Below are 53391 nucleotides of genomic sequence, written 5' to 3'. Positions count from 1 at the left end.
AGGGATGATCATGCACGCGCTGCTGTCCACGGAACAGGAGTCGCGTGAGGAGACGAGAGCGGCCATCGCGCAGACCCTCGGCCCGGTCATCGGATCGGGGACATGAGCGCTCGTACCGGCAGCCCGGACTCGCGTGCGAGCGCGACCGCCGTACGGGCGACGTACCTGGTCTTCGCCGCTCTGGGCCTGGCAGGAGCGACGTGGGCGTCCCGGCTGCCGCACATTCGTGAGCGGATGGACCTGGACGCCGCCTCGGTGGGCCTCCTGCTGCTGCTGATCGCGGTCGGCGGTGTGATGGTGCTGCCCCTGGCCGGCCCGATCGTCACTCGCGTCGGCCCCCGGTGGGCGGTCACCGCGGTGGCCCTGCTCGTCGGCGCCGGTCTCGGCGCGATGGCCTTCGGCTTCGCCTTCTGGCCGCCGCTGCTGTTCATGGGGCTCTTCGTGCTGGGCACGGCCACAGGTGTCTGGGACGTCGCGGTGACCGTGCACGCCGCGGCCGTCGAACGGCGGCTCGGCCAGGTCCTCATGCCCCGCTTCTTCGCCGGTTTCAGTGCGGGCACGGTCGCCGGCGCCTGTTTCGGTGCGCTCATGAGCGCGCTGCGCGTTCCGGTGAGCCTCCACGTCGGTGCGGTGGCCCTGCTGATCGCGCTGCTGACGCCTTGGGCTGCTCGGCACTTCCTTTCCGAGCCGCGCCCGGCACACCCGCCGCGCGTCAACGCGCCGAAAGCGGGACCGGCCGCGTGGCGCGAGCCTCGCACGGTGGTCATCGGTCTCCTCGCCCTGGCCTTCGCGCTGGCGGAAGGGGCGGGCAGCAACTGGATCAGCCTGGCCGTCATCGATCGTGACCGCACCACGGCCGCCGTCGGAACCCTTGCCTACGCCGCCTTCCTCGCCGCGGTCACGCTGGGCCGTTGGCTCGGGCCGCTGATCGTCGACCGGCTGGGCCGGTCCGCCGCCTTGCGTGCGGCGGCCGGTTCGGCCTGTGCCGGCATCGTCCTGTTCGCCTTCGGGCCCGGTCTGTGGACGGAATTCGCCGGCGCGCTGCTGTGGGGCACGGGTGCGGCACTCGGCTTCCCCATCGGCCTGAGCGCCGGCGCTGACGATCCTGCCCGGGTCGCCGCCCGGGTCACAGTGATCACCTCGATCGCCTACTGCGGCTTCGTCGGCGGCCCGCCGCTGATCGGATTACTCGCCGACCGGACCGCCCTCGCGACGGCCCTGCTGGTCGTCGCCGCCCTCATGGCCGCCTCCATCACGCTGACCGGCGCCGCCTCACCGACCGCCCAAGAAGCGGCGCAAGCCGCCTCCACCGGGCCCGTACACGTAGCACATGAAGGAGAACACCATGCCGACCGGCACGCCTGTGATCACTGTCAGTGACGCCGAGCTGGACGACCTGCGCGCCCGGCTGCGCGCCACCAGGTGGGCCGAGCCCTGGCCGGTCGACGGCTGGCAGGCCGGCACCGACGCCGCGGAGCTGCGCCGCCTGGTCACCCACTGGGCCTCCGGCTACGACTGGCGCGCGCACGAGGCCGCCATCAACGCCCTGCCCTCGCACTTCGCCGACCTCGGCGGCACGCCCGTGCATTACCTGCGCTACGACGGCGAGCACCCCGGCGCGCTGCCCATCGTGCTCACCCACGGCTGGCCCAGCTCGTTCCTGGAGCTCACCGCCCTGGCCGAGCGCCTGGCCTGTCCCTTCCGGTACGGCGGCGAGGCGGAGGACGCCTTCACCGTGATCGTCCCGTCCCTGCCCGGCTTCGCCTTCTCGCCGCAGCGGCCCGCGCTCACCGACGCCGATCAGACCCACGATCTCTGGCACCGGCTGATGCACGACGAGCTCGGCTTCCGGCGTTACGCGGCCCATGGTGGAGATCTGGGCGCCGGCATCACCTCACGGCTGGCCGAGGCCCACCCCGAGGCCATCGCCGGCATCCACCTGCTCGCCGCCGCGGCCCCGGCCGGCTACGACCCCGCCGGGCTCACCCCCGAGGAGGAGGCCTACCTCGCCGCCGCCGCGGCCTGGCAGAGTGAGGAGGGCGGCTACATGCACCAGCAGAACACCCGCCCGCTCACCCTGGCCCCCGCCCTGGCCGACTCACCCGCCGGGCTGCTGGCCTGGATCGTGGAGAAGTACCGCGCGTGGAGCGAGCGCCCGGGGGCCCTGTCCGACGACTACGTGCTCACCCAGGCGTCCCTGTACTGGTTCACCGGCACGATCTCCACCTCGTTCCGGCCCTACTACGAGTACGCGCACCAACTGACCCGCCGGGTGCGGCGGGTGGAGGTCCCCACAGCGCTGGCCCTGTTCCCCGCCGACCTGAGCCGGCCGCCACGGAGTTGGGCCGAACGCACCTACAACCTCACCCGCTACACCCGCATGCCCAGCGGCGGGCACTTCGCCGCGCACGAGGAACCCGAACTGCTCGCCCGCGACATCACCGAGTTCTTCCACGCCCACCGGTGAACGCCGGCCCTCTACCTGCGCGGTTCGCGCTGGCGCCGGGTGGCGTGGATGGAGCCGAGGAGGCCGAGGGCCTGGGCGCTGTCACTGCCCGGCTCGGCGTGGTAGATGACGAGCTGCTGGCCGGGGGCGTCGCGGACGTCGAAGGCCTGGTAGGTGAGCGTGAGCGGGCCGACGTCGGGGTGCAGGAAGTGCTTGGCGTCCTGGGTCTTGCCGCGTACGGTGTGGGCGTTCCAGAGGCGGGCGAAGTCCGCGCTCCGCTCGGTGAGATCGCGGACGAGTTCGGCCAGGCGCGGGTCGTCCGGGTCGAAGCCGGCCGCCTGGCGCAGGTTGGCGACGGTGGCCTGGGCCGCCCGATCCCAGTCGGCGTAGAAGCGACGGCCGGCGGGGTCGAGGAAGGTCATGCGGGCCAGGTTGTCCGCCGGATCGAACGGGGCATAGAGGGCATCGGCCAGGGCGTTGGCGGCCAGAATGTCCAAAGTCCGGTTCATCACGAACGCCGGAGTGTGCGGGTAGCCGTCCATCAGCTGGCGCAGCGCCGGGCTGACGCGTTCGGCGGCCTGCCTGAAGGGCCGGTCGTCCGGGGCGGTCCCGGCCAGCCGGTACAGATGCGCCTGGGCGTCGGCGTCGAGGCGCAGCGCGCGGCTGAGAGCGTCGAGCACCTGGCCTGAGGGGTTGCGCTCGCGTCCTTGTTCCAGGCGGGTGTAGTAGTCGGCGTTCACCCCGGCCAGGACGGCGACCTCCTCGCGTCGCAGCCCGGCGACCCTGCGGGCCCCGTAGCTCGCCATGCCGACATCCTCCGGCCGCAGGGCGGCGCGGCGGGCGCGCAGGAATTCTCCCAGGTGGTTGCCATCCATGCGGCCACGCTATCCGGCGGCCGGCTGTGCTGCCTGGGTGCGCCGCACCCAGGCAGCACACGTCCTGGTCGATGCCCTGTGACCTGCGCAGACTCGATGGAGTATCGCACCCATCACCGACGCACCCTCGAAGGAGCTCCTTGAACACGACCCTGGACCAGCTGCGCGGCGCCGTCCCCGGCCGCCGCCTCCTGCTCACCGGAGCGGCAGCCGTCGTCACCATGGACCCGGAGCTGGGCATCCTGCCCCACGCCGACCTGCTCATCGACGGCGAGCGGATCGCCGCCGTCGGCGCAGGCCTACCGGCCGGTGACGCGCTGGTCATCGACGTGACCGGCGCCGTCCTGGCCCCGGGCTTCGTCGACACCCATCGCCACGCCTGGGAGGCGCAGCTGCGCCGCATCATGCCGGACGTCAACGACCTCGGCGAGTACGTCACCGCCACCCTGGCCGGCATCGCGCCCGCCTACCAGCCGAGGGACATGTACATCGGCACCCGCCTGGCCGCCCTGACCGCCATCGACAGCGGCATCACCACCATGCTCGACTTCTCCCACAACTCGCGCACCGCCGCCCACTCCGACTCCGCCATCCGGGCACTGGCCGAGACCGGCATCCGCGGCGTGCACGCCTCGATGCGCCCCCACTTCGGCGACTGGGACGGCCAATGGCCCGCGGACCTGACGCGCCTGCACGACACCTACTTCCCCGGTGGCGGGCTGCTCACCCTGCGCTTGGCCGCCCTGGCCACTGACGAGGTCGCAGGCCCCGACCTCGCCTACGGCCGGCACCTCGCCCGCACCGCCCACGACCTCGGCATCGGCGTCAGCATCGACGCCGTCTTCGGCCCGCCCTCCTCCGAGGCCATCCTCGGCTGGGCCAGGCAGGGCCTGCTCGGCCCGGACGTCTCGCTCATCCACTGCACCGGCCTGACCCCGCAGGCATGGCAGGCGATGGCCGACACCGGCGCAGGCGTCGCGCTCGCCCCCACCTCCGACGCCCAGATCGGCCTGGAGAGCGCGATCCCGGCCATCGACGAGGCCCTCGCCGTCGGCATCCGGCCCGGTCTGAGCATCGACGTCGAAGTCGCCCTGGCCAGCGACATGTTCACGCAGATGCGCGCCCTGCACACGGTTCAGCGCATGCGCGCCGTCAACACCGCCTACGGCACCGACGAGCAGCCGGCCCGGATCGGCGTGCACGACGTTCTCGACTTCGCCACTCTGCAGGGCGCCAGGAGCATTGGCCTGGGCGACGTGACCGGCTCCCTGACTCCGGGCAAGCAGGCCGACGTGCTCGTCGTACGCGCGGAAGACCTCAACAACATGCCGCTCAACGACCCCATCGGCACCCTCGTCCTGGGCTGCGACGCCCGCAACATCGACGCCGTCTTCATCGCCGGGCAGGTCCGCAAGTGGGGCGGCACCGTCCTGGACGTCGATCTGGCCGCGCTGCGCGAGGACGTGCGCGCCTCCCGCGACCGCGTCCTGCGCGCCTCCGGGCACGTCAGCCGCCGGCTCTGACCAGCCGCACCGTCGCTGGCGCGACCAGCGAAATCGGCCTGGCCATCACCTGTCCATGCAACGGAGCTCGTCCATGTTCAAAAATCCCCTGCACCTCCTCGGACTGTTCACCACGCTGCTCGCCTGCGCCGCTCCGGGCAGTGGCCGCGCGGAGCGCAACCCTCACCCGTACGTCGGCATGTGGATCACCGCCGACGGACGGATCCGCCAGGAACTCCTCGCCAACGGCCGCTACGAGGAGGAACGCGACGGTCGCAAGCGTGCCTACACCGGCCGCTACACCGTCACCGGCACCCACCTCGACGACCACGACGACCTCGGCTTCACCGCCACCGGCGACGTGCGAGACGGCGTGCTCTACCACGAGCACCTCGTGCTGTACCGGCAAGAGCGGCCGTCGTGACCGAGATCGACGGGTCAGCCCCGTCACCGGCGCCCGCAACCCGACAAGACCCGACCGAACAGACCACATCAACGACAGATCTGAGGGAGTTCCCATGACAGGACAACGACTCGCGGGCAAGGTCGCGCTGATCACCGGCGCGACCGGCGGCATCGGCGCGGCCACCGCCGAACTCTTCGCCCGCGAGGGCGCCCGGTTGGTGATCACCGATGTCGCCGAAGGACCGTTGCGGGAGCTGGCCGGCAGGGTCGAGGCGGGCGGCGCGGAGGTCGCCGCCGCCCGTCTCGACGTCTCCTCAGCACGGGAGTGGGAGGAGGTGATCGATCTCGTACGCGAGCGCTTCGGGACGCTGAACGTGCTGGTGAACCTGGCCGGCATCGTGGACTGGCCCGGCATCGAGGACACGGCGGAGGACGCCTGGGACCGCGTCATCGCCGTGAACCAGAAGGGCACCTGGCTCGGCATGAGGGCGGCGATGCCGCTGCTGCGCGCGAGCGGCAACGCCTCGGTGATCAACACCTCGTCGGTGCTCGGGCTCGTCGGCAGCGGCTCGGCCGCCGCCTACCAAGCCTCCAAAGGCGCGGTACGGCTGCTGAGCAAGACGGCGGCGGTCGAGTACGCGCGCCAGGGCGTGCGGGTCAACTCCGTCCATCCCGGGGTGATCGCGACACCGATGATCCAGGAGCTCCTGGACGAGCAGGGCGATCAGCAGCCGGACATCCAGCGCACCCCGATGCGCCGGGCCGGGCGGGCCGACGAGGTCGCACCCGCCTACCTCTTCCTCGCCAGCGACGACTCCTTGTTCGTCACCGGCGCGGAATTCGTGATCGACGGCGGGCTCACCGCGTACTGAACAGCCGGACACCGAACGGACAGGGCCGCCACAGGCGTCGTCGCGCCGCGAACCAGCCGCTCACGCCTGCGGCGCCCCGGCCGTGGAACAGGAAGGGAACGGATTGATGACATCCGCCAATGTGACCACCCAGGCCACCCAGAGCACCGAGTTCGCCGGAAAGGTCGCCCTCGTCACCGGGGCCGCGCGCGGCGTGGGCAGGCAGACCGTCCGGCTGCTGCACCGCCGTGGCGCCCGGATCGTCGCCCTCGACCAGCGCCAGGAGGTGGCAGAGCTGCCCGCGGAGTTTCCCGGCGTCCACTCTCTGATCGGGGATGTCGCGGACGAGGCGGTGGCCGAGCGGGCCGTACGGGAGGCCGTCGAGCTGTTCGGCGCGCTGGACATCCTGGTCAACAACGCGGGCCGCACCTTGAACAAGCCGATCACGAACACGACGGCGCAGGACTGGGACGCGCTGATGGCGGTCAACGCGCGTGGCTCGTTCTTCTTTGCCCGCGAGGCCTTCCGCGTGATGCGGGAGCGTGGCGGCGGCGCCATCGTCAGCACGGGCTCCTACGTCTGCACCGTCGGCATGCCTGATGGCGTCGCCTACGCGGCGTCCAAGGGCGCCCTGGCCCAGCTCACCAAGGTCCTCGCCGTCGAGGGCGGCCCGCTGGGCATCCGGGCCAACCTCGTGGCCGCGGGCGTCATCGAGACCGACTTCCTCGACACCTTCCGCACCGACAGCCGCGAATACCTCGCCTCCTTCGCCAGCGCCAAGCCGCTCGGCCGGGTCGCCCAGCCCGAGGAGATCGCCGAGGTGCTCTGCTTCCTCGCCTCACCGCGCGCCAGCTTCGTCACCGGTGCCGTGGTCGCCGCCGATGGCGGCTTCACCTCGATGTGAGAATCAGTCAGCGCCGGCGGCCACAGTTCGTGGACGATGAAGACATCCGCAAGAACCTGATCATCCCCACCGGAAAACGCAAAGGCGAGAACCCGTTCCTGGCCAGCATCTACCGGGCCCTCGCCGAGCACGACAAGACCCAGACTTACCCCGAAGCCGTCGAGCAGGCGCACGCCGACTTCGCCCTCCTGCAAGGCCAAGACATTCCCCGTCGCCGCCCGACCCGCATCCGACGCCCGGGCGAGGTGCTGACAGCGCAAGAGCTCGAACTCCGCCGCCGACTGGAGAGTCAGCCTCACCCGGACGCGGAGCTCGATAGCGCACTCGATCAGCCCCACGCCGCACAATCGACGTCACGGCGCCCTCAGCATGGATAAGGGCCGCTCCCGCAGGCGGGGTTGAAACGCCAGGTCAGGAGGATGACCTTCCTCGCACGGCCCGTTTCAATGTGGTTTTGAGCTTATGTGGGCCACCCTAGTAGGCCTTCGAGACTGAGTGCAGGAATTAGCGGTAGCGACCTGTGACTTCTTCGCTTGTTAGCGATCCGTGATTTGTTGATCAGTGGGTGCGACGCCGGGGCGCGAGGACCTCGGTGACCTTGGCGATGGCCTCGGCGCCGGGTTTGACGTAGCGCATGGCGGTGCGGGGGTTCTTGTGGCGGGTCTTGCCCATGATGCGCTGCAGTGGGACTTCGGCCTCGCCGAGGTGGGTCGCGGCGGAGTGGCGCAGCTGGTGCAGGTCGAGGCCGGCGTACTTGTCCAGCAGGACGCGGGCGCGGTCGTAGCCGAGGCGGGCGCGGCTGGTGTGCGGGCAGATGTCGCCGGCGGCGGGCCTGCGGGCCGGGACGGGGCGGCGTTCGGACAGGAACAGCGGGCCGTGGGTGCGGGTGCTGCCGTCCGGCAGGCGGAGCAGGCGGGGCAGCAGGTGGGCGGTGCCGCTGTCCCAGTACACCCACTCAATGGCGCCGCCCTTGGAGCGGACGGGCGCCCGCCGATGCTCCAGGTCCAAGTCCTCGATGTTGAGCGCCAGGATCTCCGCGGCCCGGGCCGTGGTCTCATACAGCATCCGCCACAGGGTCTTCCCGCAGGGGGATGTCGCGGCGGGACAGCAGCCGGTGGATGGTGGTCTTGGCGACGGCGCGGGTCTCGTCGGCGGTCTCCTTGCGGCGTTCAGCCTCAGCCGGGACCAAGGGGGCGGCCCAGTGTTTTCTTGGTCTGGCACCAGGTGAGCCAGGAGGTGACGGCGGCGCGGTTGCGGTTCCAGGTGGCCGGCGCGCAGCGGCCCCACAGTTCGGTGAGCGCGGCGCCGATCTCGGTGTCGGCTACGTCGGCGAACGGCCGGTCGCGGCCGAGCAGGGCGATGACGCGGTCGATGGCCGAGGCGTAGGCGCGGTGGGTGTTGGGTTGGCCGTGCGCGCCGTGGCGAGGAAGGCGTCGGCGGCCGCGGCGAGGGTGACGTGCTCGCCGCGCAGGGCGGTGATCTTCGGCACGGGGCTCATGCCGGCTCGCCGCAAGGAGTGCGGCGAGCCGGCTGTGTGTGGTGGTGGGGTTACTTCTTTGGCATGAGTACGGTGTCGATGATGTAGACGGTGGCGTTGCGGGTGGGCACGTTGCCGCACACCACAGCGGCGTCGCCGACGGTGTAGTCGCTGCCGGAGCCGGTGGTGGTGATCTTGCCGCCCTGCAATGTAGTGAAGGAGCCGCTTTCCAGGTCGGCGGGGGTCTTGCGGCCGGAGACGACGTGGTAGGTGAGGATGTCGGTCAGCGTCTTCTTGTCGGCCAGCACCTTGTCCAGCGTCGTCTTGTCGATCTTGGCGAAGGCGTCGTTGGTCGGGGCGAAGACGGTGATGCCGTCGGCGGAGTTGAGGGTGTCGACCAGGCCCGCCTTCTTCACCGCGGTGACCAGGGTGGACAGGACCGGGTTGTTGGAGGCCGCGGTGGCGACCGGGTCGTCGGCCATGCCGGTGAAGCTGCCCTCGCCGGAGGCGGGAACCGCGGAGCAGGCCGCGCCGAACGGCGCGCCGGCGGCGGGCTCGGCGCCCGAGTCGGTGGCCATCGGGGCGCTGCTGGTGGATGGAGCCGCTGCCGTGTCGGCGTTGGTGTCCGCGCTGTCGGCGCCGCAGGCGGTCAGGGAGACGGCCAGGGCCAGCAGGGGCAGAGCGGCGGCCAGGCGCTTGTTCGTGATCATGTGTGGGTCCCTTACCGGGGTGAGGTTGGGCAGGTGAAAGGGGTACGCGGCCAGGGCTGCGGATGGCCGCGATCATGTTCTGCGCCGGGGCGGGCGGGGCCCGCGCGGCCGTCATCGCGATCGGGCCCGCCGCATCGGTGGGCCCGACCGATGCGGCTACATGGTGGGCATGAGCACGGTGTCGATGATGTAGACGGTGGCGTTGCGGGTGGGCACGTCGCCGCACACCACGCGGGCGTTGTTGATCGTGTAGGTGGTGCCGGAGCCGCGGGTGGCGACCTTGCCGCCCTGCAGCGTGGTGAAGGAGCCGCGTCGCAGGTCGGCCGGGGCCTTGCGGCCCTTGACGACGTGGTAGGTGAGAATGGCCGTCAGCGTCTTCTTGTCGGCCAGCACCCTGTCCAGGGTCTTCTTGGGGATCTTGGCGAACGCCTGGTTGGTGGGCGCGAAGACGGTGATGCCATCGGCCCCGTTGAGCGTGTCGACCAGGCCGGCCTTCTTCACCGCCGCGACCAGGGTGGACAGGGCAGGGTTGTGGGAGGCGGCGGTGGCGACCGGGTCGGCGGCCATGCCGGCGAAGCTGCCCATGCCCGTGCGGGGCACGGCCGAGCAGGCGGGCCCGAAGGGACGCCGCGCTGCCATCGGCTGGGCGGCGGCGGACCAGGTCAGCGCGCCCGCAGCGGTGTCGGCGTGCCGGGTGGAGGCGAGCGCTGCTGCGCCGGTGCCGGTCATCGAGACGGCCATTGAGATGGTCATGGCCAGGATCGGCAGTCCGGCGGCGACGTGACGAGTGTTCATGATGCTCCTGTGTCTGGTGGATGGAGTGTGGAGGGGAGTTCAGGTGACGGTCACCAGGACCGTGTGCCAGCCGGTGGCGCCGTCCGGGATCGGCGGCACGCGTTCGGCAGGCTGGGTGTGGCCGGTGGCGTCGGTGGCGCGGACCTCGATGCGGTGCTGTCCGCGGGCGGCTTGCCAGGTCGTTTGCCATTGCCGCCAGGTGTCGGGCCCGGCGGAGGGGGCCAGGTGGGCTGGGCTCCAGAGGCCGCCGTCGACGCGGACCTCGACGGCGGCGATGCCTCGGTGCTGGGCCCACGCGGTCCCGGCGACGGTGACGGCCCCGGCGGGAACCTCGGCGAACGGTTTGGGCACCTCGATGCGGGAGGCGGTCTTGATCGGCGCTCGTTCGGCCCAGCCTCGCCGGGTCCAGTAGGCGCGTTCGTCGGCGAAGCGGGTGAGCTTGAGGTCGGTGACCCATTTGGTGGCCGAGACGTAGCCGTACAGGCCGGGCACGATCATCCTTGCCGGGAAGCCGTGGGCGGGTGGCAGCGGAGCGCCGTTCATCGCGATGGCCAGGAGCGCGTCTCGGCCGTCCAGCACCGATTCCAGCGCGGTGGAGGCGGTCCAGCCGTCGGCGGAGCGTGACAGGATTTGATCGGCCCCGGCCTGGATGCCGGCTTCGCGCAGCAGCGCCGCCAGGTCGACGCCGAGCCAGCGGGCGTTGCCCGCGTACGGGCCGCCGACCTCGTTGGACACGCAGGTCAGGGTGATGTCGCGCTCGGTCAGCGGCCGGGCCAGCAGGTCGGCGAAGGACAGTTCGACCGGGCGGTCGACCAGGCCGCGGATGCGCAGCGTCCATTCCTGGTGCGGCACGCGCGGGATGATCAGCGCGGTGTCGACCCGGTAGAAGGCGTCGTTGGGGGTGGTGAACGGACCCAGCCCCAGAACTCTCAATCCCACGCCCGGCGGGAGCGGCCGGGCCGGGTCGGCAGGAGGCGGCAGCACCAAGGCGCGGCCATCAGCGGACGCCTGCCGTGCCGAAGTGATCGCCCGGCCGGCGCCGCCGGTCAGGACGGCCGCCCCGAGCACGAGGGCGCCGCGAGTGAGCAGGGCCCGCCGATCGGCTGCTGGCACCGGCAGCTGGAGGGGATGGACGTAGCACACCACGCCGCCGAGCGTGATGCGGCTCTCACGCGCGGGGCGGGGCCGGCGGCGGGTGTAGAGCAGGGCGAAGCTGCTGCCCGCCGCCCCCACCGCAGCGGGCAGCGCGTCGATCGGTCCTGCCCCCGGCCGGGACAGCGCCGCGGCCCCAGCGATCGCCGCGAGCCCTGCCAGGGCCGCGATGGCCAGGCGCGGTCGCCGGGGCGCGGCCGTTCCGACGGCCGCCGACGCGGCCGCGATCACGGCCGCCAGCGTCAGGAGCAGGACCGGCTTGTCGGCGGAGCCGAAGGCGCGGATGGCGAAGTCCTTCAGCCACGCCGGGCTCAGATCGATGAACACCGACCCCACCGCGAGCAGCGGACCGGCCTGCGGCCGACCCACCAGCGCGGCGGTCAGCTCCGCCACCCCCAGCGCCAGCGCTGCGGCCAGCACACCGAAGACCCCCGACACGCCGGCCCCCGGCATCCGGCCCGCCGACACGGCGGCTGGTGGCGGGGCCGGTGTGGCAGCCGCCACGTCGTCGGCTTGTTTCTCAGCAGTCACAGCAGGGCTTCGGAATCACGGCGGAAACGGATGGGTGCCGGTTTCCCGACGGCGGGAGGAGTCAGCGGGAGGAGTCAGGCAGTGGGCACGTCCACCACCAGCAACGGCGTAGTGGTCGGCTGCCGCGAACCGCCGGCCGGCTCCACCGTCACCCCCACCTGACCCACATCGGCCCCGATGGCACTCAACACCGGCACGGTGCCACCAGAGCCGCTGGAGGCAAGCAGCCCGGACGAGGTGATCCGCCCCGGCGCGATCTGCCACAGCTGGTAGACCCGGCCTGCCGGCGGATCACCCAGCCCGGCCGCCCAGAACACCAGCGCGCCCTGCGAGCGCGACAACACCAGCGTGCCGCGACCACGCCCGCCCCCGGCGGACGGCACCGTGGCCGGGGCGGTGACGGCCCGGGCGTCATCGGCGCCCAGCACCGCGGCCATCCGCTGCTCGGCACGCCGGGCCTGCTCCAGTTCCTGACGTGCCTGCACCGTTGTCACACCCAGCCCAGCCACCACAGCCAGCGCCGCCGCCACGCTCACCGCCGCCAGCCAGGGCCGCCATGCCACCCGCCACACCCGCCTCGCACGTGATGCCGATGCGACCGCCGGCGGCAGCTGACGCACCTGATCGATCTCAGCCAGCACCCGCGCCCGCAGACCAGGCGGCGGCTCGGCCGCCACCGCCACGCCCAGGCGCGCGGCAGTCTCGCCGAGCGTCGCCGTCTCCCGCGCGCACTCGGCGCACACAGCCAGATGCCGTTCAAAACGACGCAGCTCACCCTCGTCGTCGATGGCATCCAGCGCGTACGCACCCGCCAGGGTGTGCGGGTCGAACCCGCCCTCTGCCGCCTTCATCGCTCCACCCCGAGGCAGTCGCGCAGCCGGATCAGCCCATCGCGCATCCGTGTCTTGACCGTCCCCAATGGCGCCTTGACCAGCTCGGCGACCTCCCGATACGAGTAGCCGCCGTAGTAGGCGAAGGTGACCGACTCGCGCTGCAACTCGGTGAGGTTGTCCAGGCAGCGGCGCAGCCGCTCGCCCTCCAACCGGCCCACCACCAGCTCCGACACCTCATCAAAGGCTCGGTGCGGCTCCAGCCTCGCAGCTCGCTCCTCCCGGTCGGTGCCCGCCTGCGCCGACCGCACCCGGTCGATCGCACGCCGATGCGCGATGGTCAGCACCCACGCAAGCACCGACCCTTTGGCCGGCTCGAAGCGGGCGGCGCTGCGCCACACCTCCACCAGCACCTCCTGCGACACCTCCTCACTGTGCGCCCGATCCCGCAGCACCCGCAGCACCAGCCCGTACACCCGCGGCGCCAGCGCCTCATACAACCGCTCGAACGCCGCCCGGTCGCCTCTGCCGACTGCCTGCAGCAACTCCTCCAGCCCCGGCGGGCCACCACCCGGGCGGTCCTCGCCCACCGGGGACCACTCACCCGCTCCCATGAAGCCCCTCCTGCCCCGGCCGGCACAACACCAGCCGCAAGAGCTTCGGAGCCCACCACGTACCGGATGGGTGAAGGACTCCGCTCCTGCCCTGCGATCTGTCCCACGGGCGAAGGGCCCGACATTGCTGGGCAGGAGCTGGACGACGGTGATCATGGCCAGCGGGGACTGATATAAAGATCTGGTTTCTCGCGGGGGTCGATGAGGAAGCCGAATAGATCGCGGCCGCAGTCCAGCGCCTGCATGCCCCGCGCAACCTCGTCGGCCACCTGGCCACGATGGCCGGACGGCTGACGACCGGACCCGCACGTCGGCTGTCGAGTGTCCCGAACCAGAAGGTCTTGGCCGGTCGAGCGCTGGGATGGCGCCTACCCTCAGTCCTTCGAGCTCCAGCCAGGCCCACCAGAGGCCCGAGTGCCACATCAACTGGCTGACGCGGCTGCGCGCCGCACATCGAGAGCGTCACCGCACCACCGACACATCCGTGACTGTCCTTCGCTCACTTGAGCTGTGTCGACGGGCAGGGGAGAGGCCAGCACGCGATCGGGATGCCTGCCGGGCACACCTGGACCTCTCGAACACGGGGCCCTGAATACTAGGGATCTGTGGTCCTGATCGAGCGGTTCTGGGCGTCCTGCTGTTCCGGCCCACGTCGACTGGTGAGGGAGGACCGAGCGACGCCTTCTGTCCCATGCGGGCTCCACCTGGAGCAGGAGCCTCGCCGTGCGCCACAATGGGCGACGATCTTGACTCCCCTCGCTGGACAGGACATGAAATCCCTCATCGCCGCGCTCGCCCTGGCCACCGCTACCCCGACGACCGCCCATGCCTCCGCCACGCCCGACCCGGTGGCCGTCGTGCGCGGCCTGCTGGCCCGCAATGCGGGCGTCACGCTGGAGTTCCTGGGCAACATGGGCACCGATCTGTTCTGGCAGAACGACGCCACCCGCGAGCAACTGTCCGGCGGCGTCGGCCTGAAGGGAACCGGCAAGCTCCAACTGGGCCCCGCCGGGGTGACGGCCTCCGAAATCACGCGCGTCGTCCAGCTGGACGGGCAGCGCTTGATGAAGCAGGAGGCCGCCAAGGGGGACGCCTACTTCGCAGGCCTGCTCGAGTCCGCCGGAACCACCCGCATGATCAGCACCAAGGGCTGGCTGTACCATCTGCCGCCGAAGGCCCGCATGTGGCTCCGTACCGGCCGCGCCGGCGGGGGCGCGGCGGCGTACGGCGACCAGATCATCAACGTGCTGGAGCCGGCCACCCTGGCCAAGCTGCTGTCCACCGCGGACCGGTCATCGGTGACGCCCTGGTACAAGAACCGTACGACCGGCCGCAAGCAGCGCATCTACTCCCGCAGCGGCACGATCACCCTCAAGGAGCTGTACCGGATTTCCCCCACCTTCCGCGACGCGGCGGGCACGTCGGCCGTCGGCACCGACGAGATCTGGTGGGAGTACCTGTACGACGACCGTGGCCTGCCGGACCGGCTCGGCTGGCACTTCGTGACGACCACGAAGGCCGACTCCGTCGGGCTGGGGCACAACCGCATCCGTTCGGTGCGCCTGGTCACGCGGTTCTGGGACTGGCAGGCCAAGGTCTCCATCACCGCCCCGAAGGCGACCCCGGGGCGGGCTCCGGCGGTGGACGAGATCACCGACATCCTGCGCGCGGGCGCTCGCCCTCGCTGACGCGGGCCGGGCTCATCTCCACCACCGTGGGATTGATCAGTTCGCCGGGCTCGGTGTCGCCGGGCCGGCCGAGCCCGCGTTCACCTGCCAGGTGGGTGAAGAAGCCGAGCGCCGTCTGCGAGCGGCCGGCGTCGTGCACGCACAGGAACAGCACGATCGGCACGCCGGCGTCGTCCTTGCCCTCGACGCGGGCCGGCGCGGCTCTCTGTTCGCTGGTTCCCATGAGCCGGGACCGCCGCTGGCCCCGACTCCGCTAAGCTCGCTCGGGTTGCGGTCAAGGCGGGGGGCGACGGCAATGACTGGGGTGTCTGATGGCGCGGTCACGCTGACCGGAGGTCGCATGGCATCAGAAGTCCTCCGAAAGAACGGCACGGTTCTGCGGCCGGCCTCGGATTCCTCTGCATTCATGGCCGCGCTTCTCAAAACTTTCGAGCAGCAGAATTTCACTGGCGCCCCGAAGTTTCTGGGCCAGGTGGACGACAAGGATATGTTCACCTTCATCCCGGGTGACGTGCCTAAGAAATTCCGGCCCTGGTCCGATGACCAGGTAGGAGCGGCGGCCCGCCTGTTGCGTCAGATGCATGACGCAACGCGCGGAAGCGAATTGGCCGGTCGCTTCGATGTGGTGTGCCACCATGACCCCGGCCCCAACAACGCGGTCTTCCAGAACGACACGCCGGTCGCGTTCATCGACTTCGAGCAGGCGGCCCCGGGTGGCCGCCTTGAAGATGTCGCGTACATGGCGTGGACCTGGTCGATCTCGTCGAAACAGACGATGGCGCTGGTGGATCAGGCGGCGCAGGTGCGCCTCATCGCCGACACCTACGGCCTGCACGAGGTGGAGCGCCACGCGCTGACCGACTGCGTTCTGGAACGGCAATCGCGCAATGTCCGTTTCTGGGCAGAGCTCGCGGCACATCCGGAAACAGCCCCAGCTGGACCGGAGGTCCTGGCTGACCGGATCGCGTGGAGCAGGAGAGAGCAGCACTTCGTCTACGCGCACCGTGAGGTGTTCGACCGGGCGCTGGCCTGACCGCTGGCAGGCCGGCTCAGCCGCTAACGTGCGCGTCGACGCACCAGACGTCGACGAAATCCGAAGATCCCGAAACGGCTTCTCAGTGCATGGGAAATCACCGCTGAGAATGGCCAGGATCTCAGCGAATAACGACGTCGCCGGACGACCGAAGGCGCCGGAACTCAGCGGATAATAAGGACGGTGGCGGCCGTGGCAATCCCTGAGGGCCGGACCGGGCGACCGGAGGTCGATCAGTTGCTCGATCGAGCCGACACCGAGCATCGGGCTGTGGCCGAGCTGGTGACGATCAACCACGCCGAGGGCCTCGTCTCCCGCGCCCGGCAAGCCGACCTCGCCGCCGAGCACCAGGCGCTGCATGTGCGGTACGAACGGGCGGAAGCCGAGCTTGCCGTCGCGACGGCAAGCGGCGATCCGGCCCGGATCGCCAGTGCCCGCCGTGTCCGCGACGAGGCGGGCGCCGCTTGCGACCGCGTTGGCCGCACGCTGCGCGAGGAACTGGCGGGGCTGGCGGAGGCGGGCTTCGCGCGCACCGGCGAGTTGCTGGCGAAGATGCGCATCGCCTGGCGGGCCGAGGACACCGCGCGCGAGGCGCTGCGACACAGCACCCGGGGTGCCGGCCCGCTCGGCGGCGACGCTTACGGGCGGGCGTGACCGCGTCATGCGCCTCAGGCCGAGCGCCACGCCAGCGACAGCCGGGCCGCGTCGTCGACCCCCAGTCCGTCGGCGGGCTTGACGACGACGTGATCGAGGAGCAGGGCCAACAGTTCCTTCTGCGTATCCGGGTCCGCGCTCGCCCACCAGCTCTCCATACTCGTCTTGTCCGGCGGGATCAGCTCGGCGCCGCGGCGGTGCGCGAGGGCCAGCAGCAGATCGGGGGCCGCGGCGGTCCGCAGTTGCTGCAGCACCTGCGGCGCCACGGCCGGCACCAGCACGCGCACCAGGCCACAGCCGTCAGCTGGACATGCGAAGGTGACGACTCCGGCGGTCATGTCGGGGATCAGGCCGCAGCCGCACCCGCCGCACATCACCAGCCCGGCCAGGACCAGGTCGGCGCGCCAGCCGTACTCCACTGCCGTCTCCTCGCGGCCGGGAAGCGCGGCGATCATCTCCGTGGCCTGCCCGGCGGTCAGGTCGCCGGCGACGTAGGCGGCATGTACGAGGGCCACCTTGTTCCCATCGTCGGTGTCCCGGGTGTGGGTCTGCCCGGTGTCTGCTGGCAGGAGTGGCGGCGCTGGGGCGTCGGGATGGGGCGGTACGACGGTGAGGCGGCGCGGGGGAGACGCGTCCGCTGCTGGCTGGTCGGCCATGGTGACTCCCGGGGGACGTAACTGCGACCCAGCGTAGGCAGAGGCGCCTGGGCGCGTCATCCATTCGCTGCCGGCCGGGATCCTCCGGCAGCGTTCGATGTTCTCCGACATGGTTCAACGACCTTCGGTCCCCGAAGCATTCGGGCAAGCGCTCGGCGGCTGTCGAGCCGCATGACGGCTGCTTCTACCCGGATGTCAGGGTTCTCGGGGCGGCGGCCGGGGCCACCTGGATGAGTTCGAGACAGTTCTGCACGTCAGTCCCGAACACCGCCGCGCGCCGCTACCGCACCTGACAGCGAGCCTGGGCCTGCGGCTCAGTCTTCGGGAAGAAGCGCGTCGCCAAGGATGACCTCGGGTTGAGATCCGGTCCCTCCGGACTCCATGAACGCGCACGCGATGGTGATGGCGCTTTCGCCGGTGGGGTCGTCCGGCTTCAGCGGGTCGAGGTTCTCGTCATAGGCGAAGGCCGCGTTGCAAGGCTGATCGGCCAGCTCCGCGCCCTGCAGGTTCAGCACCAGGCGGCGGACTTGCCCCACAAGGGCCGGCTCGTTCCAGCCAGGGCGGGGATTGGCCTCAACCGACGTGTCGATGCTGACCTGGACTGACACCGGCACCTGGGAGTGCACCCATCGTCGGGCCATGCCGTCCTCATCGCCGTCGTCAATGCGCGTCATCTCGAGCTCACTCATGCTGATCATCATCATCCCAGGTCAGCCACCGTCCCTGAGGACGACACACCACCGGCATGGCGCGAGATCGCAAAGGGCGCTGCAGGGCGCTGTGGCGTAGCTGGTGCAGGGTCCAGCCTTCGCCGTCCGGGTCGAGCCGAGCTGAGGCGGTCTTGAACAGGTACTCGGCGCGCGGGTAGGACAGCCGGCCCCGCCCGGTCTCGGGGCAGAGGTCGGCGGCCGCGGGAGTACGGGGCCCGGCGGCGATCGCGGTGGAGACGTCGAACAGGACGCGCACGCCGGGCCCGCGCCGGTTGGTCAGCTCGGCGGCGTCGCCGAGCTGCAGCGCGGGATGGCCACGCAAGGCAGCCAGGACCAGAGCGGCGACCTCGCGCACCCGGTCGGCGTCGTCGCCCATGAGACGGAGCTGCACCATCAGACGCTCACCTCCGCCGCGCTGGTCGGGGCGTGGTCGAGCTCGCCGCCCTCGACGCTCACGTACGTCACGTGGCGGTCGCCTTCTTCGCGCGCTGGCACCGTGGCGGCCGCGCGCCGCAACCGGCCCGCGCGGGTCAGCGCCTCCAGCACCCCTGCCGTTCCTGCGGCGGACCCAGTGATGGTCAGCCGCACCTCGTCCCGCGCGCCCGGCTCTACCTGATGGCCCTGCGCTCCCGAACATGGCCCCAGCCCCAAAGTAGGTTCTGATCGGCCCTCCGCTCACGAAGGCCCAGCAGGTTAGCGTGGGTGATCTTGAATATGACGCAAGCGTGCGATAATCCGCCGATGCCTTCACCCGTGGATGCCGTCGTCGCCGCCGAGATCGAGGATCTGCTCGCCGTCCCCGTCGCCCGCTTGGAGGAGCTGGACGGGCACCCCTGGGTGCTCCGCGCCCACCTCGCCGACGGCTCCCCTATCATCGTCAAGCGCCTGCGTCCCGGCGGCTACGGCCTGCGTTCCGCCGCGGAGTTGATGCGCTGCGAGCGCGCCGCGCTGAAGCTGCTCGATAAGGACTTGGGCCTCGCCCACCTGGGGCCGCGGCTGCTCGCGGCGGAGCCCGACACCCAGATGCTGGTGATCGAGGACCTCGGCCCACGCACCGAGCTTGCCCGTCTGCTGCGCCACAACGGCCTCACCCCGGAGCTAGACGACCGGCTCACCGATTTCGCCGCCGCCGAGGGCGAGATCGCCGCCGCCCCCGCCAGCCGCGCCGCGGACTTCGCCACGCGCCGCGCCGAGCTGGGCACCCCGGCGCAGGAACTCGGCGACGGAGAGCACGCCTGGACCGGGCTGTGGCGCACCGCGCCCGAGCGGGCCGCGGAGTTCGGTGTCCCGATGCCGGACGCCGCGGAGCGCGACCTGCGGGCCGCTGGGGCCGAACTCGCCGAGCCCGGGCCGTTCCTGGCCTTCACCAACGGTGACCCCGAGGCGAATAACTATCTCACCATGCCAGACGGCGACGGTCGGTTGATCGACTTTGAGGGGGCGGGCTTCCGCCATGCGCTCACTGCCGCGGCCGGGTTCGCCGTCCCCGGCTCACTGTGGATGGCGGTCTGCGGGGAGCGCCAGATCGCTGCGTTCCGCACTGCCCTGGCGCGCGGCATCCCCGAAGCCGAGGACGACCGGCGGTTCGGGTTCGGCCTCGCCTCGGCGGCTGCGGTCTGGACGGCGATCCGCTCCAACGACCTGCGCAAGCGGGAAGCGCGCGAGCCCGGCGACGACTCGCGGATCCAGCTGGTGGCGGGCCTGGAAGCCGGGGCGCGCACCGCGGATGCCTGCGGGGTCTTCCCCCACTTCGCCGCCTGGTGCCGGTCGACGGCCGAGGTGCTGCGCCGCTGCTGGCCCGACACCGACGTGGACACTGCGGCCATTGCGCCCTACACCTGGAGGTCGCGGCCCTAGCCAAACGCACACGGGCCGAAGCCTGCGGTGTCCTCAAATGTTCTAATGCCGACATCCTCGTGGCCCTGTTCACGAGAATCGGGTCTGTCATCGCCGAGGCCAGGCGGGCGATCGGTGGCCGCGGTCCGGAATCCCTCCAGTCCGAAGGTCAGGAGCCGCTCTCCCTGGGGTGGGGAGCTCTGCTCGCCCGCCCATGCCGCCGCGTTGACCAGCGCGTACAGGTCCGGGGCGGTGACATCCGGCCGTACTTCACCGGCCGTCCGCGCCCGGGCCAGCAACTCCTCTGCGGCAGTGAGCACCGCCGTGCACGCCGCGTGCAGCTCGGAGGTTTCATCCTCGACGGCCTGCATGAGCGTGGCGCCGAGCCCTCGGTAGATCGTCGTGTGCACCATTGCCGCCCGCGCCCAGGTGGCCAGGCCGTCGAAGGGTGAGCACGCGGTGAGCAGTTCGGCGCCGGTCGCGGCCAGGGCCTGCATCCGATCGCCCATCAGCGCCTCCAGCAGGGCCCGGCGGGTGGGGAAGTGGCCGTAGAGCGTGCCGTTGGCCACCCCGGCCCGGCGCGCGATCGCCTCCAGGGAGAAGTCCGCGCCGTGCTCGGCGAACGCGGCCGCCGCCTCGGTCAGCAGCCGTTCGTAGTTGCGGTGTGCGTCGGCCCGCATGCGACGGCGGGGTGGCGGTGTGCCGGCGTTCATAAGCAGAACCCTCGCTTGCAAAGTTGAGACTGTCTCGATATTTTTCTCGGGACAGTCTCAACTTTACCGTTTCCGGAGGCCCCTCACATGACCACACCCGTGGAGCATTCGCTCACCTCCACCACTGCCGCGAGCAGGGCCGGCAAGCCTGTCCTGGTCACCGGCGCCACAGGCCGACAGGGCGGAGCCACCGCCGCACGCCTGCTGGCCGACGGCTGGCCGGTCCGCGTTCTGGTCCGGGATCCCGGCGCCACGGCCGCCCGCGAACTGGCCGCAGCGGGCGCCGAACTGCTGATGGGTGACCTGGACGATCCCGGCAGTCTCAAGGCGGCCATGGCCGACGCCCACGGCGTCTTCGCCGTCACCCCCGACGACCCGGACAGCGAACGCGAGATCCGGCGCGGCCGTCACCTGGCGGAGGCTGCGGCTGCGGCCGGCGTCGCCCACCTGGTCTTCGCCTCCGTCGGCGGTGCCGAGCGAGGCACCGGCATCTCCTACTGGGAGAGCAAATGGGCCATCGAGCAGCACATCGCCGCTCTCGGACTGCCGGCCACCATCCTGCGACCGGTGCGCTTCATGGAGAACCACGCCATCCCCGGGCTTGCGCTGGGCGGCATCTCCGCCGACGGAGTCCTGCGCCACCTGTTCGCCCCCGATGTGCCCGTGCAACTCGTCGCCGTGAGCGACATCGGCGCCTTTGCCGCCCTCGCCTTCGCCGACCCCACTGCCCATCTCGGCCAGGCCCTGGAGCTGGCAGGCGACGAACTGACCCCCGAGGCCACCGTGCGCCTGATCAGCCGGCATCTCGGGCGCCAGATCACCTACCAGCAGGTCGACGGCGAGGAGCTGAACCTGAGCAAGGACGCCACTCGGGCCTTCACCGCCCAACGCGGACTATGGCGCGCCGACATCCCCGCCCTGCGCCACCGCCACCCGGACCTGCTGGACTTCCCGAGCTGGCTGGACCAAGGCGGCGCCGAAGCCATCGCCACACTCCTCGAAGGCTGACCCCGTCCAACCGATCCGTCAGGAACGGGTGCGGCTTGCTCGTCTGTGCGTCGAACTACGAAGTCGCGATCACATGTGTTCGTGGGGGAACCACCGGGATGGCCGGAGCGGGCCCGCATGGTCGCGACGTAGCGTCAGCAGCCTTGTTCATGTGGTGATTCGTCCCACGGTGTTCGTTACTCGCCGGCACCGCCAACGACTCCTGCCAGTCCCGAACACCTACTTTGGGGCTGGGGCTAGCTTCGGGAGCGGAGGGCCCTCAAGCAGCCCACGGCCGACACGGTCACAGACGGCGCTGGCCTCATCGCAAGCTCGGCGGGCGCTGAGGAGCCGGCCCGGATCGCCGGCGGCCGACGCGGCGGCGAGCTGGGCTTCGGCCTGCTGGTATCGCTCGTGCAGCGCCTCGTGTTCGGCGAGCCGGGCTCGGGAGACGATGCGCTCGGCGTGGGTGATCGTCACGATCTCGGCTACCGCTTGATGTGCGGCGTCGGCCTGGTCTAGGCGCGTGTCAACCTCGGGCTGTCTGGTCCGGCGCCGGTCTGAGTTCGTCATCGATGACCGCTCCTTATTATCTGCTGAGTTTCGTCCCCGCTTCTACAGCGCTGGCAACGACACTAGGGGCCCGTCACCGAATCTCGGACGGGTAATTGGTCTGTCCCGGGACCGGCGGCCCGGTCCCGGGAAGCGGTCAGCTTTGCCGTAGGGCGGGCATCGGGAGGGGGATGGCGTACGCGGTGGCGCCGCCGCCCACTCCTCCCTCGCAGGAGTTCGGAGGTGCGGTGGTCACGCCCCTTGTGGAGGGACGTTCGGCGGCCCAGAACATGTAGCCGAGCATGCCGGAAGTGAGTCCGGCACCCTTCGGCGCGGCCGTCTGGACGAACGATCCCGTGGACTTCTGCAGCGAGGTGCTGAAGTTCGTGCATTCGGGGCGGACCTTGCTCCCTTCAGCGATGTAGAACGCGCCGGTGAACTTGGCCGGAGCCAGTGACGGGATCGGCGGAGAGTAGGTGGTCTTGCCGTCGATGTGCTCCTGCCAGTTGGCGATGGCGTCGGAGCTCCTGGGCTGCTGGGCGGGCACCATCGCGTTGGCGTAGTCCAGGACCGGGGTGTCGGTGCGCAGCCAGTCCGCGGTGGCCTTCCTGGTGATGTCGATGAGCCAGCGGTCACCGGCGGCGAGGTCGATGGTCAGCCGGGCGGCTGGGTTGGCACCGCTCGCGTCGTAGGGCAGGGCGGAGCGGTAGGCGTTGACGAAGGCCTGCAGACCGGCCAGGTCGGGCTTGCTGTTCTCCTCGTAGTCGATCTCTATGCCGACGCCGAGCCGCTGGGCGACCTCGGCCGCGTTGCGCCCGAACTGCGCCGCATTCTCCGCCAGGGCGGAGTTCCACGCGGTGGTGTACGTGATGCCGCCGATGGAGAGCATCACGCGGATTCCGCGGCTGGTGAAGTAGTTCACGATGTCAGCGGTCATGCCACGCGGTACGCCGTCGAGGGTCTGCGTGTCGGTGGTCTTGTGCAGCAACTTGACCGGGTGGACGAAGCTGAGCACCACGAGGTTGACCGAGGGGCGGCCGTCTCCCCGGTCGATCAGCCAGTGGTTCTTTGCGTCGAAGTCTGTTGTGCTGCGGACGTTGCCCCAGATACAGGCGTCATCACCGCAGTGCCAGGCGCCGTAGACCTGCAGCGGGGTCGCAGCGGCCTGTGCGGGGACGGGCAGGAGAAGGAGGGGGAGGAGTAAGGAGACGAGCGCGGCCAGACGGCGCATGCCGATACCTCCGTTCACGAGGAACTGGAAAGGAGGTTAACTAATTCTGCACGGTGCTGTCCCTCCCCCGGAGGACACACCCGGGTCCCACAAGGGCTCGCGTCGCCATGAGCGCTCAGCTAGTGGCCCATCACCGAATGTCGGACAAGTAATTGTCCTTCGGTGGTGAACCCTGAACTGGATCGAATCAGAGTCGCCGCGCTGCGCTACTACACGCTGAACGGCACCGACCACCGCAGTCATGACGAGCAGAACGCGGCGATCGGTGCCTACGTCCGCTGGCGCAACGCCCGAGCCGAGCCCAAGACGAACTTCGCCGCCTGTTCACTGATCAGAAGCTGGACCAATTACCCGGCCAAGGTTGCGTGACAGACCACTAGCCACTGAGCTTCGATCGTAGGGATCTTCAGACATCGTCGTCGGCATCGGGCGCGTCGGGGTCGCGCAGGGCGCGGATGGCCTTGAGCACCTGCTCAAACGGTTGCGCTTCACGCTGGCCGAGCCTGCAGGTGATGTCGGCTATCGGCACGCGGTCGCGACACTCGCCCTCCTCGCCGCACCTCGGCCTCCCCAGCCGAGGCGGGAAACTCCACACCGACTCGGCAAACCGCATGGCGGGGAGCTCGCCGCCGGTTACGGTGCTGGCATGCTGGTGCGTCTGCTGTGGAAGCCTCTGCCCGAGTCGTGGCCGCAAGCGGCGCCCCTGCGGCCGGCGAGGCTGCGCGGCCTGGTCGCCCGGATCCGGGGGATGGCCGCGGGCGTGTCGCGGGACGACGATGTCGAGCGGCGGCTGCGGCGGGGGGCGATGCAGGCGATCGTCCGTGAGTCCTTCCAGGAGACAGTGGCCGAGCAGGACGGCGAGCATCGCGGGCCGGCCGTGTTCGCTGAGACGTGGAAGGCCCGTCTGGCTGCTGTCCTGGCGCAGGAGAGCGTCGAGGTGGCGGGCTGGGGCGAGATCATCATCGCCGAGTTGGACACCGATCTGGGATGGAGCTTGTACGAGGCGGCCAGCCGTGCTCGAGCAGAGGCGATCGCGCGGGCCGTGGCCACACCGGGCCGTCGCCGAGGGGCGGATGACGGGCCGACCGTATCGTATGAGTTCTCGATCGCCGCGGGTGAAGAGGGTTCGTTCGGGCGCGTCCGGTACGGGATCTGTGAGCCGTGCGGAGTCGGCCTGCTTAAAAGGATCAGTTTCTCGCCTGAGTGGCAGTGCTGCGGGTTCGGCACGCTGGCCCTGCGCGAGCTGGAGACCCGCCACCCGGGCCTGACCTGGTACACCACCGGCCAGTACGCGCACACTCAGGGCTTCTATCAGCGATACCGGCGCCGCAGTACCAGCCCCTGGACCGCCGATCAACGGCCATGCCCGCACCTTTGACAGCTTGAGCGTCACTGCCGGCGCCGGGTGAGAGCCCGGCGTCCGATCGCCTGGGAGCGGGGCACGCGCGGAGGGCCCGAGTTGGGCCGTGTCACAGCCGTCCTGGGCCCTCCTGCGGTGGGCGCGTTGGCGATCCCCCGTCAGCGCACGATCGCAAGGGGCTGGAGTTGCCGGCCGGGATGTACGTGTCCAGGAATCGACGAGGTGCCCAGTCTTGATCCCATAGTCCGAGACGTTCCAGGTCTGGGCGCATAGTGAGGGCCTTGAGGTCGGCGAGCCAGTCAGCATCGGCCGGCGTCGCTGGACGAAGTCTCCATGGTCTATCCATGGGAAGAAGATATGTGTCGCACCCTTGTAATCCGTGACACCTCGCGATCTCGAGGGTCGGGGTCACATGGCGACGGCCACCGCGTGATCATTCGGGGTTTGTGAAGACAACCAAAAATCGTGCTGTGGCCGCGGGCCACAGCGTAGACCCCTGATGGCTGGATGGTCATCTTCAATGAGCTGACGGCCCGGATCGCCGGTCGGTTCGGCCGCGTTGAACCACGCAGGGCCGCGACCGCTTACGTGCGCGGGCTGCTTGCCGACATCGACCGCAAGAACTGCTGGAACCTGGCCGAACACGCCGCCGACAACGGCCCGCAGGCGCTGCAGCGGCTGCTGCGCACCGCCCGCTGGGACGCCGAGGCCGTGCGTGATGACGTGCGCTCGTTCGCTGTCGACCGGCTCGGCTCCGGCGGTGTGCTGATCGTGGATGAGACCTGGTTCCTCAAGAAGGGCGCCCGTTCGGCCGGGGTACAGCGGCAATACAGCGGCAGCCGGTGATGAGTGCGGACCTTTCGCCGACCCGCCTTGAGCCGGGTCGGATACCCGAGGTCCGGATTGCTCAGTGTCCCGTGTGGGTGGGGATGGTGAGGTTCACCTGGCTCTCAGTACCGGGGTTGACGATCACGAATTGCCCCATCATGCCGGAGTCTTCGTGGCGGAGGATGTGGCAGTGGTACATGTACGGCGAGGCAGCGTCGGTGAAGTCGCCGAACTGGACCGCGAGCCGTACGACGCTCTTGGAGGGCACGTAGACGGTGTCCTTGTGGCCGGTGGCGTAGGCGGGCGGCGCGGCGCCGTCCACCTCCAGCACCTGGAAGGCGACCTCGTGGATGTGGAAGTTGTGGGAGTAGACGTTGTTCTCGATCTCCCAGATCTCGATGGCGCCGGCGGGCACGACCTCGTCGATGCGCGCCATGTCCATCTCTTTGCCGTTGATGGCGTCGTGACCGCTGAGCTTGAAGCGGCGCACCTTGGCGCCGGCGGGTGCGGTGATGGGAGTCAGGGAGGCCAGGCGGGCGGGGACGTCAGGACTCGGCTTGAGGTCGTTGGCGGCGGTGAGCTTCAGCAGGTCGAAGTCGCCCTTGCCGATGTCGACGCCGTTGTCGGTGGTGTGCAGTACCACCTGCTCGCCGGGTGCGAAGGCCACGATGATCTCCGCGCGCTCGCCGGGGGTGAGTGAGAACGCCTCAACCTCGACCGGCGCCCTGAGCAGGCCGCTGTCGTTGGCGATGATGTGGAAGCGGCGTTTGTCGGCGAAGGCAAGGTTGTACATCCGGGCATTGGAGCCGTTGAGCACGCGGAAACGTACGCGCTCGGTGGTGACGGTCAGGTAGGGGTTGTAGGTGCCGTTGACGAGGATGTGGTCGCCCAGGATGCCGAAGGTGCCCTTGAGCGGGTCGCCGTCGAAGGAGCCGTCGGCGGCGAACTTCTTGTCCTGCAGGATCAGCGGGAAGTCGTCGACGCCGTAGTCGGCGGGCAGATCGAGATCGAGGTCGTCGTCAAGGATGAACATCCCGGCCAGGCCGCGGTAGACATGCTGAGCCGTCGTGCCGTGGGGGTGCGGGTGGTACCACGAGGTTGCCGCGGGCTGGTCGATCGTCCAGTGCGGCGTCCAGATGGCGCCTGGCTCGATGGGCTGGTGCGGACCGCCGTCCATCCGGGCCGGCAGGCGCATACCGTGCCAGTGCACGGTGCTGACCTCGGGTAGCTGATTGCGTACGGCCATCTCGACCTTGTCACCACGGCTGGCGCGCAGTGTCGGTCCGAGGAACGTCCCGTTGAAGCCCCAGGTGGGCGTCTGTTTGCCGGCCAGGATCTGCGTCCGGCTGGCCTGCATGGACAGTTCGAAGCGCCGTACGCCGTGCTTGTCGGGCTTGGGGTGAAGCAGCGGGGGCACCCGCAGGGCATTGCCGAAATCGAGTGCGGCCGCCGGAGACGAGGAACTGGCGTCGGAACCGGAGCTACAGGCCGCTGCCAGGCCGGACAGAGCTGCGACCGTGAGGAACGTACGTCGATGCACGGTCGAAACTTTAGCGATCTATCCCTGTTCGCTATGAATCGCGGGGTTTGGCGACGGCCGACGCGGCGAGGGTCGTGATGATGATCTCTTCGACCAGACCTTTGGTGACACAGACAACAAGAAGCGAACACTGACAGCCTCAGCTGCAACTGTTAAGTCCCGGGCAGTGATCATCACTGATCACGAATCTTCGGCAGCGCGGGGAGCGCGATCCAGCCCTCTGCGACGATCGCTGCGCGGACCTCGGCAAGCAGCGTGGCTGTGAGCCATAGCTGGCGGAGCCGACGCCAGGCAGCCCACAACCTGAGCCCACCGGCGCAGCCTGACAGAATCGTGACCCATGATCGACGCACTCGGCACGCCGCCGGCGGACCCGCGAACGCGGCAGGGGCAGCGCGTCAAGCGGGTCAACCTGCGCCTGTCCGACGCCGAGCATGGCGTGCTGGAGAAGGCCGCCCCCCGGTACCGGCAGACGCTGGCCGGGTACGTGAGCGCCGCCGCGCTGGCGGCCGCCGCGATCTGAAGGAAAGAAGACTGTGGTGGACCGCATCACTCGGGAGGACCTGCTCGCGCTGCAGGCTGGGGCCGTGCAGTTGGTGGAGGCCCTGCCGGCCGATGCCTTCCCCACCGAGCACATTCCCGCGCGCGCAACGTGCCCGACCAGGTGTCGGCCGAGCTGGCCGGGCAGGTGGCGCCGGATCGGGCGGCCCCGGTGGTGGTCTACTGCTCCGGGCCTTACTGCAACACTCGAAGATCGCGGCTGCCGCGTTCGTGCGGCTCGGCTAGGCCCTCCACTCAGATTGCTGCGACCGCCCGAAGGCCAGAGTTATGTTCGGGAGCGGTACGTATGGGTCACAACATGGCAATACTGCTCGGCAGTCGCGGCGACATCGTCCGTCACTGCAGGTTCTTCTGGGCACTCCTCTCCCAGGCGGTGTTGGTGTCGAGCTCGGGCGGGGAGCCGACGAAGGCCGTACGAGCCTCGGGGTTGTCCTGGAGCGTGTACATGAGCCACGCCGTCACGTATCCGAGAGGCCCGCTCCCCGCACCCTTGATCATGGTGTGGGAGCCGTCCTTGAGTATCGCCATGGCGGCAGGTCCGGGGACGCTGTCGTAGTACGCCTGGACGGCCCGGTAGGGCGACAGCAGCAGGTCGCGGCCACCGCTGGCGAAGAAGACCGGGCAGGTGAGCTCCTCCACGTGCATCTCGCCGATGGTGGCGGCGGCCCAGGGGGCGGGCAGGGAGACGGCGACGACCGCCCTGATCAGGCCGCCGGAGTGGTTCGCGGCGTTGATCGCGCCCATGGCGCCCTGGGAGGAACCGATCGCGCCGACCCTGGTCAGGTCGAGCTTGCCGTGGAACACGCTGGCGGGATCGGCGTCGGCGTCCTCCAACAGACGGACGCCGGCGAGCATCTCGGTGCCGGAGCCGGTCGAGCCCGAGGTGGCGGCGATGACGACGAATCCCCAGGAGGCGAGCTGGTTCAAGATTCCGGGGAAATCCTCGGGCGTGGTGTTGGTGCCGTTGCCCCAGGTGACGACGGGGTGGCGGAAGCCGCCCGCGCCGAGGTCGGCCGGGTAGTGCAGGCGGTACGCGGTGCCGACCTGGGCGGTGGTCACGGCCCAGGGGCCGGGGGCGGTGTAGCTGGTCTCGACGGGGAAGCCGGTCAGCAGGAGGAGGGCGGTGGTCACGATGCGGCTGATCATGCGTCCTGCACCGCCTGCTCACGCCGGGCCTGCAGCTCCTGCTGGACGCGTTCCGCGTCGGGCGTGTACGTCCGGTAGAGCAGGCTGAGAAAGGCGCCGTTTGCCAGCATCAGGATCACGAGCACCCAGAGGAAGACCACCTGGAGCCCGATCACGTCGCCGAGGAAGCCCGCGCCGAGGCTGAAGACGGCCCAGGCGATGGCCTCGAAGATGTTGATATAGACGGTGAAGGCCGACCCGCGCAGCTCGGGCGGGGTGATGGCCATGACCATCGGCCGGTTGATGCCGGGGTTGACGCCCTGCATGCCGCCCATCAGCGCGAAGAAGACCGAGAAGAGCGCGATGGAGCCCAGGTCGAACTGGGTGCCGATGAACGCGGCCGCCGCGAAGCCGAACTGGGCGCCCTGCAGGACCGCGACGAGGCCGTGACGCGGGCTCCGCCGTACCGCCCAGTCGGCCATGAAGCCGCCGGCGAAGTTGCCGAGGAAGTAGCCCACGCCGTACGGCAAGAGCACGACCGAGGCGACGGCGGTGGTGTAGCCGTAGACGTCGACGAGGAAGACCACGGCGAAGACTCCGAGGAGCAGATGCCCGGACAGCAGCCGGGACCCCAGCAGGATGAGGAAGCTGGGGATGCGCAGCAGGGACAGGGCGCGGCTCCAGGTGAGCTCTCCTTCGCGGGTACGCGCGTCCAGCCCGGCCAGCCGGGGCTCGGTCGCGCCACGGCCCGGGTCGCGGAACCAGAGCCAGATGGCCGCTCCGAGCAGCATGTTGAAGGCGCCGATGCCCCACAGGCCCCACCGCCAGCCGTCGTCGACGTTGGCGAGCTGCCCCTTGATCGGCCCGAGGACGGAGGCCACCAGGGCGAGCACACCGTACAGGAGACCGACGGCGCGGCCGCGGGAGGCTTGGTCGAACAGATCGCCGATGATCTCGGTGACGATGGGGTGGGCCGCGGCGTATCCCGCTGCCAGGATGGTGAAGAAGATCAGTAGCTGGGCGAAGTTCTGGGAGAAGCCCGCGGCGATGCCCCAGACGCCCCACAGGCCGATGGAGACGGCCAGTACGGCCCGCCGCGACCAGCGCCGGGCGGCCCAGACCCACAGCGGGCCGCTGAACGCGCCCACGATCTTGCCGGCTGCGGTGAGGACGCCGAGCGCGCCGAGGGAGAGCCCGAGCGCCTGCCTGATGACGGGGAAGAGCGCCGAGGCCAGGCTGGCCTCCGTGCTGTCGACGAGCATGGCTCCGCCGAGCAGCGATAACTGCCGCCAGCGACCCCGGATGATGACGGGCGCGTCCTCGATATTCTTGGACATGACGCCACCTCTTTCTGTGTGGGAGGAGAGGGTGTTGAAGCTGGTGGCGGGGATGCCGCCCCGCCACCAGCGGCAGAGTCAGAGCTTGGCGAGCTCTTCGGCGATGGCCCGGACCTTCGCCGGGGGGAACGAGCCGCCGGCCATGGCGGCCAGGTCGAGCAGCGGCGTCCCGGCCACCAACTGCAGGATCTCGCTGTCGACGATCCCCGGCAGATGCCTGGCCAGCACGTCGGCGGCCTGCGGATCGGCGATCAGCGTCCTGAGCGGGTCACGCACCGACAGCCTGCCCTCGGGGAACTCCTGCGGGGTGGGGAGCGGCGCGGCGAAGCTCGTGGCCTGCGCGCGCTGGGCGCGCACGAGCAGGTGGTCGGCGGTGACCTCGCCCGTCTCCGGCAGGCCGAGCCGCTCGAACTGGCTGGGCGGGGCGTCGTTGGCCCGCATCGCCTCGACGAGCAGCGCGGCCATCCGCAGCTCCACCTCGTCGTCGACGATCGGTTCGAGCTGCTCGGGGTCGGTCTCCAGGTCGAACAGGAGCGTGCCCATGTGGAAGGGGTTGATGAAGCTCCGGCCCGGCACGCGCACGGTCCGCACGCCCTTGGTGAAGGGGAACGGCTCGGCCAGCTCCATGTCGGCCAGCTCGGCGGGGGAGAAGCGGCCGCGCATGTGGGTGGGCATGAGCGTGTGCTCCAGCAGGGGCGCGTTGTCCGCCGTGGCGGGGGCGCGCATGTAGACGTAGCGGCCGTCGGTGACGTTGACGTGGCCGCCGTGCGCGCCGAACAGGCCGGCCTGCCGTACCGGGCCAGCCTGCAGCGGCAGGCCCTGCATGGCGTCGGGGATCTCCACGCCGAAGTAGTCGAGCAGGGTGGGCGCCAGGTCGATGGTCTGCACGAGGGCTTCGCGGCGCTCGCCGGCGGACCGGGTGCGGGGGTCCCAGACGAACAGCGGCAGCCGCACGAGCTCGTTGTACCAGGGCTGCACCCACTTGGCCCACCAGTTCTTCTCGCCGAGCATGAAGCCGTGGTCGGTGTTGACGATGAGCAGCGTGTCGTCCCACAGGTCCAGTTCGTCCATGAGGTCGAGCACGCGGCCGAGCGAGTGGTCGCACATCGACAGCAGCGCCGCGTACTCGTACCGGGCGTGCCGCACCTGGTCAGGGGTCTCGGTGACGCGCTTGTAGTCGGGCCAGTCGAAGTGCGGGCCGTCGTAGTCGTGCGGGTAGAGGTCCTTGAACCGCTGGTGGCTGAAGAACGGCTCGTGCGGGTCGAAGGTCTCGATCTGCAGGAACCAGCGCTCCTGGTCGGCGTTGGTGCGGATGAACTCCAGTCCCGCGTCGAAGGTGCGCGTCTGCGAGTGGCGTTCCACGGTGTCCATGTACTGGCGGTTGATCCAGTCCTGCCGGTAGCCGTCGCGGCGCATGCGCTTGACGTCCTCGGGCATCTCCGGATCGGCCACGTGGCCCTTCCAGGGGTCGCCCTCCTGGCCGCGGAAGAACTCCCAGGTGGTGTAGCGGTTGTGATAGGTCGCGCCGCCGTCCTCCCAGTAGTGGTAGTGGTCGCTGACCAGATGTGTGTAGACGCCGTGCTGGCCGAGCAGCTCCGGCATCGAGTCGTCGAACGGCTCCAGCGGGCCCCAGCTGCGGTGCAGGAAGTTGTAGCGTCCCGTGTGGAGCTCCCTGCGCGCGGGCATGCATGGCAGCGATCCCGCGTAGCAGCTGTCGAACGTCGCGGCGCGCTCCGCCAGGCGGGCGAAATTCGGCGCGTGCGTCCAGTCACCTCCGTAGGGCGGCAACATGTGCCTGTTCAGGCTGTCGAACATCACCATGATCGCTCTCATCTGGCCTCCAGCCATGTCTTGGTCTCCTCCAGCCATGCCACCCACCGGTCCACCCCGGCCGCGCCGTACTCGTGCAGGCGGTCGAAGGTCGCCTGGGCCAGCTCCTGGTCCAGTTCGGGCAGCGGATCCTCGAAGCGCATCGTCCGGCCGCGGTCACGGTTGCGGGTGATCTGCGCACGCCGGTAGCCGAGCTCGGTGTCGATCATCCGGAGTGCCGCCTGGCGGTCCAGCGCCACCGTGAAGCCGAAGCGGGTCAGGAAGTCGGCGTCCTGGAAGCGGCTGGTCGGCTCGTACGGCGAGCGCACCCACTGCATCAGGACCTCGCGCCCCCGAGGGGTGAGGCGGTAGACCTTCGCGTCCGGTCTGCCCTCGCGCGGGTCCACCTCGAACTCCACCCAGCCGTCCGTCACCATCCGGCTGAGCAGCCGGTAGATCTGGCTGTGGTGTGCGCGCGAGCGCACGAACTGGCCCTCGGTCTCGACCCATTTGCGCAGGTCGTAGCCGCTGTAGGGGCGCATGCTCAGCAGAGCGAGCAGGACGAACTCGAATCTCACCGACTATCTCCTATGTGCGGATGCACTTATGTGAGTTGATTCATATACTCTGCCCATGGAGCCGTCAATGACCTGTTGCAGCCCCTCCACCGGTGACGCGCCGCGGCCCCCGACGCCCGTGACCCCGTCGGTCGCCCCGGTCGCGCACGACGACGTGCCGCTTCCCGGCGGGTCCTTCCTCATGGGTGACGCCCACGGCGAGGGCTATCCCGCCGACGGCGAGACTCCCGTCCATGAGGTACGGCTGGAGCCCTTCCGCGTCGACGTCACCGCGGTCACGGTGGAGATGTTCGCGGCCTTCGTCAGCGACACCGGATACCGCACCGAGGCCGAACGCGCGGGCGCGTCCTCCGTCTTCCGCCTCGCCCTGGCTGCCTCGCGCCACGACGTGCTGGGGATCGATCCGGCGGTGCCGTGGTGGGTCGTGGTCTGCGGCGCGGACTGGCGTCACCCCTTCGGGCCGCTGTCACGAGCCGAGCCCGATCACCCCGTGGTCCACGTGTCGTGGGACGACGCCGCCGCGTACTGCGCGTGGGCGGGCAGGCGGCTGCCCACCGAGGCCGAATGGGAGTACGCGGCGCGCGGCGGCCTGTCAGGGCAGCGCTTCGCGTGGGGGGAGGAGCTGAACCCGGGGGGCGCGTGGATGTGCAACATCTGGCAGGGGCGCTTCCCCTCCGACAACACGGCAGAGGACGGCTGGCTGGCGACCGCTCCCGTTCGCTCGTACCCGCCCAACGGCTTCGGCTTGTATGAGATGACGGGAAATGTCTGGGAATGGTGTGCCGACTGGTTCGGCGCGACCTACTACGAAGAGTCACCTTCGGTCGATCCCCGCGGCCCCCAGGCGGGGGACCGCCGGGTGATCAGGGGGGGGTCCTACCTCTGCCACGACTCCTACTGCAACCGCTACCGCGTCGCCGCTCGCTCGGCCAACACCCCGGCCTCCAGCAGCGGGAACTGCGGCTTCCGAACCGTGGCCGCCCTGGGCGGCGGGCCTGACCGGGGTAGGACGAGCGCTGGGCAAAGCTTCCCGGCATCGGGGTGATGGGCGGTCAGCGGCGACGCGCCGTCACCGCGTTTGCCATGCGTACCGGCAGCCTGTCGAATCCCGCATGCCGGCCGTTCTCGTAGCGCCGGGTGGCCCCTCCGTACAACTCGGGGCCACTCGGGTTCGTGCGACGAGCCCCAAAAGTAGCTCTCTGTGACAATGACTACTCTGAGTGTTCTCAGAAATGACGAGTTCTGACACGCCGTGCCGACCCGCCAGACGGTGTCCGGTTCGTCCTCGCACGTCGTTCTTATAACCTCTCGCAAAACCGTGTTCTCACAACAGCGCGCGGTAGGTTCTGCGACATGTGTGATCTTGCCGATCCGGCGGCCGCGGTCGAAGGCTTCGATTGCCCGACGTGCAAGGTGCCCGCCGGAAGCGCCTGCCGGACCCGGGGCGGCAAGGTCGCGCCGAAGTACCACACGCCGCGCTTCATGCTGGTGCCGCACCTGCGGGCAGAGCTGGAGGTGAGGACGCCCGCCGACCGCGGTCCCGGCGGGCCATGGGGGACGGGCCCGGCGCGCGAGACCACCGATACCCATGCCACCCGGGCCAGGGCCACGCCCACCCGGGTCGGTTACGCCCGATGCAGTACTGCGCAGCAGGAGCTGCAGAGCCAGATCGACGCCCTGCGCCTAGCGGGGTGTGAGTCGATCTTCTCGGAGAAGATCAGCACGCGCGTGAAGGTGCGGCCGGAGTTCACCAAGGCGATGGACTTCGCCCGCACCATCGAGACGGCGGTCCCGCATCAGCGGGTGATCTTCACCGTGCATGAGATGAAGCGCTTGGGGCGGGGCGCGGCCGAGCTGCTGACCATCGCCGAACAGCTGCGGCGGGCCGATATCCAGTTGGAGTTGCTCACCGGCCCACTGCAGGGCGTGTACGACCCGAGCGGGCACGGGGCCGCGTTGTTCGCGTTCTTCGCCGGGATGGCCGAGTCTGAACGTGAGTACATCCGGGAGAAGTCGCTGGAGGGCCAGGCCTCGGCACGCGAGCGCGGGCGTCACGGCGGCCGACCGAAGGTGTTCGACGACGACATGGCGGCCTACGCCCGCAGCCTGCGCGCGCGAGGCGTGTCGGTGCCGGGGATCGCGGCCAAACTGGTCATCCCCGCCGGCAAGAACAAGGGCCGCCACCCGTCGCTGGCCAGCGTCTATCGGGTGCTGGCCTAGGACGCCGCTCCCGGCGCGCTTGCCTGACCGCTCTGACCGCCTTCCGCTCGCCAACCGAACGCGTCCCCAGCTGCCCAGACAAGGGGTTATGTGCGGGGCAGGCCGGTACGGCGGAGCCAGGCGTCGACGTCGGGGCCGGCGTCAGCGACGGTTTCACCCCGTACGGCCAAGCCTTCGCCGAGGGTGGCGCCGGGGCAGGAGGCGGCGTAGTCGGCTTCGGTGGTGCCCAGGCCGCTCATGGCGAAGGTGGTGAGGGGGCGGATGGTCTTGCCGGTGAAGTCGAACCGGTCGGTGAACGTCGTCATGATCACGGGTGCGCGGACGTTCCAGATAGGGCTGGCCAGCAGCACAACCCGGTAGAGGCCGAGATCGGGCAGGGCGCCGGCGATGGCGGGGCGAGCGTCAGCGTCCTGCTCTTGGACGTTGCGGGCGACGGTCTGCTCGTAGTCGTCGGGGTAGGGGGCGGCGGGCTGGATGCGGTAGGTGTCGCAGTCCAGACGCTCGCTGATCATCTGGGCGAGGACCTCGGTGTTGCCGGTCTTGAGGGTGCGGCGGCCGCCGTAGTGGTAGTTCTCGCCGGGCCGGGAGAAGTAGACCAGCAGGACCGTGCGGCCCGCCGCCGCGGAGGGCGGCGCGCTTACCGGTTGCGAGGCCGGCTCGGCGGCCGACGTGGGTGCCGGTGACGGGCCGCCGCCGCAGGCGCTCGGATGAGCGGTGGTGCCGAGCACGCGGATGCGTCTGGTGGTGTGCTTGATGATGGCCAGGATCTACTGGCGCTGCCCGTTGAGGGTGATGGTTCGATGAAATCACAGGCCGGCAGGGCGTCGGCTTGGGAGCGTAGGAAGTCGGCCTACGTGGTGGACGCCCGCTCGGGCGCCGGATTAAGCCCTGCCTGCTTGAGGATCTCCCACACTGTGGACGGCGCGACCTTGATACCGAGGGTGGTGAGCTCACCATGCACCCGTCGGTAGCCCCAGCCAGGGTTCTCCCGAACCAGGCGCAGGATGAGGGCACGGATCGAGCGGACGGTGGGTGGGCGGCCAGGCCGCTTCGGCCGACAGGTACGAGCGCGACGCCGTTTCATCAGATCGCGATGCCAGCGCAAGACGGTGTCCGGGCGGGTGAGCAGCCGCAGCCGGCGCAGGACCCCGTGGGGCAGCGAGGTCAGGAGAGCAGCAAGGAAGGCTCGGTCCTCGGGCGCGAATCGCACTCTGGTGTCGGCCCCGAGTTGGCGTTCAAGGACGGTGATCTGGTGGCGCAGCGCGAGGATCTCGATGTCCTTGTCTCGATCGCCCATGGGGAGCAACCGCAGCGCGGTGAACGCGTTCGTGACGGTCAGGTAGGCCAAGCGTAGGAGCACAGCGGATCATCCGGCCGTACGTGCTTCCGTCTCCCGGGTGACCGGCGCTCGCGTACGCCGCACAAAACCCTCACAGTGCCCTGACCTGGGCGGATGTAATTATCGGCAGGCGCAGTGTCCTTTTCCGGGGTTGAGGAGCCTGTGGACAGCCGTTGGCGGTACCCATGAGTAACTTGGCGGGTTGCTTTGAGGAACCGCCTCGTGCTGCGAGTGTGCGGCAGAGGCCCGGAACTCCTATGGCTCCGACGAGCCGCTACTTGGGGTGGTGGTAATTAGACTGCCATGAGCCCCAAACGGGGCTGATGGTTGATTGAAGAGGGCGCTCGCCTCTTCACGATCAACGGCTCCGCAGTCGTTCCGAAAGCCACCGTCTCCATCCTGTTGACGACGTCCGGGCAGGTGCGTTCCGCGCGATCTCGAGATTGCCTCGCACGATGCGAGTTATGGGGTGGTCGGGGCCGAGGACCCGCTCGCAGTCGGTGAGGGTGCGTTCGTGCAGGGGGATGGCGCGGGTCGGGTCTCCCTCTCGCGCGAGGCGAAGATCATGTCGCAGGCGAGGGCGAGTTCGTTGCCACCCCCGCGGGCCCGGCCCCTCACCTTGGCAATGGTGATCACCGGGACGTGTGCCAGCTTGTGCAGGAGCATCCCCAGTGAGGCGTCGCCGGGACCGCCGGCCTTCGCCGCCTCCGCCGTGTACTGCGGGACCGCCGCGAGGTCCACATGCGCGGAGAAGTAATCCGGGGAGGCGCTGTCGATGACGACGACGCGCACGTCACCGGGGTCGGTGTGCAGCGTGTCCACGAGCGTGACCAGGTCGCGGACCAGGTCGGCGCCTAGGAGGTTGAGTGGGCCGGCATCGAGGGTGGCGGAAAGTACGCCATCCTCCAGCCGGGTCCGGATCGTGGCGAAGGAGAAGGCCATGACGTCTCCTGTGAGCAATAGGATCCGAGGCGGCCGGGCCGGCAAGTTGTGCCGGGACGAGTCCACGGTGTCCTGCGACGGCGCCTCGAACTGGGTGTGGTGGGGAACTGACGTGTTCACGATCGCGTGCCGTCGCCATGTCTCGCGCCCGTGGCGACCCCTGGTCCTGACCTGGCCGGCCACTGGGCGACGAGACGAGCGAGGTCAGGACGTCGCGCGAGGTGACGACCTTGCGGGCGGTTCAGCCCAGGTAGAAGTCCCGGCGAGCGGCCACGAACACCTCGATCGTCCCGGCCGGCGCGCCGGTCACCCGTTCGACGTCGTCGGAGGCGCGGTCGTAACGGTTCTCGCGGTGCAGCCGGGCCATGGTGGCGATGTGCTCCTCGGTGTGCGGCGGCAGGCCCGCCTTGGCAAGCACCTCGGCCCGCCACCGGTCCAGGGGGACGTCCAGGTAGGACACGGTACGCCCCAAGGCCCGCGAGAACTCCTCGGCCATCTCCGTCATGTCGACCGTGCGCGGCCCGGTCAGCTCGTAGACGTGCCCCACGTGCGGAACGGGATCGCGCAGCACGGTGGCGACCACCCGGGCGACGTCGTCCACGGCGATCGGCGAGGTGCGCCCGGTGCCGAACGGCAGCTCGATCGTGCCGTTCTCCCGGATCGACCGTGCCGCCAGTGTGGTGAACAGCGGATTGTCCAGGAACGACGTCGGCCGGATGTGCACCACCGGCAGGCCGGACCAGTCGAACACCTGCTCCGCCAGCCAGTGCAGCCGCTGCTGGTGCGACTCGGCAGTGCTGGTGGCGGTCATCTGCGACACCGTCATCTGCGACATGTCGACCAGGCCCGTCAGTTCCCCTTGCGCCTTCGCCACGGTGGCCACCACGGTGGCCGCCAGCAGGTGGTCCGGCGACACGGGCATCGCGAAGTACATCCGCCCGGCTCCTTCCAGCGCGGCGGCGACGGTCTCCGGCCGGGTCAGATCGCCGACGACCACCTCCGCGCCCCGCGCACGCAGGTCCGCGGCACGGTCATCGTCCCGGTGAACCATTGCGCGTACCGGCACGTCCTGCGCGCGCAACTGGTCCAGGACCGTGCGGTCTACGCCGCCGGCCCCGGCGATGAGAACAAGGTTGCTGACGGCCATCGGTCGATCTCTTCCTGGTGGTTGATCATCTGTGCGAAGGTGCGATCGCACGGGCCTGTGGGTGTGACGGCATCGCGCAATGTGATCCCACGGCAGGTGTACCCCGCTTGAGTCGGATGAGCCAGGAGGCTGAGAGAGGCGGCGCGCTCTCGCAGCGGCCGACATCTGCCCCGCTGACGGCCGGTCGCCTGTCTCACCCCTGCGTCGGTATGGGACACACACGGGAAGGCAGCTTCATCATCCCCATCGTCAGTCCGATCGGTGTCATGAAGCCCGTGATCATCGAGGGCGACCAGGAACCGTTGATCGACGTCCAATCGGAGATCAACTACTTCCCGAGGCGCGTCACCGGCATCATGGCCGACGTCCTGCGCGAGATACACGAGCTGGCTGTCGTCAGGGAACGGATACCGCCGAAGGAAGATCTGAACCGTGCAGTCGTCGCCGGATTGTCGGCCGACGCGTGCGCCGCCCTGGCGGCGATGGTCTCCGCGCCGAATGGCAGTGACCTGGACATCACCTTCCAATGGGCCCTGACGGCGGCCCCGCCGCGGGCGGGCGGTGACACCGTCGAGTTCCCGACGGAAGCAGCAGGAGCCATCAGAGAGATCGGCCACCTCCTTCGTGACCATGTCAGAGTGGAGGACACCGTCATCTACGGGTTCGTCAGCTCCCTCGATCGGGATCCGGACGACGAAGAAGGCGTCGTCAAGGTGAAGGCCCTGGTCGGTAACCGGGTCCGGCCCGTCAAGATAGTCTTGAGAGGGGACGCCTACCACACCGCGGTGGAAGCGCATGACCTCAAGCTCCGTGTCATCGTCACCGGGCCCATGATGAAGACCGGGGCAGGGACGCTTTCCATGCCTCGAGTGCATCTCTTCAGAGTCGACGACTACCTTCCTTTGGAGACGAGCGCGCAGAGCCGATCGGCGTAGGAGAAGAGCCGCCGTTCCACCTCGTTCAGATGGCGCGGCTGATCGTTCCCACCTCCTCGGATTCGGGCTCGCGCACCGTCCCGTCGTCGATGCGACATCCCTGAAGCTTCGGCCTGGTTGTCGCCGGAGCTCGCGCGGTGTTTGGATGGGATCATGGCCCTCGACGAGCTGCGCGACCTCCTCAACCGCCACGCTCGGCCTGATCTCGGCACGCCCATCGAGGACGTCCTGATCTTCAAGGCCGAGCGCCCCCGGCCCCCGACGCCGACGACCTATGGCAAGGTGCTGGCGCTCGTCGCCCAGGGCACGAAACGGTTCGCGCTGGGCGACCGCCTGTACGAGTACCGCGAAGGGCAGTACCTCGTCGCCTCGATCGACCTGCCGGTGACCGCCCATTTCGCGGAAGCCGGCGCGGAACGCCCCGGGCTCGGGGTCGGGCTCACCCTGCATCCGGCGGCAATCGCGGAGGTGTTGCTGCAGGCGGACCCGGACGACCTGCCGCATCTGGGTGACGACGCGCCGCCCGGCCTGGCGGTCAGCACCGCCTCCGCCGAGCTCCTCGACGCCGTCGTCCGCCTGCTGCGCCTGCTCGACCGGCCCGGTGACATCACCGTCCTCGCGCCGCTGGTCAAACGGGAGATCCTGTGGAGGCTGATCACCGGCGACCAGGGCGCGATCGTGCGCCAGTTCGGGCTTCCCGACAGCAGCCTCAGCCACGTCGCCCGCGCGGTGCAGTGGATCCGCGACCACTACGCGCAGCCCTTCGCCGTCGAGGACGTGGCCGGACTGGCGGGGATGAGCGTCTCGGCCTTCCACCGCAACTTCCAGGCCGTCACCGCGATGAGCCCGATCCAGTTCCAGAAGCAGATCCGCCTCCAGCAGGCGCGGCTCCAGCTCGCCGCGGCCCCGGGCGACGTGGCCGGGGTCAGCCGTCGTGTCGGCTACTCCAGCCCGTCGCAGTTCAGCCGCGAGTACCGTCGCCAGTTCGGCATGCCGCCGAGCCAGGACGCCGGGCGCCTCACTCCAGCACGCGATCGAGACGGATCGGCAGGGATCTCTGCCTGACCCCGGTGGCGTGCCAGACGGCGTTCGCGATCGCGGCGGCCGTGCCGACGTTGCCGATCTCGCCGGCGCCCTTGACGCCCATGGGGATGCCGGGCTCGTGGTCGGGTACGCAATCGGCCTCGATGTCGGGCACGTCGGCGTGCGCGGCGATGTGGTACCCGGCGAAGTCCGCGTTGACGTGCTGGCCGGAGACCGGATCGCGCAGGCCCTCCTCGTGCAGCGCCATGGAGAGCCCGCCGATCATCCCGCCGACGACCTGGCTGCGGGCCATCAGCGGGTTGACCACGCGGCCCACGGCGAACATCCCGAGCAGCCGGCGTACGCGCACCTCGCCCGTCATCGGATCGACGGTCACCTCGGCGAACACGGCGCTGAACGAATGCCGTTCCCGTGCCGGTAACCCGCCGAGCGACCCCGTGGTGTCGGCCGTCACCGTACCGCGGCAGCCCTGGGCGCGCAGCTTCTCCGCGGCCTCGATGATCGCCCACCCCCAGGACGTGGTCCCCCGGGAACCGCCCGCGCCCCACGCGGGACCGAGGCCGCTGTCGGAGATCCGCAGCCGGATCCGGTCCGTGCCGACCGCCAGCGCGTCGGCGGCGATCGCGGTCAGCGCGGTGCGCGCGCCGGTGCCGAGGTCGGTGGCGCCGATGGCCACGGTGAAGGTCCCGTCCGGCTCGGCGGTGATCGTGGCCGACGACGGGAACGCACCGGCGCTGAACGACGTCGCGGCCAGCCCCGTGCCGGCCAGCAGCGCTCCCTCCCGCCGCCGCCGCGGCCGGTGATCGCGGGTGTCCCAGCCGAACCTGCGGGCGCCTTCACGCAGGCACGCGACCAGGTTGCGGCTGCTGAACGGCAGCCCGGACACCGGACCGACCTTCGGCTCGTTGCGCAGCCGCAGGTCGAGCGGATCCACGCCCAGCCGCTCCGCCAGCTCGTCCATGGCCGATTCGAGGGCGAACGACCCGGGCGCGGCCCCCGGCCCCCGCATCGAGTACGGCGGCAGGATGTCGAGCGGGACCGCGCTGAGCCGGGTACGGATCGCCCGCGCCGCGTAGAGCGTCTTGGTGAGCTCGGTGCAGCCCTCCAGGTATTCCACCAGCGGCGAGATCTCGAACGCCGCCTCGTGGTGGATCGCCCGCAGGCGGCCGTCCGCGTCGGCGCCGATCCGGATCCGCTGGTCGGTCGCGGGCCGCATCGCGGTCGCCAGGAACACCTGGGGACGGGTGAGCGTGACCCGTACGGGCCGGCCGAACAGCAGCGCGGCCATCGTCGCCAGGATCAGTTGCGGACCGCAGAGCCCCTTGGAGCCGAAGCCGCCGCCGACGTGCTCGGTGCGGACGCGTACCAGGTCCGGGTGCAACGAGAACAGCGTCGCCAGAGTGCGGGATATGGAGAACGGCGCCTGGTCGGAGTCGATCGCCTCCAGCCGCCCTCCCTCCCACCAGGCGGTCGCCGAGTGCGGTTCCATCGCGCTGCAGTGCTCCTCGGGAGTGCGGTACCGCCCCTCGACCACCACCGAGGACGCGGCCAGTTCCACCTCCACGTCGCCGACGTCCACGGGTTCGTCGAAGATCGCCACCGCCGGACGGCTCGCCGGGTGATCGGCGGAGAAGACCGTGTCGTGCGGCTCCTCGTCGTAGGTCACCGGCAGCGCCTCGGCCGCCGCCCGGGCCTGCTCAAGCGTCTCGGCCACGACGAGCGCGACGGGCCGGCCGGCGAAGGGGATCACCTCGTCCTGCAGCAGCTGTAGTTGGCCGTCCGGGCCGAAGAAGCCGCCCGCCTCCAGGTCGAGGCGGGGCGCGTTCCGGTGGTCGATCACGCCCAGCACGCCGTCCATGTCCTGGACGGCGGAGACGCCGACGTCCCTGATGCGGCCCCGGGACACGGCAGCCAGGACGACCACGCCGAAGGCCAGGCCCGGCATCGGCACGTCGGCGGCGTAAAGGGCGGCGCCGGTGACCTTGGCCCGGCCCTCGATCCGCGGCCGCGCCGCCCCGACCGCGTTCGTCATGGCAGGAGCTCCTCAAGGACGGTCTCGATGAGATTGCCGGCCAGCCGCACCTTGTAACCGTTGCCCGGCAGCGGTTCGGCGGCGGCGAGCTCGGCATCGGCGGCGGCCCGGAACGCCTCGGCCGACAGGGGCGCGTCCAGCAGGAACGCCTCGGCGGTCCGGGCGCGCCAGGGCCGCGACGCGACCCCGCCGAGAGCGATGCGCACCGAGCCCTCGTCCGGGTCGAGCGCCGCCGCGACGGAGACGGTGGCGAAGGCGTAGGACGCGCGCTCGCGTACCTTCCGGTAGCGCGAGCGCGGGGACACCGCGCTCCCCGGCAGGACCACCGCCGTGACCAACGCTCCCGGCGGCAGCGCCGTCTCGCGGTCCGGCGTGTCCCCGACCGGCAAATAGAACTCCGCCAGCGGGATCTCCCCGGGGCCGTCGAGCGTCTCGTACCGCACGACCGCGTCGAACGCCAGCAGCGCGACCGCCATGTCGGAGGGATGAGTGGCCGCGCAGCTCCGGGTCCAGCCGAGGATGGCGTGGTTGTGGTGCTCACCGGCGATCGCGGGACAACCCGTGCCGGGGACCCGCTTGTTGCACACCTGCGTGGCGAAGTAGGCGCACCGGGTTCGCTGCAGCAGGTTGCCGCCCACCGTGGCCATGTTGCGCAGCTGACCGGACGCGCCGGCCAGCACCGCCTGGCTCAGCGCCGGATAGCGCCGCCGTACCTCGGGGTGGGCGGCGAGGTCGCTGTTGGTCGTCGTGGCGCCGACGACCAGCCCGCCGTCCGGCGCCTCGGCGACGCCGGCGAGCGGCAGCCGCCGTACGTCGACCAGCCTCGTGGGAGCCTCCACCCCCGCCTTCATCAGATCGACGAGATTGGTGCCCCCACCCAGGTACCGGGCGCCGCCGCCGGCCGCGATCAGCGCGTCACGGACGTCCGCCGCGCGCTCGTAGGCGAACTCCCTCATCCCGCGCTCTCCTTCTCGGCAGCCGTCTCCAGCACGGCCCGGACGATGGACGGGTAAGCGCCGCAGCGGCACAGGTTGCCGCTCATCCGCTCCCGCACCTCCGCCGCGTCCAGCACCGGCGCGGGGCCGTCCGGGGACACGTCGGCGGTGACCGCGCTGGGCCAGCCCGCCGCGTGCTCGGCCAGCATCCCGACAGCCGAGCAGAGCTGCCCGGACGTGCAATATCCACACTGGAAGCCGTCGAGCCGGACGAACGCCCGCTGAAGCGGCAGCAGTTCGCCGTCATCGGCCAGTCCCTCGACGGTGGTGACCTCGGCGCCCTCGGCGGCCACCGCCAACGTCAGGCAGGAGACCAGCCGCCGACCGTCGAGGAGCACGGTGCACGCGCCGCACTGGCCCTGGTCGCAGCCCTTCTTGGGACCGGTGTGGCCGAGGTCCTCGCGCAACGCGTCCAGCAAGGTCGTGCGGTTGTCGACGTCCAGCCGGTGCGGCACGCCGTTGACCTGGAGCGAGATCACACTGCGGTGCTGGTCTGTCATCGCCCTTCCTCTCTCGGGGCTACGTAATCAGTCCTGCGGCGGGCGGACGATCCACAAGACTGGCGCGTCCTTGCCCATTCCTGCTTGCACCGCGGGCACTCTCGACGGCGATCAGAGCAGCCAGGACGGCCACCACACCGACCAGCCCGGCCGGCGACGGGAGGACCGAAGTGGCCGGGGTGGCGGCAAGGACGGCGCAGGCCGCGGCCGGTCGACGGCGGCCGAGCGTGTGATGCATCCGGAGCCTGAACAGCAGATGTCCGACGAGGTAGAGCGCGACACCGCCATGGAGCGCGAGCGCGGAGAACACGCCCAAGGGCTCACCCTCACCGGCGTGCGCCACCACCCCCTCGATGCCCAGGGCGGTGAGCAGGACGCCGGCGATGATGGGGAAGTGCCCATAGGTGTAGGCCTCGACGGCCAGGACCACCTGCTCCTTGTCACGTACGCGGCCGAGTCTGCGCGCTGCCGCGCCCGCCACCACGTCGAAGTACAGCCACCACAAGCACACCGCGACGGCGATGCCGAGGACGGCCGCGAGCAGCAGCGCCGCGTTGACGGGCCGTCCCGCGGCCCCGGCACCGACTGCGACGACCGACTCGCCGATGGCCAGGATCAGGAACAACCCGTGCCGCTCGGTCAGGTGCGCCGGGCTGCGCAGCCGCCAGTGGCCGTTCCTGGCCGTGAGATAGATGCCGACCCAGTCCACCACCAGGGCGATCGTGAACAACAGCACCTGCGTGCGGTTGCCCAGCAGCGTCCCGGACACCAGGAGCGCCGCGCCGGCCGTCATGGGCAGCCAGGTGATCGCGATCTGACGGCGCAGCCCGGTGTCACCGTCCGCGGCCACGGCGAAGACCACGAGATGCACCCAGCGCACCACCAGGTACGCGCCCACCAGCACGAAGGCGCCCGGCCCGCCGTCCCACGCCTCCGGGATGGTCAGGCCGACCACGAACATCGCCGCCATCGCGACGACCATCCCGCCCCGCAGCAGACCGCCGTCCGCCCGGGAATGGTTGCCCAGCCAGGTGTAGCCGGACCAGGTGCCCCACAGCAGCGCCAGCATCAGCAGCCCCCGGAACACGCCGTCGGCGTCGCGCTCGCGTGCCATGGAGCCGGTGAGCTGCGTGATCGCGAAGACGTAGACGAGGTCGAAGAACAACTCGAAGGGCGTCGCCCGGTGGTCCTCGCCGGCCGGCGAAGTCTTCTGCCGCATCTAATCGAGGGCCAGGGCCGGGACACGGGGCCGGCGGCAGAAGTAGACGAACGCGGGCGGCACGTTGGCCCACACCGTCCGGCTGACCACGACCTCGTCGAACAGGCCGCCCAGGGACCGTCGTAACCGCCGGGCCGGCGGCGTCCATCGTGTGTGCGCGTACGCGAACGTGGTGAACGCGCCGTGCGGGGCGAGGGCGCCGGTGAGGGCGTCGAGCAGGTCGTGCTGGCGGTCAGCGGTGAACGCCGCCCAGGGCAGTCCGCTCACGATGACGTCCGCGCGGTGGTGGCCGCGCGCCGCGAGCACCTCGCCCAGGTCCCGGGCGTCGGCCACGGCGACGTCGATCCGCGGGTACCGGGTGGCGAGACGCCGCGCGAACCGCTCGTTGACCTCGACGGCCAGGTGACGGCCACGGCCGCCGAGCCGGCGCTGGATCGCCGCGGTGAACGCGCCCGTGCCCGGACCGACCTCGACGACCAGCGGGTCACCGTCACGTGTGACAGGCGAGGTGATCAGGTCGGCCAGCGGCTCGCCGCTCGGTGCGACCGCGCCGACGGTGAAGGGGGCGCGCGCGAACTCGTGCAGGAACGCGGCGCGGTCGTGGGCGCTCACCGGACGGCTCCGGAAGACGTGCCCAGCACCCGTGCGAGCCAGTCGTTCCTGGTACGCCGGGCCGCGACCGAGACCCGAGCCCCGGGGCACAGCGCGTCGAAGCCGTGAAAGCCGCCCGCCCAGACGTGCAGCTCCGCCTGGCCGCCCGCGGCCCAGATCCGGGTGGCGAACGCGACGTCCTCGTCGCGGAACACCTCCGCCGTCCCTGCGTCGACGTAGGTGGTCGGCAGGCCGGACAGGTCGTCGGCGATCGCGGGCGACAGGTAGCCGGACACCTCGCCGCCGCCGATGAGCGACCGCCAGCCGAACGCGTTCATCTCGCGGGTCCAGACTCCGGGCGCGCCGGAGTACTGGCGGCTGGCGGTGGTGTCGTTGCGGTGATCGAGCATGGGACAGATCAGCACCTGCCCGGCGATCGGCGGCCCGCCCCGGTCGCGGGCCATCAGGGTGAGCCCGGCGGCCAGGCCACCGCCGGCGCTGACTCCCGCAACGATGATCCGGCTCGGGTCGATGCCCAGCTCGCCGGCGTGCTCGGCGACCCAGAGCAGGCCCTGGTAGCAGTCCTCGACCGGGATCGTGCCGGTGGCCTCCGGCGCCAGCCGATACTCCACGGAGACGACGGCGGCACCGAACAGGTCGAGCCAGTCCAGGGGGATGTCGATCTGCGAGAAGCGGTCTCCCATGACCATGCCGCCGCCGTGGACCCAGTAGACGCACGGGGCCGGCGCGTCACTGGTCCGGGCCGAGGTGAAGATCGACATCGGGACCGGGGCGGTGATCTCGCGGTGGCCGGCGGCGCGGCCCCGGAGGAGCGCGTCGACCGGCGTGGACGGTAGCCTGCGCAGCTCGGCGAGCACCTCCGCGTCGAGCTCGGGCATGGGAGGCAGGCCGGCGAGGAACGCGCGTAGTTCGGGGTCGAGGCCGGGACGGGGCATGGTGGTCTCCTCGTTCACAGGACGGCCTTGCCGCCGACGGGGATCTCGTCGGCGTACCGCGCCTCGGCGGCCAGCAGCGGCTGGAGGGCCGCGGCGAACGCCTGGGCCTGCCTGGTCGCGAAGAACCGGGCGTGGGCCTCCCGGCTGACCCAGCCCTCGGTGACGTAAACGGTGTCCGGATCGCCGGCCGAACGGCCGACCAGGAAGACGACGCAGTCCTCGTTCGGCAGGGACGGCGCGTCGAGCAGGGCCGCGACCAGGTCGTCGCCCCTGCCCGGCTGCGCGGTCATGGCGGCGTGGAAGCCGTGGCTGATGGTCATGGGATCACTCCTCACGGGTGGTGCCTGTCGCAGCCAACTGTGGGCGCCGCCCGGCAGCCGCCACATCAGTCATCCGACTCCCGCCTCGGACGCCCATCGCGGCCGATGACCTAACCGCCGATGCGGTTAGGTCATTTGACAGATGCGCGGCTCGGGCGCGTGCCCGACCATCGACACGTGACGAGTCCTCCAGAGCCGCCGGCCGTCCTGCGCATGCGGGAGGTCCGGGACCGGGCGCTGTTCGACCCGGACGACGGTGCGGTCACGCCGTCGAACCGGGCCGAGCTGAAAGCGGTCGCGCACCTGCTGAACGTGCTGCTGGCCAGCCTGGTCGTGTCCTCGTTGCAGTACGAGCAGCACGCCCTGCTCGTCCGCGGGCCGTCGCACCGGGCGGTCGCGGAGTTCCTGCACGGCTGCGCCGACCGTGACCGCGCCGGCGCGAGGCTGCTCGCGACCCGCATCGCCCAGCTCGGGTTCGCCGCCGACCACGACCCACGGCACCTCCCGGCGCGCTCGCGCATCATCTTCCAGACGTTCCAGGACGGCGATCTCACCGGCATCGTGACGCAGGACCTGGTGGGGGCGCGGATCCTCGTCCAGTCGTTGCAGGAGGCGGTGCGCTGGGTCGGGGCCGACGACCCCACCACCCGGCGCCTGCTGGAGCGGCTGCTGGAGGACAAGGAGGCGCAGGCCGACGAGCTCAGCGCGGGGCTTCGGAATCCGGTGCGAGAGCATCCCTGAGCCCGGCGCGGGAGGTGACGCCGAGCTTGGGGAAGATGCGGTAGAGGTGCGCGCCCACCGTCCGGTGCGAGAGGTACAGCCGCTCGGCGATCTGTTTGTTGGTCAGGCCGCTCGCCGCCAGCTCGGCGATCTGCAACTCCTGCGCGGTCAGGGCGGCCGGGCCGCCTGACGAGGTCTCGGCCGTCCGGTGGCCGGCGGCGCGCAGCTCGTTCTGCGCACGCTCGACCCAGGGCCCGGCGGCCATCGCGGCGAAGCCGTCGCGGGCGACGAGCAGATGCCGGCGCGCCTGCGACGCCGACCTGTCCCGACGCAGCCTCTCGCCGAGGACGAGCCGGACGCGGGAGGCGTCCCACAGCCACCGTTCCGCCACGTGGCCCGACAACAGCGACTCCAGCCGCGCCCTCGTCCCGTCGTCGTCGGACACGAGGAACTCCGCTGCCGCCTGGATCAGCGTCATCCGGGTCGACAACGCGGCCACGTCGGCGGCCCGCATCGCCTCGACGTGTGCCCTGGCCTCGACCATCCGCCCGGTCCGCACCGCCGCCTCGACGAGGTCGAGCATGACCCACGTGCAGTGAGGCACGTACGCGGCGAGGGCGCCGGGCGGGCTCATCGCGGCCGCGTGGTGGAAGGCCGCGCCGAAGTCTCCCTGTCCCAGCGCTGCCAGGGCACGCGGGTGCTGGGCGAACAGCGCCGCGGCTGCCACACCTCGGGGGAGCGCCCAGTGGGTGATCTCGTCGGCGAGCGCGTACGCCTCCTCGAAGCGTCCCCGTCCGGCGGCGAGGATCGCCCTGTTGTACAGGAAGTACCACGCGAAGAAGGAGAAACCGCTGGTCTCACAGACCTGCTGACCCTCGCGGGCCAGCTCCTCGGCCTCGTCCCATCGGCCGACGAGGTAGTCGTCCAGGCACAGGTGCATCAGCGCGCCGAGGTGCCGTCGGGGCGCGCCGCCCTCCCGTCCCTGCCGGACCAGCCGCCAGGAGGGCTCGCGGCACTCGCCCAGCCGATCCAGGTAGACCGAGGCCGTGCCGACCCGCATGATGCGCGTTGGGTCGGTCTCGTCCGCGAGGGCGTCGAGGATGACCTGGCTGCTCGCCAGTGCCGACGCCCCCGTGCGGACCGGGTCGGGGAAGGTCCGGCTCGCCAGCGACAGGACGTCCGGCGGTCGTGGCTCCAGCCGGTCCAGCGCGCGGTAGAACGGCTCCCAGTACTCCGAGGCGCTCCCGTACCAGGACAGCAGCATCAACGTGTGCATGGCTTCGACGAGCGCGGGATCCTCGGCCCGGTAGCCGTGCTCCGCGGTCTCGATGGCGCCGACCAGGAGCCGGTGGGCGGTGGCGACGTCGCCGTCTCCGTTGAGCATCAGGAACGCGGCCGCGTTGGCCGCGTGCAGCGAGCCGGTGGAGTCCGGAGCCGCCCGCCGCGCGTCCGTCAGGAGCGTCTTCGCGTCGTCGATGGCCCCGCTCGCCTCCGCGCCGATGTACGCGGCCTCGGAGAGCCGGCGCCCCCGATCCGCGCTCGTCCCGCTCAGCTCGGCCGCCCGGATCAGCGCGGCGACCGCGGCGAACGCGTCACCGCGAAGCATGATGCGATGCGCCGAGTTCTCCAACAGCGCCGCCACCGTCTCGTCCGGGCCGGTGGCGGCCGCGGCGAGGTGCCACGCGCGACGTTCCTGGTCACCCGTCAGCGCGCCGGCGAGGGCGACGTGCGCGGTACGGCGTTCCTCATGCGTGGACCCGGCCACGATCGCCGACCTGATCAGCGGGTGCCGGAACGCGATCCGCGCCGTGGCGTCGTCCACGCGTACGAACTGCGCCCGCTCGGCGGGGGCGAGGTCAGCCAGCCCGGCCTCGTCCGGCAGGGCGGCCCTGAGCACTCGGACGTCGCCGGTGCCCTCGAACGCGGCCAGCAGGAGCGTTCTCCGGGTCGGTTCGGGCAGGTCGGCGATCCGCGCGGCGAACATCGCCTGGAGCCGATCGCTGAGCGGGACCACCTCCGAGTGCGTCACCGCCGGATGCGTCGCGCCCAGCAGCGTCGAGGGTAACTCCGTCAGCGCCAGCGGATTGCCCTGTGCCAAGTCGAGCAGCCGTTTCCGGATCCGTACCGGCATGCCTGGGAAGTTGTCGTCGACCAATTGTCCCGCCGCCGCTCGATCCAGGGGCTGGACGACCATCTCGGTCAACCCGCGCGGCGCCGCGGAGCTCACCGCGCCCGTCCTGGCAGAGAACAGCAGCGCGGCGCCGACCCCCTGCAACCGGCGGGCGAGGAAGCCCAGCACGACGGCGCTGGCCCGATCGATCCACTGGACGTCGTCCACGAGAAGGGCGAGCGGCGTCTCGGCGGCGACCCCCTTGACCAGCAGGAGGGCGGCGTTGCAGACGAGGAGCGCGTCGGTGGGCGCGCCGGCACCGAACCCCAGCGCCACCGACAACGCCTCCCGAAGCTCGGGCGGCAGGCGCCGGAGGTCGGCTTCGACCGGCAGGAACAGCTGGTTGAGGCAGGAGTAGCTGACATCGGCCTCGAACTCCGACCCGGACGCCCGCAGCACGCGCATGCCCGTCGTGACGGCCAGTTCGGCCGCGGCGGCCAGGAGAGCGGACTTGCCGATACCGGGGTCACCCCACAGCAGCCGCGCGTTGCCATGGCGCCGGGCCGCGTCGAGAAAGGCGGATAGCTCTTCGAGCTCGGCACGGCGGCCGAAGAGTGCGTTGCTGGCCACGGATACCTCGCGCGTCTGTCAGTGCCTCACCGGCTCAGGACGAAGGCTGCTGCGATCATAGCCGTCACTTGATCATCATCGAGGGCCTGCGTCCGCCTCTCTCCTGAGGAAGGCGTGATCGGACAAGGAATCGCGAGCATTAGGCAAGTCCGCGCCGCCTCACGGCCCATCGACGGACGTGTCGGGACCACGGCCGGTACCGGACAGACCGGCCGGACCTTTCGGCAGGTGCTCTGGCAGGCACCACGACGGACGGTGAGTCGCGAGGAGAGGAGATCAGGACCACCGCAGCGGAGGAGCACTCGGCCGCAAAGCCCTGAGGCGGCTGAATCTCCGTCATGCCCCTGCCGAGAGTTCTGATGATCCGCCAACCGTCGATGTACGTGCCCGCGGCGACCGCCAACGCAGAGGCGATGATCATCCACAGAGGCGGCCCTGCAGCTCGAGGGAGGCTGCGTCGGCGATCAGGGGCAGAGTGATCAGGCATATCGTCTTCTGCGCGTCGTTCGTTCCGTGCGCCAGCAAGGCCACAGAAGCGGAGGCGATCTGCCCGTACCTGAAACCACAGGTGCGCAGGTCGACCGTATGTCACGTGTGATCATATAGGCCAGGTATGTGATGATCCCGGCGACCAGGATCGCGGCCGGCGGGGCCAGGAGCGCAGGAATCGCGGCGTTCGACACCAGGCCCCACCGTTGACCGCATCGGCACCGACTGCCAGCATCGTGGCACCCACGATGCTGGCGATCAGCGCGGGTGACGAGCTCGACAGCAGACGGAAGTACCAGATCACCAGATTCCAGGCGAGTCCGCCGACGAGCCCGGCGAAGACCACGGTAAGCGTGATGGAGCCGGAGTCCACGACGTCCTGGCGATTGTGGCGGCCACCTTCAGCAACAGGAACGCGCCGGCGAGGCTGAGCATCGCCGATAACGCCAACGCAGTACGTGGCCGGAGAGCTCCGGCGGCGATCGAGGTCGCCATGGCGTTGGCCATGTCGTGGAAGCCATTGGTGAAGGCGAACGTCAGGGCCGTCGCCACCACGACGGCCAGCAGTACGGTGTGTACGTCCACGCCCCCTTGCTGATGTCTCACGCGGCCGCTAATTCTGACACCCCGAAACTCACCCAACCGTCAGAACTGAGACCGATGACGGGTGGGCAAGGCACGATCTCCGCCGGGATCAGCTTGTGGCCCCCAGACGGAGGCGGACCTGGGCCAGCAGCCGTCGGGGCAGCGGGGCATATCCATGGAGGGCGAGGTAGGACTGGCCGGCGTCGCTCGCCGTGTAGTCGAGGAAGGTACGCACCAGCGGGTCCGGGTTGTTCGCCCAGACGATCTCGTAGGTGACCTGGACGACGGGGTAGGCGCCATCGATCATGTTCAGATAGTCGAACGCCACCGTCAGATCGCCGTTGCGCCCCACGGTCGTGGCGCCTTCCAGGGCTTGGCTGGCACTGTCCGGCGACAGCGTGGCGAACTGCCCGGCGGTGTTGCGGATGGCGCCGGTGGGGAGCCGGGCGCTGCTGGCGAAGCCGTACTCCACGTAGCCGATGGAGTCGACAGTGCGCTGGAGGGCCGCTGTCATCCCGCTCGAACTCAGCACGCCTCGCCCGGCGCCGGTCCACGTCCTGGACGGTTGCTGCGGCCAGCGGCCGACCGCCCTGAGGAAGGCGGTGAAGTTGTGGGTGGTGCCGGATTCGTCGGAGCGGTGGAAGATGTGGATGCGCGTGCCCGGAAGGCGCCTACCGCGATTGTCGGCGGCGATCTCAGGCGCGTTCCACCTGGTGACACGCCCGGTGAAGATGGCGGTCAGGGTGGCGGGCGAGAGCTTGAGTTCCGGGACGGAAGCCAGGTTGTAGGCCACCGCGATGGGCGCGACGACCATGGGCAGATGCTCGGCGCGACCGGCGCAACGCCTGTCGGCCCTTTTCTGCTCGCCGGGGCTCATCGGCACGTTCGAGCCGGCGAACGCATTGCGCCCTGCAATGAAGTCTCTGATGCCGGCCTGCGATCCGTTGGGCTCGTAGGTCACTCGTAGTTCCGGATGGATGCGGTGGAACTCGGCGACCCAGGCGTCCATCGCGCCTTTCTGCGCGGTCGAGCCCGAGCCGTGTATCGACGCGGCGATCGGCTCGGTACGGACGCCGTTCTCGCCGCCCATGCTCAAGAACATCGCCGCGAGCGCGGCGGCGGTACCGGCGGCCAGGACGAGAACGGCGACCAGGGCAGCCTTGCCAGTCCATTTCGGCCTCGGCATCCCACGAGGTTATGAACTGGTCCTATTCGGTTGGGTGACCTGCCGATCAAACCCTGGGACATAAACGGTTTCCTTGGTGCCAAGCCACCTTCTGTGGCTCGACGAACCATGTCCTGGCCGGCAGTTCCCGGTCAGGCTCGATCCCACCTCGCCCATGATCGTGCTCGCTTCCTCCGTCCTCTGCCACAGCTGCGCGTCTGCCGGGCGATGGCCAGTCGCCGCACGGTGAGGCGGAGAGCAGCGAGGCGCGGGCATAGCCGATCCGTACGTGTCTGGCCGCCTCGGCGCCGACCGCGGCGAAGCGGGGCAGTTCGCTCCAGAGCTGTCCGGCTTCGGGACGGCGGGGGTTGGCACGGTGAGAGTCCGGACGAGTGCGGGCACGAGCCGGAGGCGGACGGTGTGAAATTGGACGGGCGACCTTGCCCCTGCCGGTCCGGCAGAGTGGACCGGCAGGGGCGACGCGGGAGGCCATCGGACAGGCATGGGCACGACCCCAACAGCAACGTGCGAGAAGAGGAGGTCCTCGGCAAGAAGACCGCCTTCACCTACGACCGCAACCGCCTGATGGCCTCGGTCACCAATGGTCAGCCCTCGACCTGCACCTACGACCCCTACGGCCGGCTACGCGCCATCCAAGGCGGCGGCAAGGTGAGCCGGTTCCGTCCGCACGGCGGCGGAGGCGTAACCCCGTGGATGCGGCGGCGAGGGTCAGCGCGCCGGTCGCCACCAGCACCCGCCCGTCGGGGCCTGACTCACCGCCGCCGGTGTCCGCGCCGCCCGTCGGCAGCGCGGCGGGCGTCTTGGTGGGGGACTCGGCGGGGGACTCCGGCTCCGGGGGCGTGCTCGTGGTGCCGGGGCTGGGGGTCTCCGCGTCGTCGCCCGTGCCAGTGACGGTCAGGAGGTACGACGTCAGCGCCTCCTTGTCCTGCGGGTCGCACTCGATCAGGGGTTGTGGCGGCGCTGGTGCTGGTCTGGAGGCGGTCTATGAGATGGAAGGGATGGCTTGCACTGACAAGATCACATCTGAGAGTGGTCGGTGGGCCTGAGCTGGCCTGACAGTGATGATGTAGATGAGTGCTTCCCGCCAGGGTTTGACCCATGGCCTGACTGACCTCTGGGTCCTCAACGGGATCTGTCGGCC

59 protein-coding genes and 1 pseudogene (1 of these 60 only partly in view) are annotated in these 53391 nt (G+C 70.3%); 22 read left to right on the top strand and 38 right to left on the bottom strand.

Translation table 11 applies throughout. The features are described 5' to 3' along the window. The 3 genes in view from ACIBQ8_RS21485 to ACIBQ8_RS21475 are tightly spaced (each overlapping or abutting the next) and all read left to right on the top strand, a layout consistent with a single transcriptional unit that may run on beyond the window. On the top strand, positions 1 to 106 hold the 3' portion of the coding sequence (locus ACIBQ8_RS21485; RefSeq protein WP_397192804.1) for a TetR/AcrR family transcriptional regulator. Its footprint begins 503 nt before the window's first position; 106 of the gene's 609 nt are visible here — the last part of the coding sequence; its start codon lies beyond the left edge, outside the window; it ends in the stop codon at positions 104 to 106. Next, positions 103 to 1380, top strand: a complete 1278-nt coding sequence (locus ACIBQ8_RS21480; protein WP_397192803.1) for an MFS transporter — start codon at positions 103 to 105, stop codon at positions 1378 to 1380. The genes ACIBQ8_RS21485 and ACIBQ8_RS21480 overlap by 4 nt, the downstream gene beginning before the upstream one ends. Further along, on the top strand, positions 1331 to 2467 hold the full coding sequence (locus tag ACIBQ8_RS21475; protein ID WP_397192802.1) for an epoxide hydrolase family protein: 1137 nt from the start codon (positions 1331 to 1333) through the stop codon (positions 2465 to 2467). Before ACIBQ8_RS21480 ends, ACIBQ8_RS21475 begins: the two co-directional genes overlap by 50 nt. An 11-nt stretch (positions 2468 to 2478) precedes the next feature. On the opposite strand, the gene ACIBQ8_RS21470 is transcribed toward ACIBQ8_RS21475, so the two are convergent. Continuing rightward, entirely contained in the window at positions 2479 to 3321 is an 843-nt protein-coding gene (locus ACIBQ8_RS21470; protein ID WP_364343851.1) for a helix-turn-helix transcriptional regulator, read from the bottom strand. Positions 3322 to 3461: 140 nt separating this feature from the next. Here ACIBQ8_RS21470 and ACIBQ8_RS21465 point away from each other — a divergent pair, with 140 nt between their 5' ends. The 5 genes from ACIBQ8_RS21465 to ACIBQ8_RS21445 all read left to right on the top strand — a co-directional run bounded on the left by ACIBQ8_RS21465 (position 3462) and on the right by ACIBQ8_RS21445 (position 7360). Next, positions 3462 to 4844, top strand: a complete 1383-nt coding sequence (locus ACIBQ8_RS21465) for an amidohydrolase family protein (protein WP_397192801.1) — start codon at positions 3462 to 3464, stop codon at positions 4842 to 4844. Positions 4845 to 4917: 73 nt separating this feature from the next. Next, entirely contained in the window at positions 4918 to 5247 is a 330-nt protein-coding gene (locus ACIBQ8_RS21460; protein ID WP_397192800.1) for an Atu4866 domain-containing protein, read from the top strand. Positions 5248 to 5341: 94 nt separating this feature from the next. Further along, positions 5342 to 6100, top strand: coding sequence for an SDR family NAD(P)-dependent oxidoreductase (locus ACIBQ8_RS21455; RefSeq protein ID WP_397192799.1), 759 nt, complete (start codon positions 5342 to 5344; stop codon positions 6098 to 6100). Between the two features lie 106 nt (positions 6101 to 6206). Next, positions 6207 to 6983, top strand: a complete 777-nt coding sequence (locus ACIBQ8_RS21450) for an SDR family NAD(P)-dependent oxidoreductase (RefSeq protein WP_397192798.1) — start codon at positions 6207 to 6209, stop codon at positions 6981 to 6983. A gap of 29 nt (positions 6984 to 7012) precedes the next feature. Continuing rightward, entirely contained in the window at positions 7013 to 7360 is a 348-nt protein-coding gene (locus tag ACIBQ8_RS21445; protein ID WP_364343836.1) for a hypothetical protein, read from the top strand. Positions 7361 to 7541: 181 nt separating this feature from the next. Here ACIBQ8_RS21445 and ACIBQ8_RS21440 read toward each other — a convergent pair whose 3' ends face one another. The 7 genes from ACIBQ8_RS21440 to sigK all read right to left on the bottom strand — a co-directional run bounded on the left by ACIBQ8_RS21440 (position 7542) and on the right by sigK (position 13092). Continuing rightward, positions 7542 to 8048, bottom strand: coding sequence for a tyrosine-type recombinase/integrase (locus tag ACIBQ8_RS21440; protein WP_397192797.1), 507 nt, complete (start codon positions 8046 to 8048; stop codon positions 7542 to 7544). Positions 8049 to 8304: 256 nt separating this feature from the next. After that, entirely contained in the window at positions 8305 to 8481 is a 177-nt protein-coding gene (locus ACIBQ8_RS21435; protein ID WP_397192796.1) for a hypothetical protein, read from the bottom strand. 50 nt (positions 8482 to 8531) lie between these two features. After that, positions 8532 to 9170, bottom strand: coding sequence for a fasciclin domain-containing protein (locus tag ACIBQ8_RS21430; RefSeq protein WP_364343827.1), 639 nt, complete (start codon positions 9168 to 9170; stop codon positions 8532 to 8534). A 156-nt stretch (positions 9171 to 9326) separates the two neighbouring features. Continuing rightward, positions 9327 to 9965 (bottom strand): fasciclin domain-containing protein, encoded by a 639-nt coding sequence (locus tag ACIBQ8_RS21425; protein ID WP_397192795.1) that lies wholly within the window; start codon positions 9963 to 9965, stop codon positions 9327 to 9329. 39 nt (positions 9966 to 10004) lie between these two features. Beyond that, positions 10005 to 11621 (bottom strand): molybdopterin-dependent oxidoreductase, encoded by a 1617-nt coding sequence (locus ACIBQ8_RS21420; RefSeq protein WP_397192794.1) that lies wholly within the window; start codon positions 11619 to 11621, stop codon positions 10005 to 10007. A gap of 101 nt (positions 11622 to 11722) precedes the next feature. Further along, on the bottom strand, positions 11723 to 12499 hold the full coding sequence (locus ACIBQ8_RS21415; protein WP_397192793.1) for an anti-sigma factor domain-containing protein: 777 nt from the start codon (positions 12497 to 12499) through the stop codon (positions 11723 to 11725). Then, complete coding sequence (gene sigK, locus ACIBQ8_RS21410; protein WP_364343815.1) at positions 12496 to 13092, bottom strand: ECF RNA polymerase sigma factor SigK; 597 nt, start codon at positions 13090 to 13092, stop codon at positions 12496 to 12498. Before sigK ends, ACIBQ8_RS21415 begins: the two co-directional genes overlap by 4 nt. A 770-nt stretch (positions 13093 to 13862) precedes the next feature. On the opposite strand from sigK, the gene ACIBQ8_RS21405 reads away from it, so the two are divergent. Then, positions 13863 to 14780 (top strand): hypothetical protein, encoded by a 918-nt coding sequence (locus tag ACIBQ8_RS21405; RefSeq protein WP_364343812.1) that lies wholly within the window; start codon positions 13863 to 13865, stop codon positions 14778 to 14780. On the opposite strand, the gene ACIBQ8_RS21400 is transcribed toward ACIBQ8_RS21405, so the two are convergent. Continuing rightward, on the bottom strand, positions 14743 to 15003 hold the full coding sequence (locus ACIBQ8_RS21400; RefSeq protein WP_397192792.1) for a hypothetical protein: 261 nt from the start codon (positions 15001 to 15003) through the stop codon (positions 14743 to 14745). The two genes, ACIBQ8_RS21405 and ACIBQ8_RS21400, sit on opposite strands and share 38 nt — an antisense overlap. A 117-nt stretch (positions 15004 to 15120) precedes the next feature. On the opposite strand from ACIBQ8_RS21400, the gene ACIBQ8_RS21395 reads away from it, so the two are divergent. Both ACIBQ8_RS21395 and ACIBQ8_RS21390 read left to right on the top strand, forming a co-directional pair. Continuing rightward, a complete protein-coding gene (locus ACIBQ8_RS21395) occupies positions 15121 to 15813 on the top strand; it encodes a phosphotransferase family protein (RefSeq protein ID WP_397192791.1) in 693 nt (230 codons plus the stop codon). Between the two features lie 183 nt (positions 15814 to 15996). Beyond that, entirely contained in the window at positions 15997 to 16467 is a 471-nt protein-coding gene (locus ACIBQ8_RS21390; RefSeq protein WP_397192790.1) for a hypothetical protein, read from the top strand. A 14-nt stretch (positions 16468 to 16481) separates the two neighbouring features. Here the strand turns inward: ACIBQ8_RS21390 and ACIBQ8_RS21385 are convergent, their stop codons facing one another. The 4 genes from ACIBQ8_RS21385 to ACIBQ8_RS21370 all read right to left on the bottom strand — a co-directional run bounded on the left by ACIBQ8_RS21385 (position 16482) and on the right by ACIBQ8_RS21370 (position 18379). Next, entirely contained in the window at positions 16482 to 16982 is a 501-nt protein-coding gene (locus ACIBQ8_RS21385; protein ID WP_397192789.1) for a hypothetical protein, read from the bottom strand. 455 nt (positions 16983 to 17437) lie between these two features. Beyond that, complete coding sequence (locus ACIBQ8_RS21380; protein ID WP_397192788.1) at positions 17438 to 17812, bottom strand: hypothetical protein; 375 nt, start codon at positions 17810 to 17812, stop codon at positions 17438 to 17440. After that, entirely contained in the window at positions 17805 to 18227 is a 423-nt protein-coding gene (locus ACIBQ8_RS21375; protein WP_397192787.1) for a hypothetical protein, read from the bottom strand. The genes ACIBQ8_RS21380 and ACIBQ8_RS21375 overlap by 8 nt, the downstream gene beginning before the upstream one ends. After that, positions 18227 to 18379 (bottom strand): hypothetical protein, encoded by a 153-nt coding sequence (locus tag ACIBQ8_RS21370; protein WP_364343788.1) that lies wholly within the window; start codon positions 18377 to 18379, stop codon positions 18227 to 18229. Before ACIBQ8_RS21370 ends, ACIBQ8_RS21375 begins: the two co-directional genes overlap by 1 nt. Before the next feature lie 195 nt (positions 18380 to 18574). On the opposite strand from ACIBQ8_RS21370, the gene ACIBQ8_RS21365 reads away from it, so the two are divergent. Next, the gene (locus tag ACIBQ8_RS21365) at positions 18575 to 19690 is read left to right on the top strand and encodes a hypothetical protein (protein ID WP_397192786.1); all 1116 of its coding nucleotides are present in this window, start codon (positions 18575 to 18577) and stop codon (positions 19688 to 19690) included. On the opposite strand, the gene ACIBQ8_RS21360 is transcribed toward ACIBQ8_RS21365, so the two are convergent. Continuing rightward, a complete protein-coding gene (locus tag ACIBQ8_RS21360; RefSeq protein ID WP_397192785.1) occupies positions 19687 to 20382 on the bottom strand; it encodes a TetR/AcrR family transcriptional regulator in 696 nt (231 codons plus the stop codon). The genes ACIBQ8_RS21365 and ACIBQ8_RS21360 overlap by 4 nt on opposite strands. Before the next feature lie 87 nt (positions 20383 to 20469). Here ACIBQ8_RS21360 and ACIBQ8_RS21355 point away from each other — a divergent pair, with 87 nt between their 5' ends. Beyond that, complete coding sequence (locus tag ACIBQ8_RS21355) at positions 20470 to 21390, top strand: NmrA/HSCARG family protein (RefSeq protein WP_397192784.1); 921 nt, start codon at positions 20470 to 20472, stop codon at positions 21388 to 21390. Positions 21391 to 22078: 688 nt separating this feature from the next. On the opposite strand, the gene ACIBQ8_RS21350 is transcribed toward ACIBQ8_RS21355, so the two are convergent. Beyond that, positions 22079 to 23152 carry a glycosyl hydrolase family 18 protein gene (locus ACIBQ8_RS21350; RefSeq protein ID WP_397192783.1) on the bottom strand — a complete coding sequence of 358 codons (1074 nt, stop codon included), beginning with the start codon at positions 23150 to 23152 and terminating at the stop codon, positions 22079 to 22081. 165 nt (positions 23153 to 23317) lie between these two features. On the opposite strand from ACIBQ8_RS21350, the gene ACIBQ8_RS21345 reads away from it, so the two are divergent. Then, a complete protein-coding gene (locus ACIBQ8_RS21345) occupies positions 23318 to 23521 on the top strand; it encodes a hypothetical protein (protein ID WP_364344121.1) in 204 nt (67 codons plus the stop codon). Between the two features lie 37 nt (positions 23522 to 23558). Here ACIBQ8_RS21345 and ACIBQ8_RS21340 read toward each other — a convergent pair whose 3' ends face one another. Beyond that, positions 23559 to 23681, bottom strand: a complete 123-nt coding sequence (locus ACIBQ8_RS21340) for a hypothetical protein (protein WP_364344118.1) — start codon at positions 23679 to 23681, stop codon at positions 23559 to 23561. A 117-nt stretch (positions 23682 to 23798) separates the two neighbouring features. Here ACIBQ8_RS21340 and ACIBQ8_RS21335 point away from each other — a divergent pair, with 117 nt between their 5' ends. Together ACIBQ8_RS21335 and ACIBQ8_RS21330 are read left to right on the top strand one after the other, a co-directional pair. Beyond that, positions 23799 to 24530 (top strand): hypothetical protein, encoded by a 732-nt coding sequence (locus tag ACIBQ8_RS21335; protein ID WP_397192782.1) that lies wholly within the window; start codon positions 23799 to 23801, stop codon positions 24528 to 24530. Between the two features lie 489 nt (positions 24531 to 25019). Further along, positions 25020 to 25352 (top strand): annotated as a pseudogene (locus ACIBQ8_RS21330) (transposase); the annotation flags it as partial. A 67-nt stretch (positions 25353 to 25419) separates the two neighbouring features. Here ACIBQ8_RS21330 and ACIBQ8_RS21325 read toward each other — a convergent pair. Beyond that, positions 25420 to 26757, bottom strand: a complete 1338-nt coding sequence (locus ACIBQ8_RS21325) for a multicopper oxidase family protein (protein ID WP_397192781.1) — start codon at positions 26755 to 26757, stop codon at positions 25420 to 25422. Between the two features lie 463 nt (positions 26758 to 27220). Between ACIBQ8_RS21325 and ACIBQ8_RS21320 the strand changes: the two genes are divergently transcribed. Continuing rightward, complete coding sequence (locus ACIBQ8_RS21320) at positions 27221 to 27403, top strand: hypothetical protein (protein WP_397192780.1); 183 nt, start codon at positions 27221 to 27223, stop codon at positions 27401 to 27403. Between the two features lie 374 nt (positions 27404 to 27777). Here the strand turns inward: ACIBQ8_RS21320 and ACIBQ8_RS21315 are convergent, their stop codons facing one another. The 4 genes from ACIBQ8_RS21315 to ACIBQ8_RS21300 form a co-directional block, all read right to left on the bottom strand. Continuing rightward, positions 27778 to 28587 carry an alpha/beta hydrolase gene (locus tag ACIBQ8_RS21315; RefSeq protein ID WP_364344109.1) on the bottom strand — a complete coding sequence of 270 codons (810 nt, stop codon included), beginning with the start codon at positions 28585 to 28587 and terminating at the stop codon, positions 27778 to 27780. Beyond that, a complete protein-coding gene (locus ACIBQ8_RS21310) occupies positions 28584 to 29903 on the bottom strand; it encodes an MFS transporter (protein WP_397192779.1) in 1320 nt (439 codons plus the stop codon). The genes ACIBQ8_RS21315 and ACIBQ8_RS21310 overlap by 4 nt, the downstream gene beginning before the upstream one ends. Positions 29904 to 29981: 78 nt before the next feature. Next, positions 29982 to 31736: a sulfatase gene (locus ACIBQ8_RS21305; RefSeq protein ID WP_397192778.1), complete on the bottom strand. Its 1755-nt coding sequence runs from the start codon at positions 31734 to 31736 to the stop codon at positions 29982 to 29984. Then, the gene (locus ACIBQ8_RS21300; RefSeq protein ID WP_364344100.1) at positions 31733 to 32290 is read right to left on the bottom strand and encodes a PadR family transcriptional regulator; all 558 of its coding nucleotides are present in this window, start codon (positions 32288 to 32290) and stop codon (positions 31733 to 31735) included. The genes ACIBQ8_RS21305 and ACIBQ8_RS21300 overlap by 4 nt, the downstream gene beginning before the upstream one ends. 67 nt (positions 32291 to 32357) lie before the next feature. Between ACIBQ8_RS21300 and ACIBQ8_RS21295 the strand changes: the two genes are divergently transcribed. Next, a complete protein-coding gene (locus ACIBQ8_RS21295; protein ID WP_397192777.1) occupies positions 32358 to 33335 on the top strand; it encodes a formylglycine-generating enzyme family protein in 978 nt (325 codons plus the stop codon). Between the two features lie 308 nt (positions 33336 to 33643). After that, positions 33644 to 34510: a recombinase family protein gene (locus ACIBQ8_RS21290; RefSeq protein WP_397192776.1), complete on the top strand. Its 867-nt coding sequence runs from the start codon at positions 33644 to 33646 to the stop codon at positions 34508 to 34510. 86 nt (positions 34511 to 34596) lie between these two features. Here the strand turns inward: ACIBQ8_RS21290 and ACIBQ8_RS21285 are convergent, their stop codons facing one another. From ACIBQ8_RS21285 to ACIBQ8_RS21265, 5 genes are all read right to left on the bottom strand, one after another. Further along, entirely contained in the window at positions 34597 to 35238 is a 642-nt protein-coding gene (locus tag ACIBQ8_RS21285) for a flavodoxin (RefSeq protein ID WP_397192775.1), read from the bottom strand. A gap of 122 nt (positions 35239 to 35360) precedes the next feature. Beyond that, complete coding sequence (locus ACIBQ8_RS21280; protein ID WP_397192774.1) at positions 35361 to 35858, bottom strand: helix-turn-helix domain-containing protein; 498 nt, start codon at positions 35856 to 35858, stop codon at positions 35361 to 35363. Between the two features lie 349 nt (positions 35859 to 36207). Then, the gene (locus tag ACIBQ8_RS21275; RefSeq protein ID WP_364344127.1) at positions 36208 to 36369 is read right to left on the bottom strand and encodes a hypothetical protein; all 162 of its coding nucleotides are present in this window, start codon (positions 36367 to 36369) and stop codon (positions 36208 to 36210) included. Next, positions 36312 to 36791 (bottom strand): enoyl-CoA hydratase/isomerase family protein, encoded by a 480-nt coding sequence (locus ACIBQ8_RS21270; protein ID WP_364344085.1) that lies wholly within the window; start codon positions 36789 to 36791, stop codon positions 36312 to 36314. Before ACIBQ8_RS21270 ends, ACIBQ8_RS21275 begins: the two co-directional genes overlap by 58 nt. A 241-nt stretch (positions 36792 to 37032) precedes the next feature. Next, entirely contained in the window at positions 37033 to 37938 is a 906-nt protein-coding gene (locus ACIBQ8_RS21265) for an NAD(P)H-binding protein (protein ID WP_397192773.1), read from the bottom strand. A gap of 266 nt (positions 37939 to 38204) precedes the next feature. Here ACIBQ8_RS21265 and ACIBQ8_RS21260 point away from each other — a divergent pair, with 266 nt between their 5' ends. Further along, entirely contained in the window at positions 38205 to 38873 is a 669-nt protein-coding gene (locus ACIBQ8_RS21260; RefSeq protein ID WP_364344079.1) for a hypothetical protein, read from the top strand. 153 nt (positions 38874 to 39026) lie between these two features. Further along, on the top strand, positions 39027 to 39938 hold the full coding sequence (locus ACIBQ8_RS21255; protein ID WP_364344076.1) for an AraC family transcriptional regulator: 912 nt from the start codon (positions 39027 to 39029) through the stop codon (positions 39936 to 39938). Here the strand turns inward: ACIBQ8_RS21255 and ACIBQ8_RS21250 are convergent. From ACIBQ8_RS21250 to ACIBQ8_RS21220, 7 genes are read right to left on the bottom strand one after another with little or no spacing between them, the layout of a single operon-like run. After that, positions 39892 to 41949, bottom strand: a complete 2058-nt coding sequence (locus ACIBQ8_RS21250; RefSeq protein WP_397192772.1) for a xanthine dehydrogenase family protein molybdopterin-binding subunit — start codon at positions 41947 to 41949, stop codon at positions 39892 to 39894. The genes ACIBQ8_RS21255 and ACIBQ8_RS21250 overlap by 47 nt on opposite strands. Next, entirely contained in the window at positions 41946 to 42905 is a 960-nt protein-coding gene (locus ACIBQ8_RS21245; RefSeq protein ID WP_397192771.1) for an FAD binding domain-containing protein, read from the bottom strand. The genes ACIBQ8_RS21250 and ACIBQ8_RS21245 overlap by 4 nt, the downstream gene beginning before the upstream one ends. Further along, the gene (locus ACIBQ8_RS21240; RefSeq protein WP_397192770.1) at positions 42902 to 43444 is read right to left on the bottom strand and encodes a (2Fe-2S)-binding protein; all 543 of its coding nucleotides are present in this window, start codon (positions 43442 to 43444) and stop codon (positions 42902 to 42904) included. Before ACIBQ8_RS21240 ends, ACIBQ8_RS21245 begins: the two co-directional genes overlap by 4 nt. A gap of 19 nt (positions 43445 to 43463) precedes the next feature. Continuing rightward, positions 43464 to 44663 carry a low temperature requirement protein A gene (locus ACIBQ8_RS21235; protein WP_397192769.1) on the bottom strand — a complete coding sequence of 400 codons (1200 nt, stop codon included), beginning with the start codon at positions 44661 to 44663 and terminating at the stop codon, positions 43464 to 43466. Next, positions 44664 to 45275, bottom strand: a complete 612-nt coding sequence (locus tag ACIBQ8_RS21230) for a class I SAM-dependent methyltransferase (RefSeq protein ID WP_397192768.1) — start codon at positions 45273 to 45275, stop codon at positions 44664 to 44666. It lies immediately after the preceding gene. Continuing rightward, the gene (locus ACIBQ8_RS21225) at positions 45272 to 46210 is read right to left on the bottom strand and encodes an alpha/beta hydrolase (protein WP_364344058.1); all 939 of its coding nucleotides are present in this window, start codon (positions 46208 to 46210) and stop codon (positions 45272 to 45274) included. Before ACIBQ8_RS21225 ends, ACIBQ8_RS21230 begins: the two co-directional genes overlap by 4 nt. Positions 46211 to 46224: 14 nt before the next feature. Continuing rightward, positions 46225 to 46530 carry an antibiotic biosynthesis monooxygenase gene (locus tag ACIBQ8_RS21220; RefSeq protein ID WP_364344055.1) on the bottom strand — a complete coding sequence of 102 codons (306 nt, stop codon included), beginning with the start codon at positions 46528 to 46530 and terminating at the stop codon, positions 46225 to 46227. 177 nt (positions 46531 to 46707) lie between these two features. Here ACIBQ8_RS21220 and ACIBQ8_RS21215 point away from each other — a divergent pair, with 177 nt between their 5' ends. Then, entirely contained in the window at positions 46708 to 47271 is a 564-nt protein-coding gene (locus ACIBQ8_RS21215) for a ferritin-like domain-containing protein (protein ID WP_364344052.1), read from the top strand. Here the strand turns inward: ACIBQ8_RS21215 and ACIBQ8_RS21210 are convergent. The 5 genes from ACIBQ8_RS21210 to pstS all read right to left on the bottom strand — a co-directional run bounded on the left by ACIBQ8_RS21210 (position 47231) and on the right by pstS (position 52250). Then, on the bottom strand, positions 47231 to 49990 hold the full coding sequence (locus ACIBQ8_RS21210) for a helix-turn-helix transcriptional regulator (protein ID WP_397192767.1): 2760 nt from the start codon (positions 49988 to 49990) through the stop codon (positions 47231 to 47233). The genes ACIBQ8_RS21215 and ACIBQ8_RS21210 overlap by 41 nt on opposite strands. 139 nt (positions 49991 to 50129) lie before the next feature. After that, positions 50130 to 50411 (bottom strand): inorganic phosphate transporter, encoded by a 282-nt coding sequence (locus ACIBQ8_RS21205; protein ID WP_397192766.1) that lies wholly within the window; start codon positions 50409 to 50411, stop codon positions 50130 to 50132. Positions 50412 to 50588: 177 nt separating this feature from the next. Then, entirely contained in the window at positions 50589 to 50783 is a 195-nt protein-coding gene (locus ACIBQ8_RS21200) for a hypothetical protein (protein WP_364344043.1), read from the bottom strand. Further along, positions 50780 to 51064, bottom strand: coding sequence for an inorganic phosphate transporter (locus tag ACIBQ8_RS21195; protein ID WP_397192765.1), 285 nt, complete (start codon positions 51062 to 51064; stop codon positions 50780 to 50782). Before ACIBQ8_RS21195 ends, ACIBQ8_RS21200 begins: the two co-directional genes overlap by 4 nt. A 109-nt stretch (positions 51065 to 51173) precedes the next feature. Then, a complete protein-coding gene (gene pstS, locus ACIBQ8_RS21190; protein WP_397192764.1) occupies positions 51174 to 52250 on the bottom strand; it encodes a phosphate ABC transporter substrate-binding protein PstS in 1077 nt (358 codons plus the stop codon). Positions 52251 to 53391 lie beyond the last annotated feature (1141 nt).

This window comes from Nonomuraea sp. NPDC049646 (assembly GCF_044465525.1).
Taxonomy (GTDB): Bacteria; Actinomycetota; Actinomycetes; order Streptosporangiales; family Streptosporangiaceae; genus Nonomuraea.
Note: the sequence above shows the minus strand (reverse complement) of the source record. Positions and strands in the feature narration are given on the sequence as shown.

What these genes read in the sequence shown, in the direction of transcription:
- ACIBQ8_RS21480 (WP_397192803.1), top strand. Translation starts at nt 103, where the DNA reads ATGAGCGCTCGTACCGGCAGCCCGGACTCGCGTGCGAGCGCGACCGCC.
- ACIBQ8_RS21475 (WP_397192802.1), top strand. Translation starts at nt 1,331, where the DNA reads ATGAAGGAGAACACCATGCCGACCGGCACGCCTGTGATCACTGTCAGT.
- ACIBQ8_RS21470 (WP_364343851.1), bottom strand. Translation starts at nt 3,321, where the DNA reads ATGGATGGCAACCACCTGGGAGAATTCCTGCGCGCCCGCCGCGCCGCC.
- ACIBQ8_RS21460 (WP_397192800.1), top strand. Translation starts at nt 4,918, where the DNA reads ATGTTCAAAAATCCCCTGCACCTCCTCGGACTGTTCACCACGCTGCTC.
- ACIBQ8_RS21455 (WP_397192799.1), top strand. Translation starts at nt 5,342, where the DNA reads ATGACAGGACAACGACTCGCGGGCAAGGTCGCGCTGATCACCGGCGCG.
- ACIBQ8_RS21450 (WP_397192798.1), top strand. Translation starts at nt 6,207, where the DNA reads ATGACATCCGCCAATGTGACCACCCAGGCCACCCAGAGCACCGAGTTC.
- ACIBQ8_RS21440 (WP_397192797.1), bottom strand. Translation starts at nt 8,048, where the DNA reads ATGCTGTATGAGACCACGGCCCGGGCCGCGGAGATCCTGGCGCTCAAC.
- ACIBQ8_RS21435 (WP_397192796.1), bottom strand. Translation starts at nt 8,481, where the DNA reads ATGAGCCCCGTGCCGAAGATCACCGCCCTGCGCGGCGAGCACGTCACC.
- ACIBQ8_RS21430 (WP_364343827.1), bottom strand. Translation starts at nt 9,170, where the DNA reads ATGATCACGAACAAGCGCCTGGCCGCCGCTCTGCCCCTGCTGGCCCTG.
- ACIBQ8_RS21425 (WP_397192795.1), bottom strand. Translation starts at nt 9,965, where the DNA reads ATGAACACTCGTCACGTCGCCGCCGGACTGCCGATCCTGGCCATGACC.
- ACIBQ8_RS21415 (WP_397192793.1), bottom strand. Translation starts at nt 12,499, where the DNA reads ATGAAGGCGGCAGAGGGCGGGTTCGACCCGCACACCCTGGCGGGTGCG.
- sigK (WP_364343815.1), bottom strand. Translation starts at nt 13,092, where the DNA reads ATGGGAGCGGGTGAGTGGTCCCCGGTGGGCGAGGACCGCCCGGGTGGT.
- ACIBQ8_RS21405 (WP_364343812.1), top strand. Translation starts at nt 13,863, where the DNA reads ATGAAATCCCTCATCGCCGCGCTCGCCCTGGCCACCGCTACCCCGACG.
- ACIBQ8_RS21400 (WP_397192792.1), bottom strand. Translation starts at nt 15,003, where the DNA reads ATGGGAACCAGCGAACAGAGAGCCGCGCCGGCCCGCGTCGAGGGCAAG.
- ACIBQ8_RS21395 (WP_397192791.1), top strand. Translation starts at nt 15,121, where the DNA reads ATGGCATCAGAAGTCCTCCGAAAGAACGGCACGGTTCTGCGGCCGGCC.
- ACIBQ8_RS21380 (WP_397192788.1), bottom strand. Translation starts at nt 17,812, where the DNA reads ATGAGTGAGCTCGAGATGACGCGCATTGACGACGGCGATGAGGACGGC.
- ACIBQ8_RS21375 (WP_397192787.1), bottom strand. Translation starts at nt 18,227, where the DNA reads ATGGTGCAGCTCCGTCTCATGGGCGACGACGCCGACCGGGTGCGCGAG.
- ACIBQ8_RS21365 (WP_397192786.1), top strand. Translation starts at nt 18,575, where the DNA reads ATGCCTTCACCCGTGGATGCCGTCGTCGCCGCCGAGATCGAGGATCTG.
- ACIBQ8_RS21360 (WP_397192785.1), bottom strand. Translation starts at nt 20,382, where the DNA reads ATGAACGCCGGCACACCGCCACCCCGCCGTCGCATGCGGGCCGACGCA.
- ACIBQ8_RS21355 (WP_397192784.1), top strand. Translation starts at nt 20,470, where the DNA reads ATGACCACACCCGTGGAGCATTCGCTCACCTCCACCACTGCCGCGAGC.
- ACIBQ8_RS21350 (WP_397192783.1), bottom strand. Translation starts at nt 23,152, where the DNA reads ATGCGCCGTCTGGCCGCGCTCGTCTCCTTACTCCTCCCCCTCCTTCTC.
- ACIBQ8_RS21335 (WP_397192782.1), top strand. Translation starts at nt 23,799, where the DNA reads ATGCTGGTGCGTCTGCTGTGGAAGCCTCTGCCCGAGTCGTGGCCGCAA.
- ACIBQ8_RS21320 (WP_397192780.1), top strand. Translation starts at nt 27,221, where the DNA reads ATGATCGACGCACTCGGCACGCCGCCGGCGGACCCGCGAACGCGGCAG.
- ACIBQ8_RS21315 (WP_364344109.1), bottom strand. Translation starts at nt 28,587, where the DNA reads ATGATCAGCCGCATCGTGACCACCGCCCTCCTCCTGCTGACCGGCTTC.
- ACIBQ8_RS21310 (WP_397192779.1), bottom strand. Translation starts at nt 29,903, where the DNA reads ATGTCCAAGAATATCGAGGACGCGCCCGTCATCATCCGGGGTCGCTGG.
- ACIBQ8_RS21305 (WP_397192778.1), bottom strand. Translation starts at nt 31,736, where the DNA reads ATGAGAGCGATCATGGTGATGTTCGACAGCCTGAACAGGCACATGTTG.
- ACIBQ8_RS21295 (WP_397192777.1), top strand. Translation starts at nt 32,358, where the DNA reads ATGACCTGTTGCAGCCCCTCCACCGGTGACGCGCCGCGGCCCCCGACG.
- ACIBQ8_RS21290 (WP_397192776.1), top strand. Translation starts at nt 33,644, where the DNA reads ATGTGTGATCTTGCCGATCCGGCGGCCGCGGTCGAAGGCTTCGATTGC.
- ACIBQ8_RS21270 (WP_364344085.1), bottom strand. Translation starts at nt 36,791, where the DNA reads ATGGCCTTCTCCTTCGCCACGATCCGGACCCGGCTGGAGGATGGCGTA.
- ACIBQ8_RS21265 (WP_397192773.1), bottom strand. Translation starts at nt 37,938, where the DNA reads ATGGCCGTCAGCAACCTTGTTCTCATCGCCGGGGCCGGCGGCGTAGAC.
- ACIBQ8_RS21260 (WP_364344079.1), top strand. Translation starts at nt 38,205, where the DNA reads ATGAAGCCCGTGATCATCGAGGGCGACCAGGAACCGTTGATCGACGTC.
- ACIBQ8_RS21255 (WP_364344076.1), top strand. Translation starts at nt 39,027, where the DNA reads ATGGCCCTCGACGAGCTGCGCGACCTCCTCAACCGCCACGCTCGGCCT.
- ACIBQ8_RS21250 (WP_397192772.1), bottom strand. Translation starts at nt 41,949, where the DNA reads ATGACGAACGCGGTCGGGGCGGCGCGGCCGCGGATCGAGGGCCGGGCC.
- ACIBQ8_RS21245 (WP_397192771.1), bottom strand. Translation starts at nt 42,905, where the DNA reads ATGAGGGAGTTCGCCTACGAGCGCGCGGCGGACGTCCGTGACGCGCTG.
- ACIBQ8_RS21240 (WP_397192770.1), bottom strand. Translation starts at nt 43,444, where the DNA reads ATGACAGACCAGCACCGCAGTGTGATCTCGCTCCAGGTCAACGGCGTG.
- ACIBQ8_RS21235 (WP_397192769.1), bottom strand. Translation starts at nt 44,663, where the DNA reads ATGCGGCAGAAGACTTCGCCGGCCGGCGAGGACCACCGGGCGACGCCC.
- ACIBQ8_RS21225 (WP_364344058.1), bottom strand. Translation starts at nt 46,210, where the DNA reads ATGCCCCGTCCCGGCCTCGACCCCGAACTACGCGCGTTCCTCGCCGGC.
- ACIBQ8_RS21220 (WP_364344055.1), bottom strand. Translation starts at nt 46,530, where the DNA reads ATGACCATCAGCCACGGCTTCCACGCCGCCATGACCGCGCAGCCGGGC.
- ACIBQ8_RS21205 (WP_397192766.1), bottom strand. Translation starts at nt 50,411, where the DNA reads ATGATCATCGCCTCTGCGTTGGCGGTCGCCGCGGGCACGTACATCGAC.
- pstS (WP_397192764.1), bottom strand. Translation starts at nt 52,250, where the DNA reads ATGCCGAGGCCGAAATGGACTGGCAAGGCTGCCCTGGTCGCCGTTCTC.